The organism is Peribacillus sp. NPDC097198, from assembly GCF_044762055.1.
Classification (GTDB): domain Bacteria; phylum Bacillota; class Bacilli; order Bacillales; family DSM-1321; genus Peribacillus.
This window is the reverse complement of sequence record NZ_JBIWDO010000008.1, coordinates 115344-173014: the sequence shown is the minus strand read 5'-3', so window position 1 is coordinate 173014 and position 57671 is coordinate 115344. Positions and strand designations below refer to the sequence as shown.

Sequence of the window (57671 nt, the reverse complement as noted above, 5' to 3'; positions counted from 1 at the left end):
GCTCAAGTGGCAGATATAGAGATCCTTGGGGCTTATGATGACATAGATGCATTGAAAAGGCTGGCAAATGTCAGTGACGTCATTACCTATGAGTTCGAAAATATCAGTTCCAAGGCTCTAGATTGGTTGAAACAGCATGCCTATCTTCCTCAAGGGTCGGAATTATTAAAACAAACACAGGATCGGCTTACTGAAAAGAAAGCCATAGCAGGTGCCGGAGCAACGGTTGCCCCGTACCGGGAAATTCAGGATGTTTCGGAAATATACCTACATATAGAAGAATTAGGGTACCCAAGTGTGTTAAAAACGACCCGTGGCGGTTATGATGGAAAAGGGCAGTTAGTCATTAATGAGGAAGCTGATATTAAAAAGGCTGAATCCCTGCTCCAAACAGGTGTATGTGTATTAGAAGCTTGGATACCTTTCGTTAAGGAAATCTCGGTTGTCGTGACGCGTAAAGCGAATGGTGAAACAAGTCATTTTCCGGTAGCAGAAAATATTCATATTGAAAATATACTGCATAAAAGCATCGTTCCCGCTCGCATCAGTCAGAGTGCTGAAGAAAAGGCCATTGTGGAGGCTCGACAGCTTGCCGAGAAACTAGAACTGGTCGGTACATTGGCCGTGGAGATGTTTTTAACGGCAAAGGATGAAATCATCATCAATGAGCTTGCACCAAGACCACACAATTCGGGTCATTATACATTGGAAGCATGTGCAACATCCCAATTTGAACAGCATATCCGTGCTGTCTGTAATTGGCCCCTCGGAAATACCTCCTTGTTGCAACCGGTGGTCATGGTCAACGTCCTAGGTGAACACTTGGAGCCATTACTTCATGAAATTCCGGAGCTTACGGATTGGAAGATTCATCTTTACGGTAAAAGAGAGGCCAAGATAAAACGGAAAATGGGGCATGTTAACATTTTACGTCCAACACTCGAGGAAGCCCTTTTAGAAAGTGATCGAAGCAAAATTTGGAATCAACAGGTTGAAACGGAGGAAGCAAAATGATAGAACGTTATACCCGCCCTGAAATGGGTAACATTTGGACAGAGAGAAACCGCTTTAATGCATGGTTGGAAGTAGAAATCTTGGCATGTGAAGCATGGTCGGAACTTGGTGTCATACCGAAAGAAGACGTGAAGCTCCTTCGTGAAAATGCGTCATTCGATGTAGAGCGCATCAATGAAATTGAAAAAGACACTCGCCATGATGTTGTGGCCTTCACACGTGCGGTTTCCGAAACATTAGGTGAAGAACGTAAATGGGTGCATTATGGCCTGACTTCAACGGATGTAGTTGATACGGCACTTTCTTATGTGATTAAACAAGCGAATGATATTCTTTCAAAGGATTTAAATAATTTTGTCGAGATCTTGAAAAACAAAGCGAAAGAACATAAATATACCGTCCAAATGGGACGTACACATGGTGTGCATGCGGAACCGACCACTTTCGGCTTGAAGCTTGCCCTTTGGTACCAAGAAATGAAACGGAATGTGGAACGTTTTGATGCTGCTCGAAAAAACATCGAGGTAGGTAAAATCTCCGGTGCTGTTGGTACATATGCAAACATCGACCCGTTCGTTGAACAATTCGTCTGTGAAAAGCTGGGCCTTGAAGCTGATCCCATTTCAACGCAAACCTTGCAACGTGATCGCCATGCACACTATATGAGTACATTGGCGTTAATTGCAACTTCCATCGAAAAATTCGCTGTGGAAATCAGAGGGTTACAAAAAAGCGAAACGCGCGAAGTGGAAGAATTCTTTGCAAAAGGACAAAAAGGATCATCAGCAATGCCTCATAAACGGAATCCTATCGGTTCTGAGAACATGACAGGAATGGCCCGGGTCATCCGTGGATACATGATGACAGCGTATGAGAATGTAGCTTTATGGCACGAACGTGATATCTCCCACTCTTCTGCTGAACGAATCATCTTGCCGGATGCAACGATTGCTTTGAATTATATGTTGAACCGTTTCAGTAACATCGTGAAAAACCTGACTGTCTATCCCGAGAACATGAAGCGTAACATGGATCGTACACTTGGGTTAATCTTCTCTCAACGCGTGTTGCTTGCCCTTATTGACAAGGGTCTTGTCCGTGAAGAGGCGTATGATACGGTTCAGCCCCATGCGATGGACGCCTGGGAGCAACAAGTCCCATTCAGGAGCCTGATCGACAAGGATGATAAAATCACAAGCCTGCTTACTAAAGAAGAACTTGATGACTGTTTCGACCCTACCCATCATTTGAAAAACGTAGATGTGATCTTTGATCGCCTAGGCTTATAAAACAAGGCTGCAAACGTGAATCCCAGTCGGGTGAAGCGTTTGCTCCTTGCCTAATGATAAAATAAAAATTCATAATATTCACAATTCGGAGGTCTTAACAGATGGAAAAGCGAGAATTGCTGTATGAAGGGAAAGCGAAACAGATTTATGCAACGGACAACAGTGAAATAGTATGGGTGGAATACAAAGATTCAGCAACGGCTTTCAATGGCGAGAAGAAGTCAGAAATCGCTGGTAAAGGCCAGTTGAATAATCAAATTACTAGTTTACTATTTTCAAAGCTTGCCGAACAAAACATTCCTTCTCATTTTATAGAAAAGCTTTCCGAGCGGGAGCAACTGGTTAAAAAGGTCTCCATCATACCTCTTGAAGTGGTCGTTAGAAACACGGCTGCCGGTAGCTTCTCTAAACGCACTGGCATGGAAGAAGGCCACCCACTAAAGAAAACGCTCGTTGAATTTTATTATAAAGACGACGCACTCGGCGATCCCCTGTTGACGGAAGACCATATTGAAGAATTGGAACTTGCCAGCAAGGAAGATGTAGCTATCTTAAAGGAAAAGGCACGGGAAATCAGTAAGGTCCTATCAACCATCTTCCAAGAGATGGGCATTAACTTGATTGATTTTAAACTGGAGTTTGGCAAGACATCGGATGGGGAAATCCTATTGGCTGATGAAATTTCACCGGATACTTGTCGCCTTTGGGATGCAGTGACAAATGAAAAACTGGACAAAGACGTATTCCGCCGTGATTTAGGTAGTTTAACAGATGCATATGGAAAAATTCTAGCAAAGTTGGAGGGTACTCAACATGTATAAGGTTAAGGTATATATCACACTACGAGAAAGTGTACTGGATCCACAGGGGACAGCGGTTCAACAATCCCTTCATAGTTTGACATATAACGAAGTAAGCGATGTTCGTGTCGGGAAATACATTGAACTGACGATTGAAGACACCGACCGTGATTTAGATCAACTGGTGAAGGAAATGTGTGAAAAGCTATTAGCCAATACAGTCATTGAAGCGTACCGTTATGACGTGGAGGAGGTTGTCACCCAATGAAATTTGCTGTGATCGTTTTCCCTGGCTCCAATTGTGATGTCGACATGTACCATGCGATACAGGATGCGCTTGGGGAGGAAGTGGAGTATGTATGGCATTCCACGGATAATCTAGACAAATTTGACGGGATCCTGCTTCCAGGCGGATTCTCTTATGGCGACTACCTACGTTCAGGAGCGATTGCCCGTTTTTCCAATGTGATGGCAGAAGTCGTAAAAGCGGCTCAAGCAGGAAAACCGGTTCTTGGCGTCTGCAATGGTTTTCAAATTTTGCTTGAAGCAGGGCTGTTACCGGGAGCGATGCGACGTAATGATGGTCTGAAATTCATCTGTCGTAATGTAGAGCTGAATGTTCAAAATAATGAATCAATGTTTACCACGGGATATTCATTAAACGAATCAATCACCATTCCAGTGGCCCATGGTGAAGGAAACTATTACTGTGATAAAGACACACTGGAGGAATTAAAACAAAATAACCGCATTCTGTTCACTTATAAGGGTGAAAATCCCAACGGTAGCCTAGAACAAATCGCGGGAATCACCAATGCACAAGGTAATGTCCTCGGAATGATGCCTCATCCCGAACGTGCTGTTGACTCACTGCTTGGCAGTAAAGACGGCTTAAAGATCTTTCAATCCATCGTGAAAAACTGGAGGGAATCACATGTTGTTACAGCTTGAACCAAGTCCGGATAAAATTAAATCGGAGCGTTTATACGCAAGTATGGGGCTATCCGATGAAGAATTCGCCATGGTGGAGAAAATCTTAGGCAGACTGCCGAATTATACGGAAACGGGTTTGTTTTCCGTCATGTGGTCAGAGCATTGTTCCTACAAAAATTCAAAACCCATCTTAAGAAAATTCCCGATTACGGGGGAAAAAGTATTACAAGGTCCTGGGGAAGGCGCAGGAATCGTCGATATCGGTGATAATCAGGCCGTCGTTTTCAAGATTGAAAGCCATAACCATCCATCGGCCATTGAGCCATATCAAGGAGCAGCTACAGGCGTTGGGGGCATTATCCGTGATGTCTTCTCCATGGGAGCCCGACCTATCGCCATGTTAAATTCGCTGCGCTTCGGCGAATTGGATAACGAACGCGTGAAATATTTATTCAAAGAAGTGGTTGCAGGAATTGCTGGATATGGGAACTGCATTGGGATTCCCACTGTCGGCGGTGAAATTCAATTCGATCCTTCCTATGAGGGAAATCCATTAGTCAATGCCATGTGCGTCGGGTTAATTGATCATAAGGATATCAAGAAAGGTCAAGCTCATGGTGTCGGGAATACGGTCATGTACGTGGGTGCCAAAACTGGCCGTGATGGCATTCATGGAGCTACATTTGCATCGGAAGAACTTTCAGAGTCTTCAGAAGAGAAAAGACCAGCCGTGCAAGTTGGCGATCCATTCATGGAGAAATTACTGTTAGAAGCTTGCCTTGAACTTATCCATAATGATGCGCTTGTCGGCATTCAGGATATGGGCGCAGCGGGGCTTACTAGCTCTTCGGCTGAGATGGCGAGTAAAGCTGGATCAGGGATTAAAATGAACCTTGATTTAGTACCTCAACGTGAAACAGGCATGACTGCGTATGAAATGATGCTGTCTGAGTCACAAGAACGGATGTTAATCGTCGTTACTAAAGGACGGGAACAGGAAATCGTTGATTTGTTTACGAAATATGACCTGGAAGCAGTTGCTGTTGGTGAAGTAACGGATGATAAAAACTTAACACTTTCCCATCAAGGTGAAATCGTTGCGGAAGTTCCGGTTGATGCATTGGCTGAAGAAGCACCAATCTATCACAAGCCATCTGCTGAACCACAGTATTTCCGCGACTTCCAAAGCATGATGGCAAAAGTGCCGGTTATCAAGGATTATAAGGGTACTCTTATAGCATTATTACAACAGCCTACCATTTCAAGCAAGGAATGGGTTTACGACCAATATGATTATATGGTTCGTACGAATACAGTGGTATCACCTGGTTCCGACGCTGCAGTGGTACGTGTGCGAGGAACGAATAAAGCTCTTGCAATGACAACGGATTGTAACTCCCGCTATATTTACCTCGACCCCGAGACAGGCGGTAAGATTGCTGTAGCTGAGGCGGCCCGTAACATTGTCTGTTCGGGTGGAGAACCTTTGGCGATTACAGATTGCTTGAATTTTGGAAACCCAGAAAAACCAGAGATATTTTGGCAACTGGAAAAAGCCGCTGATGGCATGAGCGAAGCATGTCGCAGCTTAAGTACGCCTGTCATTGGTGGAAATGTATCGCTTTATAATGAAACGAATGGCGAGGCCATTTATCCAACTCCAGTAGTTGGGATGGTTGGTCTTGTACATGACCTTCAACATATCACGACCCAAACGTTCAAACATGAATCCGACTTGATATATGTGGTCGGGGAAGCGAAAGCTGAATTTGGTGGCAGTGAACTTCAAAAAATGGTAGAAGGAAAAATCTTTGGACCTGCACCGGAATTGGACTTACATGTTGAACAAAAACGGCAAGCACAAATTCTTGAAGCCATTCGAGCAGGGCATATCGCCTCCGCACATGATCTTTCAGAGGGTGGTTTGGCTGTTGCCTTAAGTGAATCTCTATTCGGTCCGACTACACTCGGCGCCAACGTTAAGGTTTCCGGCGAATTGGTATCCGGGTTATTCAGTGAAACGCAATCCCGATTCTTACTATCCGTTAGTCCAGAAAACCAAGCGGCATTTGAATCCATTGTTGAAGATGCAATCCTTATAGGGGAAGTAACGAATGATCCAAAAATAATCGTGACGGATGATGGCGATAATCTGGTATTTGAAGTGAATGTTGAGGAATTACAATCAGCTTGGAAAGGGGCCATTCCATGCTTGCTGAAATAAGAAGTCTTAATGAGGAATGTGGCGTAGTAGGAGTCTGGGGACATCAAGATGCAGCACAGCTTGCCTATTACGGACTGCATAGCTTACAGCATCGGGGCCAAGAGGGAGCAGGCATTGTCGTGACGGACGGTAATCAAATGTCCATCACGAAAGGGGAAGGTCTTGTAACGGAAATCTTCACGGCAGAAAAAATGCAGGCACTTTCCGGTACAGGGAAGTCAGCGATAGGTCATGTCCGTTATACGACAGCAGGCGGCGGTGGATATCAAAACGTCCAGCCTTTCTTGTTCAATTCACATACAGGGGGGCTGGCTCTTGCCCATAATGGGAATATCGTCAATGCCAGCCAGTTAAAAGCACAGTTAGAGGGACAGGGGAGCATTTTTCAAACGACGTCGGATACGGAAGTCCTTGCACATTTGATTAAACGCTCCGGTTATTCTGATATAAGGGATTCTGTGAAAAATAGCTTAAGTATGCTAAAGGGTGCCTACGCATTTGTTATCATGACAGAAAACCAAATGATTTTAGCGCGGGATCCACATGGTTTCCGTCCACTTTCCCTCGGAAAGATAGGAGATGCGTATTACGCCGCTTCTGAAACATGTGCTCTTGATATCGTTGGGGCGGAATTCATCCGTGATATCGAACCAGGCGAGCTTGTCGTCATCAATGATGAAGGAATCTATTCAGAATACTTTTCCCTTTCCAGTCAACAAGCCATGTGTACGATGGAATATGTGTATTTTTCCCGCCCGGATAGCAATATTGATGGGATTAATGTACATACAGCCAGGAAAAACCTTGGTAAGCAAATGGCTCAGGAAGCGAAAATCGAAGCGGATGTTGTCACGGGTGTTCCGGATTCAAGCATATCGGCGGCCATTGGTTATGCCGAAGCTGCGGGCATCCCTTATGAAATGGGCTTAATTAAGAACCGTTATGTCGGACGGACATTTATTCAACCGTCGCAAAGCCTTCGCGAACAGGGTGTGAAGATGAAGCTATCACCGGTACGAGGCGTCGTTGAAGGGAAACGCGTGATCATGGTGGACGATTCGATCGTACGTGGTACGACCAGCAGAAGGATTGTCCGCATGCTGAAAGATGCAGGGGCGAAAGAGGTCCATGTTGTGATCAGTTCGCCTCCAATTAAAAATCCATGTTTTTACGGTATTGATACATCGAAAAAAGATGAACTGATCGCCAGCTCCAAATCGGTGGAGGAAATACGGGAAATCATTGAAGCCGATTCATTAACCTTCTTAAGTGTGGAAGGCATGGTCGAAGCGATTGGACGTCCGTTTGCTGGAGAAACACGCGGTTCATGTCTAGCATGCTTCACGGGAAATTATCCAACGGAAATTTTCGATTATGAACGGGAAAAAATTAAATGCTAAACAGGCATCGATAAGAACGAGTGGTTTTCGGAGGGGGATTTCAAATGGCTAATGCATATAAGCAGGCTGGCGTCGATATTGAAGCGGGCTACGAAGCGGTAAATCGGATGAAGAAACATGTAAAACGGACATTTCGTCCTGAAGTAATGAACGGATTGGGTGGTTTCGGAGGCATGTTCGATTTGTCTTCGTTACACCTTAAAGAGCCTGTCCTTATCTCAGGAACGGATGGAGTCGGGACGAAGCTTTTACTCGCGTTCATGATGGATAAACATGATACAATTGGAATAGATTGTGTAGCGATGTGCGTCAATGATGTGGTCGTACAGGGGGCTGCGCCGTTGTACTTTTTAGATTACATAGCTTGCGGCAAAGCTGATCCCGAGAGAATTGAAATGATCGTTAAAGGGATTGCGGATGGTTGTGAGCAAGCGGGTTGTGCTTTAATCGGTGGGGAAACAGCTGAAATGCCAGGGATGTACGAAATCGAAGAATATGACGTGGCTGGGTTCACTGTTGGGGCGGTTGAAAAATCACGCTTAATTACGGGTGAGGGCATATCCAATGGTGATGTTGTCATCGGTCTTGCTTCAAGCGGGATCCATAGCAATGGCTATTCACTTGTCCGTAAAATCCTTCTTGAAGATGCAGGAATGGATTTACAGGAACTCGTGCCGGAGTTCGGTTGCAAATTGGGTGAAGAATTGTTGAAACCGACAAAAATCTATGTCCAGTCGATATTGTCGACACTTGAAAAGTTTGAAGTGAAGGGACTAGCACATATTACAGGTGGCGGGTTCATCGAAAATATTCCGCGTATCCTTCCTGAAAACTGCGGTGTTGAAATTGAGTTGGGCAGCTGGACGATTCCCCCAGTATTCTCGTACCTTGAGGAAAAAGGAAATCTTGTTCAGGAGGAAATGTTCAATATATTCAATATGGGCATCGGGATGACGGCCGTCGTGAGAAAATCGGATGCTCCTGCGATCATTGCGCATCTACAGTCTTGTGGTGAACAGGCTTCTGTCATAGGAACGATTATTGAGGGTGAAGGAGTGTCTTTTAAGCGATGAGGCGCCTTGCTGTCTTTGCATCGGGTAATGGAAGCAACTTTCAAGCAATCGCTGATGCAATAAAAGAGGGAAATCTAGAAGCGGATATATGCCTTGTTGTTTGTGACCGTGAGGATGCTTACGTAATTGAGAGGGCTAGAATGGAGAACATTCCGGTATTCTCATTCTCAGCAAAACAGCACGTAAATAAGGCGGGATATGAACGGGAGATACTCGATGAACTTCATGTCCATGGCGTAGAATTCATTATTCTTGCTGGTTATATGCGGTTAATAGGATCGACGTTATTAGGGGAGTATTCACACAGGATTGTGAATATTCACCCTTCTCTTTTGCCTTGCTTTCCAGGTAAGGATGCTATTGGCCAGGCTTTTAAGGCTGAAGTGAAGGAAACCGGGGTCACGATTCATTATGTCGATGAGGGAATGGATACAGGACCGATTATTGCTCAACAGGCGGTCCCCATTCTTAACGGAGATACAAAAGACATCCTCCAAAAAAGAATTCAGGAATTGGAACATGATCTGTATCCGAAAATTTTGCAACAGCTATGCCAAGAGAAACAACATACATAATGGAGGGAACAACATACCATGAAGAAACGTGCGTTAATTAGTGTATCGGATAAAACAGGTATCGTAGAATTTGCCAAAGGGTTGAAAGAGGCCGGGTTTGAAATCATTTCAACGGGCGGTACGAGTAAAACATTACAGGATAATGGCGTGGATGTTATCGGTATCAGTGAAATCACTGGTTTCCCGGAAATTCTGGACGGCCGCGTTAAAACGCTACACCCGAATGTCCATGCAGCAGTCTTAGCCAAGCATGGAGATGAAGGGCATAAAGCTCAACTAGCAGAGCATCATATTGAACCGATTCAGTTGGTCTGTGTGAACCTTTATCCTTTCCAATCGACGATATCGAAACCGGATGTGACGGTGGAAGATGCGATTGAGAACATCGATATCGGAGGACCGACCATGCTACGTTCGTCTGCGAAAAACCACGAGTATGTGACAGTTATCGTCGATAGCGAGGATTATGCAACGGTATTGGCTGAGCTAAAAGAAAACGGAGATGTCTCAAAAACGACGAATCGTCGTCTGGCAGCTAAAGTCTTCCGTCATACAGCGGCATACGATGCCGTGATTTCAGAATATATGACTGAGCTTGCCGAAGAAGAGAATCCAGAATCACTTACTGTTACTTATGAATTGAAACAGTCGCTTCGTTATGGGGAAAATCCTCATCAAAAAGCAGCGTTCTATAAAAAACCGCTTGGATCTACCTTCTCGATTGCGGAAGCAAAACAACTGCACGGAAAAGAGCTTTCATACAATAACATCAATGATGCAGACGCAGCCCTTCAAATCGTTAAGGAATTCAAAGAACCGGCAGCCGTGGCCGTCAAGCATATGAATCCTTGTGGAGTCGGTGTTGGTGATACGATTCTGGAAGCATTCGATAAAGCGTATGAAGCGGATTCCACTTCGATTTTTGGTGGCATCATCGCCTTGAACCGTGAAGTGGATAAAGCGACTGCGGAAAAGCTTCACGAAATTTTCCTTGAAATCATCATCGCTCCAGGATTCTCTAAGGAAGCATTGGATGTATTGACAAGTAAGAAGAACCTTCGTCTATTAACGGTTAATTTCCAGGCTGCTAAAAAACCGGAACGTAAATTGACTTCAATTGAAGGTGGTTTACTCGTGCAAGAACGTGATGCTTTCGGTTTGAAGGATGCAGAAGTAAAAGTGGCAACAAAACGCGAACCGACCGCAGAAGAGTGGAAAGCTCTTGAACTTGGTTGGAAAATCGTGAAACATGTCAAATCGAATGCCATCGTTATTTGTAATGATCAGATGACATTGGGCGTGGGTGCAGGGCAAATGAACCGTGTCGGCGCAGCAAAAATAGCTCTAGAACAAGCTGGTGAAAGAGTAGCGGGAAGTGCTTTGGCATCGGATGCTTTCTTCCCTATGGACGATACCGTGGAGGCGGCGGCAAAAGCAGGCGTAACGGCAATCATCCAGCCAGGTGGATCGAAGAAAGACCAAGATTCAATTGATAAAGCCGATGAATATGGAATAGCAATGGTATTCACAGGAGTTCGCCACTTTAAACATTAATCGAAGATGAGGTGCGGTAATGAATGTACTAGTGATTGGCCGTGGAGGCAGGGAGCACGCTATCGCCCGTAAACTGTTTGAAAGCAAACGGGTTAAGAAAGTCTTCGTGGCGCCAGGGAATCCCGGCATGGCAGATGTTGCCGAACTTATATCAATCGAGGAAACCAAACATCAAGAATTGGTCGCTTTCGCAAAAGAAAATGCGATTGCTTTGACGGTGATTGGACCGGAAACGCCTTTACTTAATGGGTTGGCTGATGACTTTGAGAAAGAAAACTTGCAGGTGTTCGGACCAAACAGCCGGGCTGCGGTCATTGAAGGAAGTAAATCATTTGCTAAGAATTTAATGAGGGATTATCATATTCCAACAGCAGAATATGAGACGTTTTCTGATTATGAGCAGGCAAAGGCATATATCGAAAAAGTGGGCGCTCCCATTGTCATCAAGGCTGATGGTCTGGCTGCGGGCAAAGGCGTAGTAGTCGCCATGACGATGCAGGAAGCAATGGAAGCCATTCATGATATGCTAGTCGGTGCAAAGTTCGGGGAAGCTTCAGCAAAGGTTGTCATCGAGGAATACCTGGATGGCGAGGAGTTTTCATTGATGGCCTTCGTGAACGGGGATAAAGTATATCCAATGGTTATCGCACAGGATCATAAACGTGCCTACAATGGTGATAAAGGACCGAATACTGGTGGAATGGGTGCGTACTCCCCCGTCCCTCAAATATCCGATAGTATGGTGCAAGCAGCGGTAGATGCTATTCTGCAACCGACGGTTCATGCGATGATTTCAGAAAATCGCCGATTTTCAGGCATATTATATGCCGGGTTAATTGCAACGGAAAAGGGTACAAAAGTGATTGAATTCAATGCCCGTTTTGGGGATCCGGAAACTCAAGTAGTATTGCCCCGCTTAAAGACGGATTTCGTCGATACTCTTGAAGCGGTCCTTGCAGGGGAAGATTTAGATCTTGAATGGCATGATGAAGCGGTTCTTGGTGTAGTCGTGGCTGCAGAAGGCTATCCTGGAGCATACACGAAGGGGTCGGTAATCAAAGGGTTGGATAGGATTCAGCCGGACACCCATATTTACCATGCCGGGACGGCCAAAAACGACCAGGGAGATCTTGTTTCCAATGGAGGCAGGGTATTGCTTGTTGCGGCTAAAGGAAACGACCTTGCGTCTGCCCAAAGACAAGTCTATAAAGAAGTAGAACATATTGAAAAAGAAGGCCTGTTTTGGCGTACGGATATTGGATATCGAGCCATAGAATAGGTTCCTTGACCATAAAAAGAAGCTGGCTCAAATCTCGAGTCAGCTTCTTTTAAAATGAAATCAATACGAATCAGATTGGTCATCCCTGTTCTGCTTATCCTTCATCATGGCTTGGCCATTTTCCATTACATCGACAACGGGGCAATAGCGCAATATGCCTTCGCCTATTTTCATGGCAGCAAGGATGACCACCATTAAGTAAGATTGATTTTTCCATGGCTTTTTAACCATTTTCGCTGTGGCACAGGTAAGAAAGGTAAAGCCACAGGTAATCCGCATAAGCGCATTGACTATGCTGATATTTTGTTTGAATTTCATGATAAGTTCATCCTTTCACAAAAATTTCACAGTATTCTGGTTAACTTTACTGTGTTAATGAAATAAATATGTTACTATAAGATAAAATTGGATTGAATTGGGATTTCAATTCCTTTGTCTTACAATTCATGGAGGGATGTTTATGCTGGAACAACGTTATAGATGGAAAAATAAACATCTACGGGAACATATAGATGTGCTGGATGGAAAGAGGTCACCACACATTCTTTTGAAAAATGCTACATATTTAAACCAGGCTTTACGAAAATGGGTGAAAGCAAATATATGGATTTATGACGATCGCATTATCTATGTCGGTACAAACCTTCCTGAAAATATAGACCGCTGTGAAATGGTTGATTGTTCAGATCAGTACCTGGTCCCGGGATATATTGAGCCGCATTCACACCCTTCTCAATTATATAATCCCCTGTCTTTCTCACGCTATGCATCCCATTTTGGGACAACGACACTTATCAATGATAACCTGCCATTCCTTTTGCAATTAGGAAAAAAGAAAGCGTTTTCTCTTTTGAAGGAGCTACGTAACATCCCTGTTACGATGTATTGGTGGAGCCGTTTTGATGGACAAACGGAGTTGATCGATGAAGATACCGTATTTTCTCATGGAGCGGTTAAATCCTGGCTTGAGCATGATGCCGTTTTACAGGGCGGTGAACTGACGGGGTGGCCTAAGCTTCTTGATGGCGATGACATGATGCTGCATTGGATTCAGGAGGCCAAGCGGATGAGGAAGAAGATAGAGGGTCACTTTCCTGGTGCTTCTGAGAAAACACTTGCCAAGATGACACTATTTGGAGCCGATTGTGACCATGAGGCCATGACAGGTGATGAGGTGATGGAGCGCTTACTTCAAGGCTATTTCGTTTCATTAAGGCATTCATCCATCCGTCCGGATCTCCCAAACATATTGCAGGAAATTCATGAACTGGGTATCGATCAATATGATAAGTTCTTTTATACAACGGATGGTTCACCACCGTCTTTTTATGAAAAGGGATTCATAGATTGCTTGATTAAAATAGCAATCGAACAGGGTGTACCAGTCATTGACGCCTATAATATGGCCACTATCAATATCGCACGCTATTATAATATTGAATATCTCCATGGCAATATTGCTACGGGCAGAGTCGCCAATATCAATTTTCTGTCTGATATTGAGGAGCCCGCCCCGGTTTCTGTCATGGCTAAAGGGAAATGGGTGAAGCGGGATGGGGAAATCATTCCGGATTCACAAGAAATCAACTGGAGCGATTTTGACTTTAAACCGTTGGAAATGGACTGGGACCTTAGTTTGAAGGAAGATTTCGAATTCTCGATGCCGTTCGGAATAGAGCTGGTCAATAACGTGATCACCAAACCATATTCCCTTTCAAACGATGTGGGATATGAAGAGCTTACCTTTCAAGATGATGAGTGTTTCTTCATGCTCATCGATAAGGAAGGGAAATGGCGGATCAATACGATACTGAAGGGGTTTGCCGATAAGTTATGCGGTTTTGCAGCCACCTATACGAATACCGGGGATATCATTTTGATTGGGAAACGTAAGAAGGATATGCACCTGGCCTTCAACCGGCTGAAGGAAATCGGCGGCGGTATTGTTTTGACAGAGCAAGGAGAAGTGATTCATGAGGTGCCATTAACATTAAAAGGGATAATGTCCAATAAGGAAGTTCCTGAATTAATTATAGAAGAAAATGAATTGAAAAGATTGTTGCGTGAACGGGGTTATCGCTTCGCTGATCCCGTATATACCCTATCCTTTTTTTCTACGACCCATTTACCGTATATCAGGGTTACCCAGCGTGGGGTATATGATGTAATGAATAAAAATATACTCTTCCCTACTATAATGCGTTAAAATATAAAAGAACGCAGCAAACGACACGGTTGAGTAATCAGGAGCGTGAAAAGTGTATGAAAAAGTTTCTTTTCATCATGATAGCGATGTTACTTTTAGTAGGCTGTTCAGCGAAGGATAAGACAGAGGAAGACCAGCAAGACGAATCTGTCATGAAAGATACAGATGGTTCTTCAGGTGTTTTTCCGCTAACGGGAATAAGCACAGATGGAGAGAAGAAGCGTAGGGCCGTAGCGGTGATGATCAATAATCACCCACAGGCGCGTCCCCAATCGGGTCTTTCTGAAGCGGACATCGTTTATGAATTGCTGGCGGAGGGTGACATTACAAGGTTGTTAGCCGTTTTCCAGAGTGAGACCCCAGATCAAATCGGTCCGATTAGAAGTGCGAGAGATTATTATATCGAACTTGCCAAAGGCTTGGACTGTCTCTATGTATGCCACGGTAATAGCCCGGAGGCAAAGACGATGCTTGACAAAGGTTATGTTGATAACTTGAATGGCTTATATTATGATGGTACTCTATTTCAGCGGACTACAGACCGAAAAGCCCCACATAACTCCTACACCTCTTTTGAAAATATTGAAAAAGGTGCAAAGGAAAAAGGCTATGAGTTGACTGGTGCCCCCGAACCGTTTGCATTCTTGACGGAGGAAGAGGCAAAAGGTCTGCAAGGAGATGCAGCTTTGAACATCGATGTCGTCTATGGAGATGCAACATCCAATGTTCATTATGAGTATGAAAAAGCAGAAGAAAAATACACACGTTATTCGAATGGTGAGCAAACGGTTGAGTATCAATCTAAGAAACCTGTCCTGTTAGATAATATATTCATCATTGAGGCTGCTCATCAGGTGGTTGACGATAAAGGACGCCGAAAGATTGATTTGAAAAGCGGCGGAAAAGGTTACCTACTTCAAAAGGGGAAAATCAATGAAGTAGAATGGGTGAATAAAGATGACCGGATTATACCCGTGATTAATGGGAAAGAAGTAGGGTTGGTGACAGGCAAGACCTGGGTCAACGTAATTCCGAACCAACCAGGTATAGATAAGAACGTGTCATTTGATGCCCAAGAAAATTAAGGGGGAGTATGTATGCAAATTGATAAGTTAAGAGGGAAAGCGACAGATCAATTGTTTAAGTCGATTCTTTCTTTGCGCGATTTAGACGAGTGCTATCGCTTTTTTGATGATTTATGCACCGTCAATGAAATATCATCTTTGGCACAACGTCTTGAAGTGGCCCGCATGCTTGAGGAAGGTAAAACTTATCATAAGATTGAAACGGAAACCGGAGCCAGCACGGCTACGATATCCAGGGTCAAACGTTGCTTGAACTACGGGAACGACGCTTATTCCATGGCCATCAATCGCATTAAAGAAGATGTAGAGGAACCAACTGAAACGTAATGGGACGTTTCTTATAATGGATGAATCGAAAAAAACCGAGGAACTCGTTTTCTTGGTTTTTTATTTTGAGTTTATCCAGGTGGTCGGCAGCTTTTTTAGAGGAGTTGCCACGATAGAGTGGGTTTTCGATTCGTAGGTTTTTTTTGGAAAATTTTTTATCAGCACTTCTCTTTTTTTATGAAAAATCTTAATGCTATAATGGTTTAATGGGAAGTGTGAATGGAGGATTATTATGTACGATTTTCGCGAGTGGAAACATGTTTTCAAACTCGATCCAAATAAAGAAATAAGCGATGAAGCATTGGAAAAGGTTTGTGAATCTGGAACAGATGCCATTATGGTCGGCGGCACGGACGGAGTCACGCTTGAGAATGTGCTTCATTTAATGGCAAGGGTCAGGCGCTATACCGTTCCGTGCGTGATGGAGATTTCGTCAGTGGAAACGGTGACGCCTGGGTTCGATTTATATTTTATCCCAAGTGTGTTGAATAGCACCGATCCTGATTGGATGATGAAATTGCATCAGCAGGCGGTCAAGGAATACGGATATTTAATGAATTGGGACGAGATTTTTGTCGAGGGATATTGTATCCTCAACCCTGATTGCAAGGTGGCTCAATTGACGAATGCCAACACTGAATTGGATATGGATGATGTGGGTGCCTATGCGATGATGGCCGAAAAGATGTTCAATCTCCCTATTTTTTATCTGGAGTATAGCGGTATATATGGAGATGTCCGGATGCTGGAGGCCGCTAAAGAGAGCATGGAGAATAGCGTGCTATTCTATGGAGGCGGCATTAAATCAGTCGAACAGGCTAAAGAAATGGCCAAGTTTGCGGATGTAATCGTAGTTGGAAATGTAATTTATGAAGACTTGAAGGCGGCACTTGCAACGGTTGCCGCTGTTAAATAAAACGTTCATGGAATTAATGAAGTGTAGTATAATAAAAGAACAAATGTTCGTACAGGCGGTGTAATGATGCAATATTTAGCGGAAAAATTACTAACGGGTTTGAATGAACAACAACAAAAAGCAGTAAAAGCAACGGATGGCCCACTATTGATCATGGCTGGTGCAGGTAGTGGAAAGACCCGTGTTCTAACACATAGGATCGCATACTTGATGGTGGAGAAAGAAATCGCGCCTTGGAATATCCTCGCCATCACGTTTACCAACAAAGCGGCCCGAGAAATGAAAGAAAGAATCCGGGCGATTCTAGGTGGCGCATCCGAGGACATTTGGATTTCGACGTTTCACTCCATGTGTGTCCGGATTTTACGAAGAGATATCGACCGGATGGGTTTCAACCGGAACTTCTCCATTTTAGACACGACAGATCAGCAATCAGTCGTTAAGCAAATCCTGAAAGACCGCAATTTGGATCCAAAGAAATATGATTATCGGGCTATCCTTGGAAGTATCAGCTCGGCGAAAAATGAATTGGTCGGTCCGGAAGAATACCAAAAAACCGCATCGGACTTTTTCACAAAAATCACGGCGGATGTCTATACGGAATATCAAAAAAGGTTACGGAAAAACTCAGCACTTGATTTTGATGATTTGATCATGATGACGATCCAATTATTCCAGATTGTTCCGGAAGTTTTGGAATACTATCAACGCAAGTTTCAATATATCCATGTCGATGAGTATCAAGATACCAACCGTGCCCAATATATGCTTGTTAAACTACTTGCTTCACGTTTTCGTAATCTATGCGTTGTAGGGGATTCGGATCAGTCGATCTATCGGTGGCGCGGTGCGGATATAGCCAATATCCTTTCTTTTGAAAAGGATTACCCGAATGCGACGATGATTTTCCTTGAACAGAATTACCGTTCAACGAAAAAGATCCTTGAAGCGGCCAATAAGGTCATTGATAATAACCAAAACCGTAAGCCGAAGAATCTATGGACAGAGAACGTAGCGGGTAATAAGTTATCTTATTTCAGGGCAGACAATGAGCAAGGTGAAGCACAATTCGTAGCAGGGAAAATAAATGAATTAACGCTAAAAGGCGAAAGAAAGTATTCTGATATAGCTATCCTGTATCGGACAAACGCACAGTCCCGGGTAATGGAGGAAGTGCTGCTTAAGTCAAACATCAACTATGCCATCGTCGGCGGCACCAAGTTCTATGATCGTAAAGAGATCAAGGACCTGCTTGCTTATCTGCGGCTCATCGCCAATCCTGACGATGATATTAGCCTGCGCCGTGTAATCAATGTTCCAAAACGCGGCATTGGCGCAACATCGATGGATAAGGTGGCGGATTACGCCAATCAATATGATATTTCCATTTATAAAGCGCTCGAGTCGATAGAAATGATCGGGATTAGCGGGAAGGCGACGAAAGCAGCCCGTGAATTCCATACATTGATTACGAATTATACGAATCAGCAGGAATTTTTGTCCGTTACGGAATTGGTAGAAGAAGTCATCGAAAAAACGGGATACCGTGAAATGTTAAGGGCTGAAAAAACGATTGAATCACAAAGCCGCCTAGAAAATATTGATGAGTTTCTATCCGTGACGAAAGCATTTGAAAGTAATAGTGAAGATAAATCATTAGTGGGCTTTTTAACGGATTTGGCGTTGGTGGCCGATATCGATAAACTAGATGAAAACCCTGAAGACGCTAACGATGCGGTAACGCTGATGACGCTCCATTCTGCGAAGGGCCTCGAATATCCGGTCGTCTTTTTACTTGGGCTTGAAGAAGGGGTATTCCCACATAGCCGCTCCCTCATGGATGAGGAAGAGATGGAAGAAGAACGCCGTCTTGCCTACGTGGGCATTACAAGGGCTGAAAACGAATTGTTTTTAAGCAATGCCCAAATGCGGACACTTTACGGACGCACGAACATGAATCCAGTGTCCCGTTTCATTTCGGAAATCCCGGCAGAACTTCTGGAAGATTTAAAACCGAAACCCGCTCCCAAGTCTAAGCAAACTTCATTCAGTTCTTCGGCGAGGACAGGTTCTACTGCACCTACCCATGCTAGAAAAACACCTAGCTTCGGACGTGCTGTTTCTGCCCCATCTGCAACAGGCGGTGAAGAAATAGGCTGGGCTGTCGGTGATAAGGCTTCCCATAAAAAATGGGGTGTCGGAACGGTAGTCAGTGTAAAAGGGGAAGGCGAAGGAAAAGAATTGGATATCGCATTTCCTAGTCCGACCGGAATCAAGCGTTTGTTGGCGAAGTTTGCACCAATCGAAAAAGTTTAAGCTATGAATATACGCCTACTGGCAAAGGATAAAGTTACCTGCATGTACATCGCCTTCTCATATAGAAGGCGACCGGGTTTCTTTAGAAAGGATTGAATGTATGGATATACAAGCTGCAAAGAAAAGTGTCCTTGAATTACAAACACTATTAAATCAATACAGTTATGAATACTATGTGCTGGATCAACCTTCTGTGCCGGATGCCGAATATGACCGACTTTTACGTGATCTCATCGAGCTTGAGGAAAAATTCCCCGAGTTGAAGACTCCTGATTCTCCGACGCAGCGTGTCGGCGGGGCCATCCTGGATATGTTTGAAAAAGTGGAGCACACAACACCCATGCTTAGCTTGGGCAATGCCTTCAATGAAGATGATCTACGTGATTTTGATAGAAAGGTCCGTCAGGCCGTTGGGGAGAATTATTCCTATGTATGTGAGTTGAAAATCGATGGATTGGCCGTCACTCTTCAATATGAAAATGGTTACTTCATAAAAGGGGCGACCCGGGGGGATGGAACGATTGGTGAAGATATCACCGAGAACCTGAAAACAATCAAATCCATTCCATTGAAGATAAGGAAACCAATCGGAATCGAAGTCCGTGGAGAGGCATTCATGCCGAAGAGATCCTTTGAAGGGTTGAATGCGGCGAAAGAAGAACGTGGGGAAGAACCGTTTGCGAATCCTCGTAATGCAGCAGCTGGTTCTTTAAGGCAGCTTGATCCCAAGCTTGCGGCAAAGCGGAATCTGGACATTTTTCTTTACGCCATTGCCGATTTAGGAGAAACTGGGGTTGGTTCCCATGGTGAAGCGCTGGATTTACTGGACGAACTAGGATTTAAGACGAATAAAGAACGAAAGACCTGTTCGAATATAGATGAGGTACTCGCCTATATCGAAAATTGGACAGAACAGCGTCCAAACTTGGCGTATGATATCGATGGGATTGTCGTAAAAGTCGATTCACTTGAACAACAGGATGAATTGGGATTCACGGCCAAAAGCCCAAGATGGGCAATCGCCTACAAGTTCCCGGCAGAAGAAGTGGTCACGACGCTAAGGTCCATTGAACTGAATGTTGGTCGTACGGGTGTTTTGACGCCAACGGCTGTATTGGATCCTGTCAGAGTCGCGGGCTCTACCGTTCAACGGGCTTCACTACATAATGAAGATTTAATCCGGGAGAAAGATATTCGGATTGGAGACCAAGTGGTCGTAAAAAAGGCAGGCGATATTATACCAGAGGTCGTCAATGTACTAGTGGAACGCCGTACAGGTGAAGAAGTAGAATTCCAGATGCCGACTGAATGCCCTGAATGTGAAAGTGAGCTTGTGAGACTTGAAGGGGAAGTGGCCCTGCGTTGCATCAACCCTAAATGTCCCGCTCAGATTCGTGAAGGGTTAATTCACTTTGTATCACGCACTGCCATGAATATCGACAGTATGGGTGAAAAGGTCATCAGCCAGCTTTTCAAGGAAGAACTGATACACGATGTAGCCGATATATATAAACTTACGTATGATCAAGTCATTGAATTGGAACGGATGGGGGAAAAATCCGTCAATAAGTTGCTTCAAGCGATAGAGGCATCTAAAAGCAATTCACTTGAAAAGTTGTTATTCGGTCTTGGTATCCGACATGTCGGTTCGAAAGCCGCGAAGACGCTAGCACGGGAGTTCGGCACCATGGATGCCCTGAGCAAGGCAAGCCGCGAACAGTTAACGGGAATCAACGAAATTGGTGAAAAAATGGCCGATTCAGTCGTTGCGTATTTTGAGCAAGAAGAAGTTCATGCGTTGCTAGAGGAGTTGAAATCAGCGGGTGTGAATCTGGCCTATAAAGGGGTTAGAGCCATTCCAGTGGAAGAAATCGATTCTATATTTGCAGGGAAAACGGTTGTTTTGACCGGGAAACTACATCAGCTTACACGCAATGAAGCAAAAGAGAAATTAGAAGCACTGGGTGCCAATGTCGCTGGAAGTGTCAGCAAGAAGACTGATTTGGTTGTGGCAGGCGAAGATGCTGGATCAAAGCTTGAAAAGGCAGAGAGCTTAGGTGTCCTAGTGTGGGATGAAGAGAGACTAATCGAGGAATTTACTAAATAAGAGGTGTAGGCTATGAGGAAACACTCCATTTTGGGAATGCTTCTTATCCTACTGCTTGCTGGTTGTGCACCAAGTTTCGATGATGAGCAAGAGGTAGTGAAAGATTCCAAGGACAAAGAGGAGACAGCAATCATTCCGAAATACAAAATTTCGGATGAATATTATCAAACGATTCTTCCATTTGAGCCATCAAAGGCCCGCGGTTTGGTTGTATCGAATTTAAACACTCGATACGATATAGAAGAATTTGAAAACGGACTTATGCGATTGGCGCAAAATCAGTTTAATCCAGACGATTATTTGTTCCAAGAAGGACAAATGCTTGACAGTTCGACGATTTCATCTTGGCTGAACAGAAAATACACAAAAAGCCAGTTGAAAGAAAAAGACTTGAAAGCCAGTGAGAATCTAGGCTTGAACCCTGTAGATACAGGTAAGGGCGACATTGATAAACGGAATGAAGAAAACCCAATCTATCTAGCTCATATTCTGGAACATAATTACTTGACGAAAACGGAAGATAATAAAGTCAGCCTTGGCGGTGTCGTCATCGGCCTTGCCTTGAATTCGGTTCATTATTATCAAAAAGAAGCATACGGTGCCACGTATGAAACCAAAATAGATAGTAAGGAACTGAAAAGAGAAGGAGAACAAATCGCGGAAGAAGTCCTGAAACGATTACGTAAAACGGAAAAATTAAAGAATGTGCCGATTACGATTGCCCTTTTCGAACAGAACGAGAAATCTTCCGTCGTCCCTGGGAATTTCATATCCTATACGAATATCGAAAAAAGCTCTAATGAAATCAAGAAATGGAACAGTGTAGATGAAAAATACTACCTATTCCCTTCGACAAAAGCAGAAAAAAAATATAGGGACGACGTCAACACCTTCACCAATTTCAAAGAGGATGTCGAAGAGTATTTCCCTAACTTCAATGGCGTAATAGGCCGGGCCTTTTATATGGACAACCAATTACAGAAGTTGAACATCGACATACCCATTCAATTCTATGGGAATTCTGAAGCTATCGGCTTCACTCAATATGTAGCGGGTCTCGTGATGGAACGTTTTCCAAAGTATATTTCCGTGCAAGTATCAATTACTTCGGTCAACGGACCAGAAGCACTCATCGTCCGTCAGGCAAATCAAGACGAACCGACTGTGCATATATACGAATAAAGGAAAAGGAGGAGATGGAGCCTGATATGGCCCCATCTTCTTTCATGATTAGTAAGGGGTTCTGGAGAGATACGAGGTATCTTGGAATTCCGCCAGGGAATTTCCGACAGCATTCTCATATTTCCCGGAAAATACTTCTTTTTCCTTTGAAAATTTTGAAATTCGACATTGCAACTCTTGTTGCTTTACTGTGTAATAGTTTGATATGATTTAAACGATGATTTTCTGGAGAAAAGCGACTAGATTCAGTGGCTTTGGATATTTTGGAGGTGAAGAGAATGTCACGTATAACTATGGACCAAGTTAAGCACGTTGCCCATTTGGCACGTTTGGCAATTACGGAAGAAGAAGCAGAAAAATTCCAACATCAGCTTGATCAAATGATTTCATTTGCTGAACAGTTGAATGAACTTGATACAGACCAGGTAAAACCGACTTCTCACGTTTTGGATATGAAAAATGTAATGCGTGAAGATGTAGCGAAACCAGGACTACCGGTGGAAGAAGTAGTCAAGAATGCACCAGATAGCAAAGATGGTTATATCCGCGTACCATCTATAATGGAATAAGGAGGGACAATGATGTCGTTGTTCGAACAAAAGGTTTCCGAGCTTCATGAACGTTTACATAATAAAGAAATCAGTGTTACTGATCTTGTTAACGAATCGTATGAACGGATCGGACAGGTAGAAGACAAGGTGCAGGCATTTTTGACATTAGATGAAGAAAACGCCCGCAACCAAGCAAAAAAAATGGATGACCAATTAGCTAAAGGCGAGAGTCAAGGCGTTTTGTTCGGTATGCCGATTGGTGTAAAAGATAATATTGTCACAAAAAATTTACGGACTACATGTGCAAGTAAAATATTGGAGGACTTCAACCCAATATATGATGCGACTGCCGTTCAAAAATTACAAAGTGCTGAAACAGTGACGATTGGTAAGTTGAACATGGATGAATTCGCGATGGGATCTTCAAATGAGAATTCAGCTTATAAGGCGACTCGCAATCCATGGAATACGGATTATGTACCAGGTGGGTCTTCAGGCGGTTCAGCTGCCTCTGTCGCTGCTGGTGAAGTCCTGTTCTCATTAGGTTCGGATACAGGTGGTTCGATTCGCCAACCAGCTGCTTATTGCGGAGTCGTTGGCTTAAAACCTACATATGGACGGGTATCCCGTTTTGGGCTTGTGGCATTTGCTTCTTCATTAGACCAAATTGGTCCGATTACAAGAACGGTTGAAGATAATGCATATTTACTTGAAGCGATTTCTGGTGTCGATCCAATGGATTCCACATCGGCTAACGTGGATGTGCCAAGTTTTGTGAATTCATTAACAGGCGATGTTAAAGGATTGAAAATTGCCGTGCCAAAGGAATATCTTGGTGAAGGCGTTGGGGAAGAGGCACGCAACTCCGTGCTTGAAGCCTTAAAAGTATTAGAAGGACTTGGAGCAGAATGGGAAGAGGTTTCATTGCCGCATTCTAAATACGCTCTAGCGGCCTACTACCTGCTTTCTTCATCTGAAGCGTCTGCCAACCTTTCTCGTTTTGACGGGGTTCGTTATGGCCACCGTACGGATAATGCCGAAACGCTAATCGAAATGTACAAGCAAACACGTGCGGAAGGTTTCGGTGATGAAGTTAAACGCCGTATCATGCTTGGAACGTTCTCCTTAAGCTCCGGCTATTATGATGCTTATTATAAAAAAGCTCAAAAAGTCCGTACATTAATCAAAAAAGACTTTGAAGATGTATTCGAAAAATATGATGTCATCGTGGGACCAACCACGCCTACACCAGCATTCAAAATCGGTGAGAAAGTCGATGATCCATTAACGATGTATGCGAATGATATTTTGACGATTCCAGTCAACCTTGCGGGTGTACCAGGCATTTCGGTACCATGCGGATTCGCGGCTAACGGTCTACCACTTGGTCTACAAATGATCGGGAAACATTTTGATGAAAGCACGATTTATCGCGCAGCTCACGCTTTTGAGCAAGCAACAGATTTTCATAAACAATTTCCTAAGCTGTAAGGGGTGAAATAAATGGACTTTGAAACGGTAATTGGTCTAGAAGTACACGTAGAATTAAAGACAGATTCAAAAATTTTCTCAAGCAGCCCGAATCATTTCGGTGCTTCTCCAAATAGCAATACGACTGTCATTGATCTTGGTTATCCTGGGGTGCTGCCAGTCGTCAATAAAAAGGCTGTTGATTTTGCAATGAAGGCAGCCATCGCGCTGAATTGTGAAATCGCAGAGATTACGAAATTCGACCGTAAAAATTATTTTTATCCAGATAATCCGAAAGCCTATCAAATTTCACAATTTGATCAACCAATCGGGGAACATGGATGGATTGAAATCGAAGTCGGCGGAAAGAAAAAGAAAATCGGCATTACCCGTATCCATATGGAAGAAGATGCAGGGAAACTTACGCATAAAGGCAACCATTCTCTATGTGACTATAACCGCCAAGGTACACCACTTGTTGAAATCGTATCCGAGCCGGATATCACGTCTCCAGAAGAGGCCTATGCTTATCTTGAAAAGTTGAAATCCATCATACAATACACGGGTGTTAGTGATTGTAAAATGGAAGAAGGCTCACTTCGTTGTGACGCCAACATCTCCTTGAAACCGGTTGGTCAAAAGGAATTCGGTACGAAAACGGAACTGAAGAACTTGAACTCGTTCAACTTCGTTCGTAAAGGACTTGAGCATGAGGAAATCCGCCAAGCCGAAATATTGAATGAAGGTGGCGTCATTGAACAAGAAACACGCCGTTTCGATGAGGCTACTGGCAGAACGGTTCTGATGCGTGTCAAAGAGGGTTCTGATGATTATCGTTACTTCCCGGAACCGGACTTATTGACGATCCATATCGATGAGGAATGGAAAGCGCGCATTGCTGCGGAAATTCCTGAACTGCCGGATGCACGGAAAAAGCGTTATGCTGAAGAGTTTGGCTTACCGGAGTATGATGCAGCTGTTCTTACCGTAACAAAAGAAATGGCTGATTTCTTTGAAGCATCGGTTGCAGCAGGTGCGGATGCAAAACTGGCGTCAAACTGGATCATGGGTGAAGTTTCTGCATTCTTGAATGCTGAAGGAAAAGAACTTCACGATGTGGCATTGACTGCCGAGTCATTGGCAGGCATGATCAAACTTATCAAAGATGGCACAATTTCTTCTAAAATCGCGAAAAAGGTATTCAAGGAATTGATTGAAAACGGCGGTGACGCTGAAGCTATCGTTAAGGAAAAAGGACTTGTCCAGATTTCTGACGAAGGTGCGTTAAAGACAGCTGTTGAGGAAGCCTTGAATAATAACCCTCAATCGATTGAAGACTTTAAAGCGGGTAAACAAAAAGCTATTGGATTCCTTGTCGGACAAATCATGAAAGCGACAAAAGGACAAGCCAATCCACAACTTGTAAATAAAATCTTGATTGAAGAAATCAATAAACGCTAATCGATGGCCGTATCACTTCCGGGTGGTACGGTTTTCTCATGGAGAATAGTACATGCAGAAAAAAATTTATTTAGGAGTTATCTGTAGGGATAACTCCTTTTTGTCTCGTCTATAACATGAAAGCTTAAATGAAAGGGGGGAGAGAAGTGACAGATGCGTTAGTGGAGAAGGTAAGAAGTGGGAATGATCATGCTTTCCGCATTTTGATTGAAACGTATAAAGAATCGGTTTTCAGGACGGTTTATTCCGTCCTGCACAATCAAAAGGATGCTGAAGATGCCACACAGGAAGTCTTCATCAAAATCTACACTTCTCTTCCCCAATATCAAAATCAAGGGTTCAAAACGTGGATGACGCGAATAGCCGTCAATCATGCGATAGACTTGAAGCGGAAAAGAGACCGGAAAAAGGAAGTATCGCATGAGGAACAGCCATCAGAGGGGCATCTAGGTTTATCCGAAGATGTTGAGGCACTATTCTTCCAGAATGAAAGAAGAAAACTGGTGCTACAAAAACTTGATGACCTTCCAGCTGGATACCGTGAAGTGGTGCACGACTTTTACATAAAGGAAAAAACCTATCAACAAATTGCCGAGGAACAGCAAATCCAAGTGAAATCGGTTGAAGTAAAGCTGTACCGGGCAAGAAATTGGATGAAAAAACATTGGAAAGAGGAGGATTTTTCATGAAACATGTTTCTGTAACAGAGTGGACTGCGTATATCGCAGATGAAATCCCGGATGCTCTAAAAGTAGAATATGAAAATCATCTGTACTCCTGTGACGATTGTTTAACGCTTTACATGGAAGCGCTAGATAGAGAGGAAAGTGTTCGGCCTAACGAGGAACTGGATATCGCGGATAGCGTGATGAACACGATTGCAGCACTCAAAACCGTGCCATCCGCAGAGGATGAAACAAAGAACACCCGTTCAATGAGGACCATTACAAAACACTATTTGATTGCCGCAGGCTTTACTGTGTTACTGATGGCGAGTGGAGCGTTTCACTCTTTGACTAAATACGTCGATAATGTGGAGTCTGGGGCTATAAAAGAAACGCCGCCGGTAACAGACGGACTGATTGATAAAACATTTAACTGGATGGATGATATCGAAAAGAAAAATAAGGAGGGGTTTAAATATGAATAAAAGTCCGGTGTTAGCCTTTATATTGTCGTTTTTCCCCGGGGCCGGCCATTTCTACTTGGGCAGGATCTTCAAAGGGCTATTTTATTTTTTGGCTACGGTAGGATTGGGGGCTATCGGGATCCTACTAGCCGTGGTCAGTCAAGATGATGGTTTCCTTGCTATTTCGATTTTGGGAGTCTTCGTGTACCTCATCAGCATTTTTGATTTGGTGATCACTTCTTTAAGAGGGGCAAACATTAAATCAGGCTCGGAAGGCAGTAGCATGGTTCAGCCTGAGGCCGAAAGGTTCTATGTGATCGTCCTGTCATTCGTACCGGGCCTGGGCCATTTTCAGCTCGGTCTCATGAATCGCGGGCTCACGTTTTTGATTGGGTTCCTGGGGCTCGGCGTTATGGTGATATTCATAACGGCAATGACCCATATAGATGGCTTGTTGATATTCATGGCCCTTTTACCGGTGATTTGGGTGTACAGCTTTTTTGATGGCATCCAACAGCTGAACAAAAAGCAAAAAGGGGAAGAGCTGGTTGACCGGTCGGTTTTAGAAGATTTGGAAGAGAGAAGGGAATCCGGCAAGAAGAGTAAATCGGTTGCCACATTGTTCTCTGTATTCCCAGGTGCAGGCCACTTATATTTGGGCTTACAAAAACGTGGAATCCAATTAATGGCGGGATTCTTATTCGCCATCTATATCCTGGATTTACTTCGATTGGGTTTTTTCTTCTTTCTGATTCCCATCATTTGGTTTTATAGCTTTTTTGATGGCTTGCAAAAAGCATCCAAAATGGATGAAGGACCACTGGTGGACACGCCAATCATTACAGGCATTGCCCATCAACAAAAGTGGTTCGGCTATGGGTTGGTGGCTATAGGCGTTTATTTCTTCGCGAGCAATATCATAGTACCCGCAGCAGCTCCCTATTTACAGCAATGGCTAGGGGATAACTTTGAGTATTGGTTTAGGGATTATTTTCAAAAAGGGATTGTATGTGTCCTATTAATAGGCGGCGGAATCAAATTGCTGTCTGGAAGTAAGAAAGAGAAAGTTAGGGGGGAAACAAAATGAGAACATGGAGAGTTGGGACGGTGTCAATGGGTGTGGCCCTAATCGGGTTAGGCGTACTTTTGTTGCTTTCACAGATTTCAGATATGAGTTTGACGACGATCCTTTTATCCTGGTGGCCGCTTCTTTTCATCATTTTAGGAGGCGAGATCCTCTTTTATATCTATTATTCAAGGAAAGAGAGTTCTTTCGTAAAATATGATTTTATTAGTATCATTTTTGTAGGACTGCTTGGAATGTTGGGGATTGCTTTACTTTTGCTAACATCAAGCGGCGTGATGGAACAGGTGACGGCAGCGGTGAAAAGCGAGGAAAAAACCGTCGATTTGCCTGGCTTCAATGAAAAAGCCGGGAAAGAAATTCAGCGGGTCGTATTGGATCCGGGATACTACCCTCTAACGGTTGAAGGAGGGAGCAATGAGAATGTTTCCATTTTTGGCACGTACGATGAACGTGTAATGGAAGATAGTGAGTCACTATTAAAAGAGGCTGAAGACTATCTAATGGTGGAAAGGAAAGGCGATACACTTTATATCAGTTTGAAAGATCTCCCCGTTCAAAATGGACTGCTGGGTGGAGATAGGATGAACCTTGAAGCAACGCTCATCATACCTGCCGACCTGGCTTTGGAAGTCGAGGGAAAAGACACAGACCTCACTTTAAAGCCGAGAGAACTGGTTAACGATTGGAATGTAGATGATGCAGGTTCTCTTACTGTCTATCTACAGGAAAAAAGCGATATAACGATACAGGCATTTGGAGTCGAAGAGCTGGAAGGGCCAAAAGATAGCTGGAAATCTGTCAGCGTGAAGACGGAAGATGATGAAGATAGCGACGTAAAGAATGGTACGTTGAAATTTGGCAAAGGACGTCATACCTTGACGATTTCAGATTCTTATAACGTGAACGTTCGGTATCATTAATTAAGACTAGATACTAGAATAAATTCATAAAAAGCTATATAATTTCTCTGATAAGATAGCAGATATGAATAAATAAGGATGGGCCAGCTTACGGTCCTTTTTTTTGAGGGAAATTGCTTTTCGTGAAGTGAAGGATTATTATGTAACTTATGGAATCAATACGTATAAGGATGATGGGAAATGAAAAGAGCGAGGTTAATTTATAACCCGACATCAGGACGGGAAGCCATCAAGAAAAGTTTACCAGCAGTGCTCGCCAAGCTAGAGGCAGCTGGATACGAGGCTTCGACACATGCAACTACCGGTGCTGGTGATGCAACGAACGCTGCCAAAATTGCCATCGAACGCGGATATGATATCGTTATCGCAGCGGGCGGAGATGGTACAATCTATGAGGTGGTAAACGGGCTTGCCGATGCAGAAAAACGCCCGAAATTAGGAATCATTCCGACGGGAACGACGAATGATTTTGCACGGGCATTGCATTTACCGAAATCCATTGAGGGCGCAGCCGATATCATTGCCAATGGGCATACGATGCCGATTGATATTGGAAAGATGAATGAGAAGTACTTCATCAATATTGCAGGCGGAGGACGATTGACCGAATTAACTTACGATGTACCAATCAAGCTCAAAACAATGCTGGGACAGCTGGCCTACTATATTAAAGGAATCGAGATGTTGCCTTCCATCAAACCGACGGAAGTGTCGATAGAATATGATGGAAAGCTTTTTGAAGGCGAAATCATGTTGTTTTTAGTAGCTAACACGAACTCTGTCGGCGGTTTTGAAAAATTGGCACCAGATGCATCGCTCAATGATGGGATGTTCACGCTGCTAATATTGAAAAAAGCAAATCTTGCAGATATCGTCCGCATTGTTACGTTGGCCATGCGCGGAGAACATATCCATGATAGAAATGTCATCTATGTAAAAGCCAATAGAATCAAAATTACATCAAAAAAAGAAATGATGCTCAATCTAGATGGGGAATTCGGTGGTATGGCACCAGCTGAATTCGTTAACCAGTATCGTCATTTCGATGTTTTCATCCCACAAGGCATTTTGGCGGATGACCCGAAAAATAAATAATCAATAAAGGTCACTTCACATTGAGTGGCCTTTTCATTTTATTCTAGTAAGGAGATTGAGGAACGTGACTATCAGAAGAGCAACTAAAGAAGACGCAGAAAAGGCAGCAATATTAATACGTTTTGCCATCAAGGAAATAGCCGAAACACTTACCGGTGAAACGAAGGAAGAAAAAATACTTGCTGATCTTGGGGATTTTTTCAGAAGCAGTGGAAACAGAATGAGTTATGAAAATACGTTGGTGTATGAACAGGATGGGCAAGTGGCTGGATTGATCATCGCCTATCATGGAAAAGATGCCGTGGCCTTGGATGAACCGATAGCGGAACGATTAAGAAGGAAAAAGAATGACCCAAGCATTAACATCGACAAAGAAGCGGAGATGGAAGACTTCTATCTGGATACAATAAGTGTGGATCCCGATTTTCGCGGCAAAGGTATTGGGACATCTTTAATTCATCAAATGGAAGCGTTCGGAGTAGAGAAGGGATATCCAAGTGTTTCATTAATTGTTGAAGATGTTAATCCTGATGCAGGGCGTCTTTATAAACGATTAGGATACAAAAAGACGAAGATGATTAGAGTGAGTGACGGGGAATTTGCCTATATGGTCAAGGAACTAGAAAAAACCCCAGTATAAGCTGGGGATCAGGCATTGCAGGTGTAAGGATTGACCCTTCTATGTTTGCTGTCCATTCATGGCAGCCCAGTCGGCATATGCGCCGGAACCATTGCAGCCGGGACAGTCGTGGATATCTGAAAAATGATACTCCGTCGGTACAAAAGAGCTGTATCCCCGACCGTAACAATCTGGACAAAGGCCTTTTTCTTCCATGCTTGCTCGATGTTTTTCTAGCCTGTTTGAGTTCCAGTCTGATATGGAGCTGAATAAACCCATTTCCTCACCTCATTCACTTTTCCTTACTTTTCTCTATCCTGCGCCGTTTTATGCACAAAACGATGAATAAATCAGGAATTCCTTTTCTATATTTTTATGAGGAATAGCGTGAATTGGTGAGTCATTTTGTGGCAAGGCTATGTTTGTGGTAAAATACAGGTTAGCTTAAAAAAGAAAAGAGAAGATGATATGAAAACAACAACACCTGTTAATAAGAATGATATTATAGAGGTTTTATTCGAAGATTTAACGCACGAAGGTGCTGGAGTAGCTAAAGTTGATGGCTATCCGATCTTCGTTCAGAACGCGCTACCTGGTGAAAAAGCAAAAATTAAAGTCTTGAAGGCCAATAAAGGATATGGATTTGGACGTTTGATGGAAATTATCGAAAATAGTCCATATCGCGTGGAGATCCCTACTGAAGACTATAACAAGTATGGTGGCTGTCAACTGCAACATATGAGTTATGAAGGTCAATTGGAGTTTAAGGAAAAACAAGTGCGTGACGTAATGACCCGCATTGGAAAACTTGAGGATGCGACGGTTTATCCGGTTATTGGGATGGAAGACCCTACCCATTATCGTAATAAGGCGCAAGTTCCTGTAGGGGAAAAAGATGGCAAGCTGATTGCAGGGTTCTTTAAACCACGGACACATGAAATTGTGGAAACAAAAGAAAGCATCATTCAAAATGAAGTGATTAGCGAAGCCGTTCAGGTTGTGAAGGAAGTCTTTAGTCATCTGGGAATTCCCGCTTACAATGAGCAAACACATAAAGGTGTTTTGCGTCACATCATGGCTCGTTATGGTAAGCAAACGGGTGAGTTAATGATCGTGCTTGTTACACGGACTAGCAGTATCCCGTTCATCGAAACCATCGTGAAGGAGATCACTGACAGACTTCCACAGGTGAAATCAATCGTTCAAAACGTGAATACGAAGAAAACGAATGTCATTTTGGGAGAAAAAATGTCTGTACTTTGGGGTAATGAAGTAATCTATGACATGATTGGCGACGTGAAATTTGCGATTTCAGCTAAATCCTTCTACCAAATCAACCCGGACCAAACGAAAGTCCTTTATGATAAGGCGCTGGAGTATGCTGGATTAACGGGAGAAGAAACCGTGATTGATGCCTATTGTGGCATTGGTACTATTTCCTTATTCCTGGCCCAAAAAGCGAAAAAGGTCATCGGCGTGGAAGTGGTGGAAGAAGCAATAGAAGACGCACGCCGCAATGCAGAACTGAATGAGATTACGAATGCCGAATTCGTTGTTGGTGATGCAGGAAACGTGATTGCTGAATACTATCAAAAAGGTAATACAGCAGACGTCATCGTCATGGACCCACCGCGCAAGGGCTGTGAAGAAACGCTTCTAAATACCATCATTGAGATGAAACCGAAGAAAGTCGTTTACGTATCTTGCAACCCAGGAACATTAGCCCGGGACCTTCACATTTTGGAAGAAGGCGGATATAAAGCTGTTTATGTCCAACCTGTTGATATGTTCCCGATGACAACGCATGTTGAAAATGTTGTGTTATTAGAGTTAAAGTGAATGTGAATAATTGTCTTTAATAGAAAATGAATGCCGAAGCAGGATCCAATAAGGGTCCTGCTTTTTGATTTTTTTTCATTTACCCATTCTTGTCTTTACGATTGGGACATATATTAAGGAATATCGAATAGGGGGCAAGGTGGTTTTATCAATTTTCAAAAAGTAGTGGCAGTGATTGTTGGTAGCTTTTTGATTGGTGTTGGGATAAATGGATTCTTGGTCCCTTATCACTTGATAGATGGTGGGATTATCGGGATCGCTCTCGTTCTACATTACTTCTTTGACTTTCAGACAGGGCTTTCGATGTTGGTTCTTAGCATCCCTTTATTTACATATGCCTGGTGTTATGAGCGTTCCCTTTTCTATAGCAGCATCCATGGGTTACTATTGACTTCTCTTTTCATGGATTGGTTAAGCCCATTAAAAAGGGAATTTGCGGTTTCTATTTTCACCAGTTCATTGGTTGGTGGGGTAATTATCGGGGTGGGGATAGGGCTTATGCTCAGATATGAAACAAGCAGTGGAGGAACGGATTTGTTGGCAAAATTCATCTCCAAATCCTCCTCCATGGATATTGCTTTAATCATTATCATCATTGATACCGCAATCATATCAGCAGGTTTATTCATCTTAGGAATAGAAATTTTTCTGTTTTCATGTCTGACTATTATCATTATTGGTGTGATTACTTCCATAATGGAAGTGCGAATAAAAAATTAATAATTATTATTTCAATAGAAAGGCTACCTCATCGATGGCTTGTTGCAGTTTTTCGCTATTTTTGCTATACATTGCTCTGGCATCCTTTGAATCGGTAGAGAGGGAAAATACCTCTAAATCTGCTTGGCACTTTTTTAAAGTCGCAAGCAATAATGGCTTTTCTTGAGGAGAAGGGACTTTAATTTTATCGTCGTATAAATCAACCGTTAACTCTCCATTTGATTTTGCTTGCCCCAGAAAGACATTTTCAAGGAGTACATCTAGTTTCTCCAATTCCGTACTCAACCAATTACGATTCAGCCCAATGGCGGAGAGTGGTTCATCCAGGATTTCCCCATCCATGATGATCGTTTGAGGCTCCTTGATTAAATCAACCTTCATATTTATATCCTTTGGTGTGAGTGGTTGGTTTTCTTTCTTTAATAATACGGAAAAAACACCATTTGCCTCTAATAAGGCAAACTCCACCATGGATATATCAAAAACGTCCTTACTTCTGAGTAGCCATAATAATTCATCGGTCGTATACTTTTCCTTTTTTAAATTGTCCTCCAAGATCTTGCCATCTTTAATAAACACGGTGGCTTTCCCTTCCACCAAATCACGGAAAATTTTACTTTTCAATGAAATCAAGCCAGCTAAGAAAGGAGCAAATGCGAAAACGAGGATGCTGAGGACTCCATGAAAAATATTTCCTTCTACCTTTGTGGCTAACTCCGCCCCGACGTTTCCAATCGTAATCCCCGTGACATATTCGAAAAATGAAAGTTGGGAGATTTGTTTTTTCCCTAACCATTTCGTAATTAAAAAAAGAACGATCAAAAAAAATAGCGATCGTAACACCACCTGTAACCAATCAGGCATTATTTAGCACCTCCATACCCCGGTCTTATTGTAATCCTTCGCTCTCTAACTTTCCGACCCTCTTTTGAATATCTTTCCTCACTTCATTCACTTTCATCATCGTTTCGTGTAAGATTCGCTTCGATTCGTCATCCTGAGTTCGGAGTGCCAGGCTAGAGAGTCCAGCTTCCACTCCCTTAAGGTTGGCGGCACATAGTTTGACATCAGTTAAAATAGTCATCAAGAAGTCTCCTTATTCTTTTGTTGATACTTGACCTTCTAGATTATCTTGCTGAAATTCGAACAATATATCCAAGATAATATTATTCTGTCCTATTTGGTGAGCGGGCATGTTGTTCATTTTTTTCTCCTGCCATAAGTGGATAAAAGATGGAAGGGTATGACGCAAATTATTACAAAGAAGTCTAATGTAATCATTTACCAACTAAAACTAACCGTATTTTCACCGATACAATCATTATCACGTACTCGCGTAATAGAAAAATGCAACTTAAGTAGGAGATGGAAAGATGAAGATGACTGTAAAGAAAAAATTACTATGGAGCTTTTGCGGAGTATTGTCTCTTTTAGCTATCATAACGGGGATTACATTTTATCAGTTCAACAGTGTAGACGATAGTTATTCAAGTGTCATAGAAGACCGTGTCAAAAAGATTTCTCTTTCGACAAAAATGGTCGACGCGATTCGCACGGAACAAATCGCCCTCCGAGGGTACTTGGTCAATGATACGGATAAATATTTATCAGCGTTCCAACAATCGAAGGATTCCTTCAAACAAGCTTTCGATACATATAGTGGGCTTAGTCTAGATCCCGAGGCAAAGGAAATTTTGGACGAGCTAAATGGCTATGCTACCGAATATGAAACGCTGGCCGGACAGCTAATTGAATTAAAGGATCTAGATGATAAAAAAGGATACATCGACTTAATGAACAATCAAGGAGCTCCCCTTACAATAAAATTAAATGAAGTGAGTGAAGAGGCATTTAATTATCAACAGGCTGCCCTTTTAGAAAAAAGTGATGAATTGTCCCTTCAGGTTATCGGAGTGAAAAGGATTATTCTGATTATAAGCGTCCTAGCCATTATCACTGGGGTGGCGATTGCTTTAATCATAAACCGGAGCATCTCAAAACCTGTATTGCTCGTTTCAGCTGCAGCGAAACAGATTGCAGCCGGAAATTTGACGATAGAAGATGTGAAAGTGAAGAATAGGGATGAAATCGGTGAATTGGCCAGCTCTTTTAATGAGATGAAAGGTAATTTGCGAAGTTTGATTAAAACGGTGAATGCTGCAACTGATCAAGTCGCTGCTTCTTCGGAGGAACTGATGGCAAGCGCGGAACAAACCAATTCTGCGACAACACAGGTGGTAACTGCCATACAAGAAGTGGCCGGTGGGGCTGAAACTCAAAATAACTATGTAGAAGAGAGTTCAAAGGGTGTCCAAGTCATGGCCGTCGGTACAAAGAAAGTTGCCTTAACGACTTCCACTGTTACTGAATCGGCAATGGAGGCCGCAAAACAAGCCAATATCGGTAGCGAGTATCTTAACAAAGTGATTGAACAAATGAAATCCATTTCAACGTCCACAAACGAATCAAATGAAGTGGTGAAAAAACTGAATGATCGATCCAATGAAATTGGCAAGATCATTGAAGTGATCACGGGGATAGCCGACCAGACGAATCTCTTAGCCTTGAACGCGGCTATCGAATCGGCAAGAGCCGGTGAACATGGGAAAGGTTTTGCAGTCGTGGCTGATGAAGTCAAGAAATTGGCTGAACAATCTCGCCAGTCAGCTAAGCAGATTGCTGACCTCATTCAGGATATTCAAGATGATACGGTACTTGTGGTCAATACGATGAACTATGGCACCCAGGAAGTGACAGAGGGAATGAAACTTGTCGAGGAGACCGGGAAAACATTCGATTCCATCCTAGAATCGATAGAAACGGTAAGTTCCGAAATACAAGAGGCATCCGCTGTATCGGAGGAAATGGCAGCGAGTGTAGATCAAGTGAGCGCGGCCATTGAACAAGTAACCCGTATTGCTGAAGGGTCCGTTACAAGTACGGCCGAAATTGCTTCGGCTTCAGAGGAACAGCTGGCTTCCATGGAAGAAATCACCGCCTCTGCTTCATCACTGGCGAGGATGGCCGAGGAATTGAAAGAGAAGGTCGTTGCTTTCAAAATTTAAGCAAACAAGAGATGTCCCGGGAAACCGGGCTTTTTTTGTGGTTTTTTGTCAGAAAGTTATCTCCTGAACAAGAAGGAATCTACAAGGGAAAAAAGAACTATTGTAGTGAGACAAAAAAGGGTTAGGAAAAGGGGAGATGAAATGAATAATAAGAAGAAAGCGGCAAGTATGTTATTAGCGATGGCATTGGTGGCCACGCCATTTAGTGCAACGGCCAAACAAGCGAAAGTGGAGTATGTCGCTTTAGGGGATTCGTTGGCCGCTGGGCAAACACCGGATGGGGTCATCGATTATGGATATGCCGATTATATTGCGGATTCTTTTGTGAAGAATAAATATAAGCTGGCCGATTTCGATAATTTTGGTGTACCCGGGTATACCTCTGAAAAATTGAAGAATGATTTGGTTAAAAGCAGTAAGGTCAGAAAGGAAATTAAAGAAGCGACCCATATCACCATTGATATTGGTGCCAATGATCTCCTAGGCAAAATTAAAACGGACCCTTACAATGCGCAGGAAGCAATCGATACGGTCCGTGTAAATTTGCAAAGCATTCTCCGTACGATCGATAAACTGAACCCAAAGGCCAAGGTATATGTGATGGGTTATTATAATCCCTTCCCCTACTATCCGAAAGAGCAACAGGAACTTCTTTTGCCACTATTGAAAAGTCTAAATGAACAAATCAAAGCGGTAGCAAAGAAAAATGGGGATACCTACGTATCGACCGAAACTCAAATAGGGAAAAAATATAAAGAGTATCTTCCGAATAAACAAGATATCCATCTGAGTAAGTCCGGGTATAAGGTCGTGGCCAAAGAGTTTTGGAAAGGCATAACTAAAAAGAAGTAGAAGGTCATCCTTTCAAAGACGTTAAAGTCAACATGTTAGTATGTTGGCTTTTTTGGTGATGAAGAAGAGGATGGTCCCTTTTTAAATTTAATCAATCGTTTGATTAATGGGGGGAAACGGTAGTATGCTTGGGATTCATGATGCCATGAAAGAAATAAGGAGTGAATGATCATTGGGAGCATGCAATCTTAACCATACCAGGCAAGATGTCAGGATGAAGCTTAGTAGCCAACAGGATTTCTTACCAAAAACGCTAGGCGAAGCTTTGAAGGAGTTGCTAGAAAAAGAGCAGACGCAAGAAATGCTTAATGAACTTTTCCATCTGCTAAAGAAATATGATTTATCTTCCAAAGAAGAGCAAGACGCAAGAAATGAAAAATTAGCTCAACTTATAAACTGAGTTAGGTGAAACGGGAGCGCTAAGGTGCTCCCGTTTTTTTTTAGGCTTGATATGGGTGGTTTAATCTAAAATGGGATTTACAGTAATAATATCAGGCTGGATGTACATAGGATAAGGCGATGTGTCATTCCGAACGGTAGGAATAAGCGAAAAGTGGGGAAGGGGTGATACGTAAAACGAATGGGTACTCATGCCTATTATTCCTGTAGGATTTGTCTTTTTTTGTCGAAAACATAGAATTATAGAAATATGTTGTTTATGATGATAAAGGACTAACGTTTTAGTAGTTTATGGAGTCATAAGCAGGATAAGGGAGAGAGAAATGAAAAATGAAAAATTGTAAAACATGTGGTAAGCCGGTGGATGCGGATGCAAAATTTTGTCCTTCATGCGGTGCGGTACTTCCGGGGGAAGAACAGCTCACGGAAAAGGAAATAGCCGCTGCAGAAATGAGGCAGGAGCAAGCTGAAGAAAAGCCCTCTAAGAAGCGATTTAACAAAAGAACGCTAATCATTGCGGCAATCTTAACAATCATCCTTATTTCCAGTGCAGCTGCAGCCATTATTCTTCATAAATCCCCAAAAGAATTATATCTACTTTCTGAATATAAATCGTATCAATATGCAAAAGAGCAATGGGTGGATCAGCATGGTGATTCATTGGAATTCCAAGAGAAAACGATGCAGCAACCTTCCCGTTCGGAGATGACACTAAGTGGGGATGTCGACATGGATTCCTTAGGGAGCGATCCAGACTTCGAGATGGTCAAGGAACTATTGGGCCAGGCATCGATTTCCGCCAAAATGGATCAGGATCCCAAAACGAATCAGGGTCATTACACCGTCGCATTAAATATTGATAAGGAAAAAGCAATGGATGTGGAAATGGTCCAATCCAAGGACCAAGCCGGACTAAAGGTGCCCATGTTATATGATAAGTTCTTTTTCCTGAACTTTGATGAATATGGGGAGTTCATGCGGATGATGGATCCGTTATATGATGGACCGGAAACATTGGAAATATCAGACCTTGAATGGCAGGATTTGAAACTGACAGAGAAGGAACAGAAACATATACAAAAACGCTATGGATCTTTCCTGATGGATAATTTGGATGATGATCAATTCAAGGTTGAAAAAGGTGTGGAATATAAGCACGAAGGCGATGCCATGAAGGTAAGGAAAGTCACTCTGAAACTTTCTGCTTCTGAAACTAAAACATTCATAGACGACTTAATGGATGAAATGATTAAAGATACAGAGCTTCATAATATTCTAGTGAAACGGGCTCAAAAGGTGGCGGGTGCTGCTGCCTTAACCGAACAGGTAGATGAAGAGATGCAAGATACAAAGGCAATGAAACGCCAATTGGTTGACGGCTTGAAAGACGCTAAGGGTGAATTGAAGGATATCCGTTTTGCTGAAGGATTTACCTCCACTTTATTAATAGACAAGAAAGAGCGAATCATCGACCGTAAAGTAACGACATCAATAGGGGATAGCTCTGATCAAGTTAATGTGGTCATGAAAGGTAAAAACATTCCTTACGGGGATGATCAGGCATTCAAAGAATTCAGTATCAATTTAGCACCTGATAATGATCAGGATACAGAGGTAATGTTCAGTGTCACGAATGATGCTGCCGCAAAAAAAGAGAAGCGGACTGAAGATCTCAAGGCAGCCTTTATGTTTAAAGAGTTTGGTGATACCAATGAAATCAAGTTTACGATGAAGAGTGACATCAAAGAAGAAAAAGCTGGGAAACAGGATATCACCAGGACATTCAACCTGGACTTTGATGGTGCGGATTTCTCGGATATGCCGTCTGCATGGAAGGGAACGGTTGAACAGAAGAATGACCTGAACATAAAGGATGAGTATTCTAATTCAAAATTCAAGATGACAGTCGGACTAGAGGATGCTTCGGAATCGGGAAGCGTCACAATCAACCTGGATTCCAAGACGAAGCTGAAAGATAAAGTGGATATGCAGGACTTTAAGCTTGATTCTGGTCAGGGATTAAGTGTTGTCGACATTTCTCCTGATGAGATGTATGAAATCCAGCAAGAAGTAGGGACGAATCTTATGGAGCTCGGTATGAAATACGGGCTCATTTCTGAAGATATGTTCGATTACGATTATGGCGATGAAGCGAGTTATGATGGTTATTATGATTTTGAAGATGAAGATTCTGATGATGCATTTTAAGTAGGGTGAGTTTTATATGAGGAACATGTTTGTGTTTACTTCCTTTTATCTAAAGGTACTGTTGAAAAATAGGAAATCGGCCGCAGCATTGTGGCTGACTCCTATTTTCTTTTTATTGGGTGCGGGTGTGATTGGGAATCACTTTTTAAAAGAGGAGAGCCGAGTTCAAGCATTTCAGGTAGCTGTAATAAATGAAGACCCTACGGTAGAAACGAAGATGGTCATCCAGCAGCTTACGGATAGCCCGCATTTGAATGGGGTCATGACCACCGTTGATACCAGTCAACAAAAGGCATATGAACTCCTCCATAATAATAGGGTAGCGGCAGTTATTTACATTCCTAAGGGATTTAGCCGTGACGTGGCACGAGGCATCAATACACCCGTCAAAGTTACGGGAAACAGCCAAAGACCACTTCAATCCCAGCTTGTCCGTCATGTGATGGAAAGTGCGGCTGATTTTACTTCAGCTGCACAAGGCGGGATCAATACAATCGATTACTTCATGGAAGAGGCGGAGTTATCCGAGGGCATGCAGAAGAAACAATTCAAAAGGGATGTTCTTTCCTTCTCCCTCCATGTACTAAGTCGTGGGGAAATCTTTGATGAAAAAAAGCAAAAGAATCTTTTTCAGGAAAGTCTATTACATTATTATGCTATCTCTTTTTATATACTGCTTATCATGATATGGAGCTTTTTAGGGCTTCTATTACTGAAAAGAAATGAAAGTGCAGCCATAGAAAACCGTCTTTTGGGATTGGGTTTTTCTCATTTTCAATCCACCCTATCTAGAATGCTTGCGGCATATATCATGGTTTCGGTCAGTTCCATCCTGATTGCCCTTCTCTACTTATTATGGAATGGGATCTCTAAACCGACGGAGATAAGTATATGGATTGGCAGTACACTCGTGGCTGCTTTCGTATTTATAACCTTTTTTAGCTGGATGGAGGCGATGATACGGAATGAAAGATTTTATCAATTTGCCGGTATCGGCCTTATTCTTTTAGGGGCTGTCATTGGTGAGCATTTCATACCCGTCGTATATTTTCCGGATTGGTTACAAATCTTGAATTTATTTTCATTAAATGGATGGGTCCTCAAGTTCATGTTCGCAATGGTGCAGGAGGAAGCAGCCTATGCCCCTGTCGAAATTGGTTCTTGGCTCATCATTTCATCTCTGTGCAGTGTCTTCATCATAAAGGGGACTTTACAAATAAGGAGGAGTAGGTAATGGGAGTCATGATAGAGAAACTAAAGCATATGTTCAAGCCTATTACCCTCCTATTGTTTCTGCTACCGATCGTGGCCGCTGTTGGGGTGGGTTCGTTACTGGAGAAGCAACAAAAGGAATTGGTCATCCCGATTGCTATCGTAGATGAAGACCAAACGGATTTTTCGGGAAACCTCATCAAACAAATGGAGCTACAGCAACGCATCGTCGTGAAAGAGACCTCATTCGATGAGGCCGATACCCTTCTTTCCCGTAATGAGGTAGACAGTATATTCGTCTTAAAGAAAGGGTTTCAGGCGCATATATTAGATGACAAAAGAAAAGAGAGCATCGAGCTGTGGACTTCACCAACTTCCATAGCCTCGGGTATTGTTCGTGAAGTGGTAGCGAGTGAGGTTACGAAGGTGACAAGCTCCGTCAAAGCTGCCAATCGAGTGGAAAAGCTCTATCAACAAGAAAAAGGCATAAAGGCGGATGTGTGGAATGAGGCATTCGAATATACGAAAGATCAGTTGGATCCAAAACCGTTGATGACCATAAACTATAGCAGTGAAAATAGTATAGCGGGAACACAAAATAAAGATGTTCTGTTTACTTCCTACCTAGGTGTTTGGAGTTTCTTCACCATGCTGTCTTGTTTCATTACATCGGATTGGGTCGTGAAGGAACGCTCGGTTTTATTTCCGAGAATAATGACGACGAATATAGGACTCGCCTCTTATTTAAGACAGACGTCGGGAGCCTATATTCTTTTTCATGTTCTTCAAGCTGCTTGCAGTTTAATGGTTTTAAGGTATTTTCAACTTATGGAAACTACACTTTTTCTATATCTTGGAATGGTTCTGTTCATCGTTTTTACAACTTCCATCAGCATGTGGACAGCGAGTCGGATGCATCATCTCGGAAGCTATTATGTGGCCGGTTCATTAATGGCATTCATTCTGGCAATTGCGGGGGGGAGTTTTTTTCCGATTGGTGATATTTCCCCAACGTTTGAATTTATATCCCTTTGGCTTCCTCAGAAAATTCTATGGGTAACGGCCTACCCGTGGTATACGTCATTTAGCGAGATTGGATGGACCGTATTATTTTCGGGAGTTTGCATAGCTTTGCTTTGGAAAACGACAAATTGGGGGCTGAACGTCAGATGATTATCATTAATAATATCGTAAAGAGATACGGAGATAACTTGCTACTTGATGATGTGTCATTACAAATAGGAAAAGGAGAAATCTTTGGACTTTTGGGATCGAACGGGGCAGGGAAGTCAACACTCATTTCCATCCTTGCAACCGTATTACAGCCTTCTAGTGGCAACATCAGGATTAATGGGCTGGATTTAAAAAAGCAAACGAAGCAAGTTCGTCAACTCATTGGTTTTGTCCCACAGGATATCGCATTATGGGATGAGTTTACCGTCAAAGAAAATCTTCGTTTTTGGAGTAAGTTTGTAAAGGGAAAAGTAACGGAAGAACGTCTACTGGAGCTATGTGATGCCGTACAGCTTGAGGATAAGTGGGATGAAAGAGTATCGAGCCTCTCTGGAGGAATGAAGAGGAAACTGAACATTGCCGTTTCTCTGATTCACGATCCGGATATTCTCTTGATGGACGAACCAACTGTCGGGATCGACCTTCAATCCAAGCTTGAAATTAATCAATATGTAAAGAGATTGGCAGAGCAAGGGAAGACAATTGTATACATTACCCATGATATGAGTGAAATCGTGAAGTTATGTGACCGTATTGGTGTGTTGCAAAAAGGGGTCATGAAATTTACCGGGACTCTGAAGCAAGCGGCCGAGAGCTTCCGGGAAATGGGGTATTACAATATAGGGATAGAAGAAGTGGTGTATCGATTATTAAGGAAGACGGATGACACGGTTTCATAAAAGCTATACCCTGCGCTAATAGTCAGCTTTTCATCTATTAATCAAACGTTTGATTAATAGATTCGGAAATCAATTAAGGTAGGTGAGGGAAGCATGTTCCTAGTGGGAGCAACCCAAAAGGTTCTCAAAAATATAGATATAAAAGCAGTCAATTTTAAGGAAGGCGTGGAGGAGGGATTCTATAGATGGCATGTCAATTCATTTAAGGTTGGCAGATATACTTGTCTTACGATGATAAATGATCTGACCCTTTATAGTGTGACCATCGTGGGAGTAAAGAAGAAAGACTTTCTGAACTTCAAGGAATTATTGGTACAACATGTACGGGAAAGTTTACTCGCAGAAGAGATCAACCCTGAGTTAATTGATCCCTATTGAAAAATGGCAAAGAAATGATCATAACTAATACTAATAATCGTAGTACATTAGGTTGCTTGAAAGAGGTTATTCTAAACATACAGTATGATTACCCGTTGGGAAGGGACATAGTGGGAGTGGACACTCAAGAAATTAACCATTACTATAATCGATTCATCAATCTAAAACTATCAGGTTATCCGATAAATTTAATGAAAGAGCAACTAGAAAAAATGTAAACAGCAGGTGCAATGCCCTGCTGTTTTTATGCATTAGTCTCCAACGGTATAGTTAAATGGGATAATTTCGTCGTCCCATGGATGTTTAGTGATGTTGTTTTTTCGTTGCTGATTATTTTCAGTTAGCCTATTCACAATCTGGTTTACCTGGTCCACGGCAGCGTTTATGCGTGAGACATCGTGATGAACCTGACTGATTCTCTTCAGCTGTTGGCGTTCATTTTGACGTTCAAGTTCCAGGATTCTTCCTTCAATCGATTGCGTTTGGGGGAGCTTGGCCTCGATATCCAGCTCTTGGAACTGGTGATTTCCGTTTTGTTGGGGCAACGGATAGAAACCGTGATGCTTCATTACTTCACTCTCCTTTAAAATCTGGATAGACAGATATCAATAGTCTATGTGGGAGTTAAGAAAGTGACAAAGATGGCTGCCTAGGGGATGTTCATATGAAAGGTTTCTGATTTGAGGAAAAGAAATCATTTCAATAAATTTGCAGAAATCCGCCAGTTCCTATATCGTTTAGGTAAGGAAGAAATCTTTCTTCCGTTATGAAACTAAAGTAGCGATCATCCGTATATATAGAAAAGAGTGTAAGTCAGGAGGATAATACTAATGAATCGATTTCTTGCTGATGTTGTTCCTATGCTGGTTGCAGGCCCGATAGCTTTGTTAGTGGGATTGATCAGCCTATTTGCCTTAGATCAATCCTTCATGATTTCGGTGGTCTTTTCACTGGTCGGAGGGGGGCTCACTTACTGGTTGGGTTCACTTTATTTCACTTCACGATTTTTAAAAAAACATCAACTTACAAGGAAAGAATATCAATATATAAAGAAAAATATAGATGAAGCAAAGCCAAAAATCTGGCGGGTTCAAAAGGCACTTATTTCAGTGCGTCACCTTTCTTCCTTCAAACAGAGGAAGGATATGATTAAAATGATCAGGAAAATATATAGTCTGACTAAAAAAGAGCCGAAAAGGTTCTATAAAGCTGAATCGTTTTATTATTCTCATTTGGATTCCGCAACGGAATTGGCAGAGAAATATGTTTTACTGGCCCAGCAACCGAGAAAGAACAAGGAGCTTGAACTGTCATTGACCGAAACTAGAAAGACGTTGAAGGATCTTACTAAAACGATAGAAAAAGATTTATATAAAGTCCTTTCCGATGATATTGATACCCTCAATTTTGAATTGGATGTTGCAAAACAATCCATTAAAACACGCAAAGAGTCACAAATAGAGGAAAGCAGGAGGCTAAAATGAATAATAAGGATTCTGATTTGTTGAATAATGCCAGTAGCTCTAATTTAATGGATGACCTTTTAGCCAATCCTTTTGCTGAGGTGAAGGAGCAAGAAACATTGTCCAAACAGGAAGCAAAGCCGATCAAACTCATCGATGTGATTCCGGAGGAGAATCGGGAGAAGGCCTATCAGCTTGCGAAACAGATCGACCCGACGAATCATCAGGCCATGATATCGTATGGAACACCGGCCCAATCAAAGCTACTGTCCTTTTCCAATTCGATGCTTGAGCATGTGCAAAAGAAGGATGTTGGTGAGGTAGGCGACATCATCAGTGATCTAATGAAGAAATTAAACGAATTGAGCCCGGATGAACTGAAGGCCGAAAAACCCTCGTTCTTCGCTAGAATGTTCGGCAAACTGTCAGGCTCGGTACAGGAAGCCCTTTCGAAGTACCAAAAAACAGGCGCTCAAATCGACCGAATCAGCGTCAAGCTTGATCGTAGCAAGAATGTACTCCTATCGGATATTGTAATCTTGGAAAAGCTCTATGAAACGAATAAGGAGTACTTCCAAGCGTTGAATGTCTATATCGCAGCAGGGGAAATCAAGCTTGAAGAGTTATATGAGCAAACCATTCCTGCGCTTAAGAAATCTGCTGAGATGAGCAATGACCAGATGAAGTTCCAGGAAGTCAACGATATGCGCCAATTTGCTGAACGACTCGATAAAAGGCTGTATGATCTGAAATTGAGCCGCGAAATCACAATTCAAAGCGCTCCGCAGATCAGGTTGATTCAAAATACGAATCAGGCACTTGTCGAGAAGATACAATCCTCCATCATGACGGCCATCCCACTTTGGAAGAACCAGGTCGCCATTGCATTGACTTTAATCAGACAGCGTCATGCCGTGGAGGCACAAAAACAGGTATCCAAAACGACGAATGACCTGTTATTGAAGAATTCGGAGATGTTGAAAGTCAATACGATCGAAACCGCCAAGGAAAATGAGCGGGGGCTGGTAGACATTGAAACGCTTAAGAATACACAGGCCAATTTAATTTCCACTCTTGAAGAAACGCTTAGAATTCAAGAAGAAGGAAGACATAAACGACGTCATGCTGAGCAGGAACTTGCCGTGATGGAAAATGAATTGAAGCAGAAGCTTCTGGAGATAAAAGGATAAGGGGGAATCTACGATGGATGCTTTTGAAGCCATTAAAACGAGAAGAAGTATTGGGCTGGTCAAACAAGATCCTGTGCCCAAAGAAATCATCGAACAAATTATCGAATCCGGAACTTATGCACCTAATCACTTTAGAACGGAGCCTTGGCGGTTTTTCGTGCTGATGGGTGAAGGAAGAAACAAGCTTGGTCAGGTTTTTGAGGAAATCACTAAACTTGAAAATGTGGATGACACACCAGAGAGCCTAATAAGCAAAATGGAAAAAGCAAAGAAAAACCCACTGAGGGCGCCTGTCATCATTGCGGTAGGCATGGAACCTAGCGATAAGAAAAATGTCATGCTAACTGAAGAGTATGGTGCGGTCAACAGTGCTGTTCAGAACATGCTATTAACGGCACATTCGCTGGGGCTGGGTGCGGTATGGAGAACCGGTAAAATTGCCTATCATGATAAGGTGAGGGAATTTTTCGGTTTATCGGCCAAAGGGGAAATCCTGGCTTTTATCTATCTGGGGTATCCGGATATGGAGCCCAAACCAGCAAAAAAAACGCCAATCGACCAATTGACGACTTGGATCGTATGAACAAGAAGCGGAAACGCTTCTTTTTTTTTTTCAATTAGATTTAAAACACAAACATATGGTATTATCAAAGTAGTGGTCAATTACTATATTAGAAAACTAAAAGTTTGTAAAATAGCATGTTGAATGAAGTGATGCTTTTTTGTTTGTACAGAGTTAATAAAGAGGAGGGACATAGAGAGTGAACACACGTTCATTCTTTTAAATATGGGAAATATTATATTACTTCTTGCAGGAGCGACTTTATTCCTAAATGGAAAAATGACGTTAGGAAAAGCCGATGCAAGAAATGTTGCGGTATTTAATTTATTTGTTGGCTCGTTTCAGGTGCTCGGTGCGTTTTATTTAATTATTGTTTCAGAACCTAGCAATGCAATGTCTTTAGGACATGCATCGATATTCTTGTTTGGTTTTACCTACTTGTACTTGGGAATAACCATTCTAAAAGGGATGGATGGAAGCGGTCTCGGGTACTTTTCACTATGGGTGTCCATTTTGTCCGTTGTGTACGCAACCGTAGAGTTTGCTCAATATGGTGACATGGTGAAGGGGTTGAACTGGGTATTATGGTCGTTCCTTTGGGGAATGTTCTATTTGACCAACTGTAAGAAGTTGCCCATTTCCGAATTCGTCGGGAAAATTTCGCTTGTACTATCATGGGTTACACTGACTATTCCATCATTATTGACCCTTACAGGTGTCTTTGATAACCGAACCATTTACAAAGCTTGGGCCATTGTATTGGTTGTATCTATTATCTACATCGGGTATCTGGGTTATTTATTATTTTACAAGAAAAAAGAAAAAACAAAAGCTATAGCAGCATAACTCATGGAGCAGTATCTCCGTTTGCCATAAACGGAGGTACTGCTCCTCTTTTATATATAGCTTTTGTAGTTGAAGAATAGGGATACGCCTTTGTCTGCTTCGTTTCAAGTGACGGTTTAGGATTTAGGTTGTACAATAAATGAGGTTAATAAATTTTGATGAATTAGGATGTGTCTAATAGATGAGAACGATTGATCCATTTGAAATTATTGATGGAAAAGCGATTAAATATTTGGATGTCTTTGGCGTTGAAAACGGCATTGCATTAAAAAGTAAGTATGAAGATAAAACGTATTGGATTTATGATTACTATTGCATGCATCAGACTTGCGATTGCCAGGAAGTCTATCTAGAGTTCGTTGAGGAAAAGAAAGATAATAAGCAAGCGGGGCAACATTTTGGAATACGTGTTTCTTTCCATGATAATCAATTTGTTCTAGAGGATTATAATACTTCCAAACAAAAGGCAATGGATATTGCCGAAGATACATTGAAATATAGCAAAGATATAATGGAGCTGTTTAAACAACGCTACGAGAAAATGAAGCAAAAGGGTACACAGATCATTATGGAGAGTGCAAAAGCGGCGAAAATGCCACATGTCCATACAGAACCTGTTATAGGTCGGAATGATCCTTGTCCTTGTGGTAGCGGGAAAAAATACAAAAAGTGCTGTGGCAGGGCTTAACTATATCGAAAAGGTGACTTCAATGGGAGTCGCCTTTTTTTTATTGAAAAAAATGGGAAAAACAAGTGGTATTTAAAGAACGTATGTTCTATAATGAAAAAGTAAGTAAATGGCCAGTGAGAAATAAAGGTAGTTAAATAGTTGGAATTTTATGTAAAACTATTTTTTATTTTCAAAAATCTGGTATATATAAGTTGAAGAGATTCTTTTTTATCTCTTTAATGGTTAACGACAACCAGATGGGATAGGTCTCCCTCGCCGAGGATAGTCAAATTATTGACGAAGGAAGGGGTAATCAAATGTCGAAAGAAAAAAGATTAATTCCTTACAAAGTGTTAGAAATAATGGAAAAGGCCAATGAGAAAGTTCCTGAAGGTGTGGAGCTTATAAAGGCACCGGAAATATGGGAACAAGGCAATTATGGTGAAGGTGTAGTCATTGCGGTCATTGACACTGGTATAGATAAGGAACATCCCGATTTAAAAGAGAGAGTCATTGACGGAAGGGATTTTACTGAAACCGGGGATTACCATGATGATAATGGGCATGGAACCCATGTTAGTGGAACGATATTAGCGACCCTGAATGATGTGGGTGTAGTAGGTGTGGCACCGAAAGCGAGTATTCTAGCTTTGAAGGCTTTAAATGGAAAGGGACAGGGAGATATCAACTGGATCAATGGGGCATTGGAGTATGCAATCAATTGGAAAGGGCCGCAGGGTGAAAAGGTCTCCGTCATTTCACTTTCATTGGGAGGGCCCCCGGATGATAAGGAACATCAGCTCATACAAAAAGCGATACAGAATGATATTCTTGTCGTTTGTGCAGCTGGGAACGGTGGAGATGGCCGCCATGATACGGATGAGTTAGATTATCCAGGAGCTTATTCAGAAGTGGTGGAAGTGGGGGCGGTGGACTTAAGCCGGAACTTGGCAGATTTTTCGAATACGAATGACGAAATTGACTTAGTGGCACCGGGTGTCGATATTCTCTCCACATATCCAGGAAGCAAATATGCAAAGCTCAGTGGGACATCAATGGCTACACCACATGTGAGTGGAGCTGCAGCCCTCTTGAAAATCATCTCAGAAAAAGAATTCGGTCGTAAATTATCAGAGGCGGAACTATATGCCCAACTGGTAAAAAATACGGAAGATTTGGGGATAAGCAAGAAGGCACAAGGAAATGGAATGTTGAATTTATCGATGGTCACGCATAGTGCACAGAATGAAATGAGAAGAACCATTGAGGCAAGCAAGACCATGGTTGTAGAATAATAAGTAAAAGATGCCCCAAGTGATTTTGGGGCATCTTCTTAAATGATTACTTCTTATTTTTACGTGCGGCTATCGTAAGGGCAATAATCGAGATGATCAAAGATAAAAGGCCAAGTATGATGATCAGTGTTTGATCGTTATTCCCATCTTTGTCTGTGGACTCCTTCGATTTGTCTACAGAATCGGAATGAGAGTGATCACCTTCTTCGGCATGTTCATGGACTGATGAATCTTCATTGCTCTTGGAAGCTGCCGTAATTTCTGTTATGGAGTGTGGTAGGTCAGAACCTTCCTCTCCACTCCATTCGACAATCTCCCCATCGGCATAGTATTGAAATGCATCCCAAGCGATATCGGCCTCATCCTTTGGATTTTGGGCAACGAACGTGAATTGTTGGAACTGGCCTGCAGCAATGCCATCACCAGTCGCTTCCCAGGTTACTGTTTTTACATGTCCTTTTTTATCCTTTTCCGTTGTCACTTTCCAATCGGGGACTGGTTGGTAACTTGAAAAGGTGATGCCTTCAGGAACTTTTAAAGCGACTTTCGTGGTGGATGAATCTTTTTCTACTGGTACCTTAAGTGTATAGGTTTCCCAAGCTTCTGGTGCGGACGTGCTTGGTTGGACTGTCACATGGGCATGAGCTGATCCAGCAAAGAGGAATAGGGCTGCTATTGTAGAGGTAAAAAGCTTTGTATGATTTTTCATGTTTAAAATTCCCTTCTGGTTATGAATTCCCGACTAAAATTATGAAATCTGCATCAATGGAACTGAGTTCCTTCGTTAAACCATGAACTTGTATTTTCCATTTTCCTGACATGGCTATAATTGATTTGGCTTTAAATTGACCATTCTTTCCTTCTGGAAGTTGCAATCTTATTTCTCCAACGTCTCCATCCAAAGATTCCATAGTCAATGTAAGCTGTTCGATATTTGTATAAGGATTGCCCTCATCATTCTTTAACTCTACTTGGATGTAGTTATCCCCAGTTTTATTGGGGGTTACGGATAATGTCACCTGATCATCGTCTTCGGTGATCTCCGTTTTCCCTACAGGTCCGGGAGAAGAATTGGCCGTCTGTACATTCGTTAAAAGAGCGGCAAGAAGAAGAACCATGATTCCCACACTAAACTCTATCCCTGTACTGAGACCCAGCTTCTTCGTTTTTCTTTTCCCACGGAGTAAATGCAACGCTCCAAATCCCATCATGATTAACATAAGTCCAATTTTACCGAGTAATAATTGTCCGTATGTAGTATGTAGTAAGGAATACAGGGTTGGGACATGTTGAAATGTACCATATAGGCCGCTGACTATCAGCACAATCACAAATAGAATGGCCCATGAGGAAAATTTCTGAATGACCGACCAATAATATGTTTTATTATCATCCATCATTTTTGGATTATAGGATTTTGGCAGAACCACCAGTATGGCCAATAAACCACCTAGCCATAGAGACATGGATAGTATATGCAAAAAGTCCATAGATACAGCCAAATATTGATGAATCGCATCCGTGGTATGTCCGATAAATGCCTTGCAAACCATCAAGGAGGAAACAAGGACTAAAGGTAAAATGAACATGAGCTTGTTGAGTTGTTTTCTCATCATGACGAAAATAGCTATAAATAAAACGAGTAGTAACGTAATTTCTATTAGCCATATACTTCCGAATTGGGTAGACTGCAATACTTCTTTTAGATACGTTCCATTGAAGGCATGCTGCCAACCCACTTGAGCGTCAATCGTAACCTTTAAAGGAAGGCTCAGTAGAATGGAAATAGCCAATCCAGAATACGATAACCAAATGTAGCGCCGGACTCTCCTGCTGATTGTACCAGTAAGAAGATTTTTTGATAACGATATATAGAAAAAAGGTACACCAGTTAAAGCAGCAAAGCAAAGATATTGGAGACTTTGCAGAAAAACTTGTACGGAACTGGGGAAACCTGCTTCATCTTCTGTATTCATTTGATCCGATTGGATATTTGACTTGCCATACTGAAAGGGAATGGTACCTTCGATAGGGTGGCTATCACTAGAAACCACTCTCCACTTAATGATATAACTTCCTTCTTCCAAAGAGCTTGACCACGTTGCTTCAAGTGTTTTTTCAGAAACTTGGATATCTTGAAGTGGTACTTCGTTTTTGTTTTTGCTGATTACTTTTAGCGAATAAAATGAAGGTTGTATATCTTCACTGAACCGAATGCTGATCGTTTCAGGAATAGTGTCTAAACTCTCATTCGGACTAGGGTTAGAGCTTATAACCGTTGCATGGCCAAAGACTGTTATTGGGAATATAAACAAGGCAAGAATACTGACAAACAGCCATATGGAATTCTTCATTTTGTTGTGTCATCACCCTTTCGTAAAGATTCTATGAACTAGTATAAAATGAAATTGTGAAATAACAATGAAAAAGTAAGAGAATCTTGTTACATTTTTGTGCTTGTCATTGTTTATATTATTTACTTGTAAGTTTGTCACTAATCATTAAGAAATAATTAAGATATCATTCAGGCTGTCGACAAAGTCGATGAAAATCGACTTTGCCTACAGTCTTTAAAATAAAAGTATTAAAACTTGAGGTGATAAAGATGCTTTCGAAACATGATTCTATTCAGCGAGATCAACTTGAAATGATTACTTTGGATCAATTGGTTCGTAAAATTGAGGCGGCCATTGATTTCTCTTTCATTTATGATTTGGTGAAAGATATGTATTCTGAGGTAGGTCGCCCAAGTATCGATCCAGTTATTTTGGTTAAACTTGCATTCATTCAATATACCTTCGGTATACGTTCCATGCGTAAAACAATTGAAGAAGTTGAAACAAATATGGCTTACCGTTGGTTCTTAGGTTACGGTTTCCACGATAAAGTACCTCATTTCTCAACCTTCGGAAAAAATTATGAGCGACGCTTTAAAGATAGTGATCTCTTTGAACAGATTTTCTATCGCATTTTAATGACAGCTGCCCAAAGAAAATTAATAAGTGCAGAGCATGTATTCGTTGATTCTACTCATGTGAAAGCCAGTGCAAATAAACGAAAGTTTGCAAAGAAAGTCGTCCGCAAGGAAACACGAGCATATCAAGAACGCCTTCAAGAAGAAATAAATCAGGATCGTGAAGATCATGGAAAGAAACCTTTTCCACCAGATAAATTTGATAAGGAAGAAACCAAAGAAATGAAAGAAAGTACAACAGATCCTGAGAGTGGTTACTATGTGAAAGATGAACGGACAAAACAGTTTGCCTATTCATTTCACACAGCTGCAGACCGAAATGGTTTTGTATTAGGGACAATTGTAACACCTGGAAATACGCATGATAGCCATATGTTAGAGCCACTAGTAGAACAAGTGATTGAAAAAGTTGGAAAACCTGAAGCTGTTGCTGCAGATGCAGCTTACAAAACACCAGCCATTACAAGCTATCTTTTTGGCAAAGAAATCACGCCAGCTTTACCCTATACACGACCACGTACAAAAGAAGGATTCTTTCGCAAATATGAGTATGTTTACGATGAACATTTTGACTGTTACCTTTGCCCATCGGGCGAGGTTTTAAAGTACTCAACAACAAATAAAGAGGGATATCGCGAGTAGAAATCTCCCAAACACAAGTGTAAGACATGCTCATTTTTATCACAGTGTACGGAAATCAAAGACCATCAAAAAGTGGTGACGCGCCATATCTGGCAAGAAAATATGGAAGAAGCAAATCACCTGCGTCATCATCAAGATGTAAAACCTATCTTTGCGAAACGCAAGGAAACGATTGAGCGTGTATTCGCAGATGCAAAAGAAAAGCATGGTATGCGTTGGACTACTTTAAGGGGACTTAAAAAATTGTCCATGCAGGCGATGCTTACTTTCGTTGCCATGAATTTAAAGAAGATGGCCAATTGGACATGGCAAGGTCCGAAAATGGCCTAACAAAGTGGGCTCGTATAGACCTATACTTTAAATCTCGAGCAAAATTTCAAGAAAATATTAAAAAGGGGTCCGGAATGAAATCATTCCGGACCCCTTTTGTCGACAGCCGTTTTATAAAGTTTAGCAATAATATATAGAGTTCTTATTTCGATTATAGAACTAAATATGCTAATTATATTTTTCCAAAGAAACTAATAGAAAATGGTATGGTTTTTCCTTTTTAAACAAGTTCGAAGTTATTTTAACTAAATAGCAGAGTGTTTACAAACCCCTTTTAGTTGTAGAATTTGCTTCTGTAAAAACTAGTAAAAAAACATTTTTAAATATTATAAAACACACTCTTCTAACTTTTCATGTCTGCTTATTATCATCGGGAAGATAGTAACGTGTTTCGTAAAATTAAGCTTCAAAATATAATTTTAAATTTATAATTATATGGTTTTTGCTTTTTATAGAATTTAATTGTAAAATTGTTAAAAGTATGAATATGAGGAGTTGTATAATGAAAAAAATAGGATACTCTTTATTAGTCTTATTACTTTTTGTAGGAATTGGCTTTAGCTATATTCAATATAAGAAATCAGACGTTGAAGATAGTGTAGTGGAGTATTTAATGAATCAAAAAAATATTTCGAAAGAAGATATTATTTCTAGCGAACCATTTTTTGCGAATTTAAGAGGAGATAAAAATTGGATGGTCAGTATCAAATTGAAAAATGATAATAAAACATATCAATATTACAAAAGTAATAATAAAGTTATTTTAGAATCATATATAGAAGATGGAGAGTATTTTACTCCATAAAAACAAAACTTATGCTGATCAAATTTCATCAAATAATAAAAGACTATGATTGTTAACTGAGTTTATACTTCTAAAAAGGATTTAGACATCAACCACTAGTTTGCCACACAGACTTTAATGAGAAGTGAGTAACCATATTATGTATATTTATACGGTTAAACGATGAGGCATTATTTGGCTTCTGTATTGGAACATTCTAAGAAAGATAATAGGTTATTCCTTTTTACACAATCTATGACTACTGAACTGGTTTTAAAAGTTTCCAATCATGCAATTTCTAAGCTTTTGAAAGGCTTAGTTCTTCATATGAATCTTGGCTCACAATATTTTTAGTAGTGAGCCTATTCCATATGTTCAAAGTTACCATATTAAAATGGTGCCAAAACTAACTAGACAGAATTCTCTTAAGGTGCAAAAATATTTGTATTCTCCAGGACTTAAAAACCTAAAATAGCAAGTTCATATTGAGAAACCGAGAAACCATGCAAGGATTCTTCAAGTCCTATAAAAAATTCAGAAAGTGAACTAAGTACACCCTCAAGAAACCTAACAGTACAATTAGTGATGTTGTACTTTCTACTCATGCACAATCGGACTTTAGTCAATATTTTTGATCCTTAGATAAAAGTAAAATTTACGTTTTTTTCCCTCTTTAACTCTCATAAAATATATTCTTCTTAATTTAACAACTCACTCTTTCTTATGGTACTTTATTAAATTAATATATTAAGTTATTGGTGGGTAAATAGAACGATTTTTTAAAAAGTATATATTATCGCTTTAATTTTTTGGTATATTTTTACTTAATTAGTAATTTATTAATCATAAAGGAGTTTTATAATGAAACTATTAAGAAAAATGATGTTACCTTTTTTATTAACAATGATTGCACTTACTATTTTTAGTGAAGAAACAGAGGCTGCAATAGATAATAAACCTGGAGATATTATTATAACTAATTCTACTGCTTCTAGCGGTATTACCGGACATACTGGCATATATATTGACGCCACCCATATTCTACATACCTCTGGTAGGAAAAGTGAACCATATCCTATAGTTTTCACTGAAAAAGAATGGCATGGGAGGTATGCTAAGTCTAAAGTTATTAGACCAAAATCAAGCTCTTTAGGAAAAGATGCGGCTAAAAACGCTATAAAGTATTTTAAAGATAAAAAAATCCCATACAGTCTTAAAGATGCTGTGAGTAAAGGTAACAAAAATATAACCAATATTTATTGCTCTGAATTAGTATATTATTCTTATCATAAAGCTGGTCTAAATTTGAAAGTTAAATCAAATTACTCGCCAATATGGGGTGAAATACAGGGGTTAGTAGAACCTTATATGTATATTAACTCTGAAATAGTTGAAAAAAATAAATATAAATTTATCGACAATAAATGGTAATAAAAAGTGGTGAGATATACTTTTAAAATATGGTGGAAAATACTCCATAAAAAGAATTCCAATATAGATTAATAAAATTTTTAAGAAAGTAAGTCTAGTTACTAAACTTATTTTCAGTTTGTAGACAAAAGGGGTTCAGAGTATTTTCATTCTGAATCCTTTTTTTGATATTTTCTTGGAATTTTGCTTAGGATTAAGAGCTTGGGTCTCTACGAGCCCACTATATTAGGCCATTTTTGGACCTTGACATGTCCAATTGGCTATCTTCTTTAAATTCATGGCAGCGAAAGTAAGAATCGCCTACATCGACAATTTTTAAAGTCTCCTTAATGTAGTCCAACCCAGACCATGCTTTTCTTTTGCATCTTCGAATATGCTCGACCGTTTCCTTGCGTTTCGTATAGGTAGGTTTTACATCTTAATGATAACGTAGGTAATCGGCTTCTTCCATATTTTCTTGCCAGATATGACGCGTCACCACTTTTTGATGGTCTTTTCTTTCTGTACATTGTGATAAAAATGAGCATGTCTTTAAACAAGTGTTTAGGAGATTTATACTCGCGATATCTCTCTTTATTTGTTGTTGAGTACTTTAAAACCTCGCCTAATAGGCGAAGGTAACAGTCAAAATGTTCATCGTAAACACACTCATGTTTAGGGAAGAATCCTTCTTTTGTCCGTAGTCGTGTATAGAGTGAAAAGCCGGCGTAATTTCTTTGCCGAAAAGATACTTGTAATGGGTAGTGTTTTAAAATTTGCATCTGCGGCATTGGCTTATGTTTTTCCAACTATCTCAATCACTAGTTCAACTATTGGCTCTAACCTATGGCTATCTTGCGTATTTCGAGGTGTTACAATTGTCCCTAACACAAAACCATTATGTTCTGCAGTCGTGTGAAATGAATAGCCAAACTGTTTTATCCGTTCATCTTTCATGTAGTAACCACTCTTAGGATCAGTTCTGGTGGAAAAGGTTTCTTTCCGAAATCCTCACAATCATGATTTATTACTTCTTGATACTCTCGTGTTTCCTTACGAACGACTTTCTTTGCAAATTTTCGTTATTTGCACTGGCTTTCACATGAGTAGAATTAACGAATACATGCTCTGTGGTTATTAACTTCCTTTCGAAAGCTATCATTAGAACCTAATAGAAAACCTGTTTAAACAAGTCAGTATCTTTAAAGCATGGCTCATAATTTTTCCCGAATGTTGAGAAGTCGGTGCTTTATCGCGGAAACCATAACCTAAGAGCACCGACAGTAAACTTATTTGTATCAACTTCTTCAATTTTTTTAAGCATGTAACGAATACCGAAGGTATATTGAATGAATAGATTGTGTAAAAACAGAGAAAGAGATAGACATTGTAGCTAGGGATATGAGTACATCTAGTATGATGAAAAAACACTCGATTTGATATTGAGGGCAGCTAGATGAAGTCATGTGGAAACCGGGGTAACTGAGTCTCTTCGGTTTTGTGGAGATTAAAAAATTCTTGAGCTCTAAATATTATTGAAACCATAACGCAGGTATATAAAAATCTCTTTTTATTATGGCCAAGCAAAAAAGGACAAATATAAGTATACTTGTCCTATTTGTATATGGGTAATTCAATTTTCACTTCGGTGCCATGACCTGGTTTGCTGTTAAAGAGTACTTTTCCTTGGTGTGATTCGATAATACGGCAACTAACGGTCAAACCGAGTCCCGTTCCTTTTTCTTTTGATGAATAAAATGGTTCCCCTAGGTGCTTCATGCGATTTGTTTCTATTCCACAGCCATTATCCTTGATGATGATGGTAATTGAATCCTTAATTTGCTCAATCTCGATTGCGATATGGGATGCCGAAGCTTCCATTGCATTTTTTAGCATGTTTATGAATACTTGTTTAAGCTGGTTTGCTTCACATAAGATTAGCGGTATTTCATTTTTTACCTGTATAGACATTTGCGTGGAGGAAGAATTGGCCTCTAATTTAAGCAAGTCTCTAACTTCACCCATCAACTCAACGATTTGATTTTCGCTGAGTGTGAGTTCTTGTGGTTTCGCTAGGACCAGCAATTCACTTACAATTAAGTTAATGCGGTCCAGTTCACTAAGCATGATGGTATAGTATTTTTCGTGGGGATGATCGCTACTACTCAATAGTTGAACGAAACCTTTTAATGAAGTTAGCGGATTCCGCACCTCATGTGCAACACTTGCTGCGAGCTCACCGACAATGGATAGTTTCTCGGATCTTCGCAAGCGTCTTTCTGTTTCGCGAATTTGTGTAACGTCTTT

51 protein-coding genes and 2 pseudogenes (2 of these 53 cut by a window edge) are annotated in these 57671 nt (G+C 41.5%); 46 read left to right on the top strand and 7 right to left on the bottom strand.

The window, feature by feature from the left end; all coding sequences use genetic code 11:
* From purK to purD, 11 genes are all read left to right on the top strand, one after another.
* On the top strand, positions 1-1014 hold the 3' portion of the coding sequence (gene purK / locus ACIQXQ_RS15670) for a 5-(carboxyamino)imidazole ribonucleotide synthase (protein ID WP_402958638.1). It extends 144 nt beyond the left edge of the window; 1014 of the gene's 1158 nt are visible here — the last part of the coding sequence; its start codon lies off the left edge, out of view; it ends in the stop codon at positions 1012-1014.
* On the top strand, positions 1011-2303 hold the full coding sequence (gene purB / locus ACIQXQ_RS15665; RefSeq protein ID WP_402958636.1) for an adenylosuccinate lyase: 1293 nt from the start codon (positions 1011-1013) through the stop codon (positions 2301-2303). Before purK ends, purB begins: the two co-directional genes overlap by 4 nt.
* A gap of 101 nt (positions 2304-2404) precedes the next feature.
* Positions 2405-3124, top strand: coding sequence for a phosphoribosylaminoimidazolesuccinocarboxamide synthase (purC, locus tag ACIQXQ_RS15660; protein WP_402958634.1), 720 nt, complete (start codon positions 2405-2407; stop codon positions 3122-3124).
* Positions 3117-3371 (top strand): phosphoribosylformylglycinamidine synthase subunit PurS, encoded by a 255-nt coding sequence (purS, locus tag ACIQXQ_RS15655; RefSeq protein WP_402872285.1) that lies wholly within the window; start codon positions 3117-3119, stop codon positions 3369-3371. Before purC ends, purS begins: the two co-directional genes overlap by 8 nt.
* The gene (gene purQ / locus ACIQXQ_RS15650) at positions 3368-4054 is read left to right on the top strand and encodes a phosphoribosylformylglycinamidine synthase subunit PurQ (RefSeq protein ID WP_402872282.1); all 687 of its coding nucleotides are present in this window, start codon (positions 3368-3370) and stop codon (positions 4052-4054) included. The genes purS and purQ overlap by 4 nt, the downstream gene beginning before the upstream one ends.
* Positions 4038-6260, top strand: a complete 2223-nt coding sequence (purL, locus tag ACIQXQ_RS15645) for a phosphoribosylformylglycinamidine synthase subunit PurL (protein WP_402958632.1) — start codon at positions 4038-4040, stop codon at positions 6258-6260. Before purQ ends, purL begins: the two co-directional genes overlap by 17 nt.
* Positions 6245-7660 (top strand): amidophosphoribosyltransferase, encoded by a 1416-nt coding sequence (gene purF / locus ACIQXQ_RS15640; RefSeq protein WP_402872278.1) that lies wholly within the window; start codon positions 6245-6247, stop codon positions 7658-7660. Before purL ends, purF begins: the two co-directional genes overlap by 16 nt.
* A gap of 44 nt (positions 7661-7704) precedes the next feature.
* Positions 7705-8733 (top strand): phosphoribosylformylglycinamidine cyclo-ligase, encoded by a 1029-nt coding sequence (purM, locus tag ACIQXQ_RS15635; protein ID WP_402872275.1) that lies wholly within the window; start codon positions 7705-7707, stop codon positions 8731-8733.
* Positions 8730-9308 carry a phosphoribosylglycinamide formyltransferase gene (gene purN, locus ACIQXQ_RS15630; protein WP_402958630.1) on the top strand — a complete coding sequence of 193 codons (579 nt, stop codon included), beginning with the start codon at positions 8730-8732 and terminating at the stop codon, positions 9306-9308. Before purM ends, purN begins: the two co-directional genes overlap by 4 nt.
* 18 nt (positions 9309-9326) lie before the next feature.
* On the top strand, positions 9327-10862 hold the full coding sequence (purH, locus tag ACIQXQ_RS15625) for a bifunctional phosphoribosylaminoimidazolecarboxamide formyltransferase/IMP cyclohydrolase (RefSeq protein WP_402958627.1): 1536 nt from the start codon (positions 9327-9329) through the stop codon (positions 10860-10862).
* A 19-nt stretch (positions 10863-10881) separates the two neighbouring features.
* A complete protein-coding gene (gene purD, locus ACIQXQ_RS15620; protein ID WP_402958624.1) occupies positions 10882-12141 on the top strand; it encodes a phosphoribosylamine--glycine ligase in 1260 nt (419 codons plus the stop codon).
* A 60-nt stretch (positions 12142-12201) separates the two neighbouring features.
* Here the strand turns inward: purD and ACIQXQ_RS15615 are convergent, their stop codons facing one another.
* Positions 12202-12459, bottom strand: coding sequence for a YgaP-like transmembrane domain (locus ACIQXQ_RS15615; RefSeq protein ID WP_402958622.1), 258 nt, complete (start codon positions 12457-12459; stop codon positions 12202-12204).
* Between the two features lie 142 nt (positions 12460-12601).
* On the opposite strand from ACIQXQ_RS15615, the gene ACIQXQ_RS15610 reads away from it, so the two are divergent.
* From ACIQXQ_RS15610 to ACIQXQ_RS15525, 18 genes are all read left to right on the top strand, one after another.
* On the top strand, positions 12602-14347 hold the full coding sequence (locus ACIQXQ_RS15610; RefSeq protein ID WP_402872263.1) for an adenine deaminase C-terminal domain-containing protein: 1746 nt from the start codon (positions 12602-12604) through the stop codon (positions 14345-14347).
* A 56-nt stretch (positions 14348-14403) separates the two neighbouring features.
* Positions 14404-15432 carry a DUF3048 domain-containing protein gene (locus ACIQXQ_RS15605; protein ID WP_402958620.1) on the top strand — a complete coding sequence of 343 codons (1029 nt, stop codon included), beginning with the start codon at positions 14404-14406 and terminating at the stop codon, positions 15430-15432.
* Positions 15433-15444: 12 nt separating this feature from the next.
* The gene (locus ACIQXQ_RS15600) at positions 15445-15759 is read left to right on the top strand and encodes a YerC/YecD family TrpR-related protein (RefSeq protein ID WP_402958616.1); all 315 of its coding nucleotides are present in this window, start codon (positions 15445-15447) and stop codon (positions 15757-15759) included.
* A gap of 232 nt (positions 15760-15991) precedes the next feature.
* Complete coding sequence (gene pcrB / locus ACIQXQ_RS15595) at positions 15992-16675, top strand: heptaprenylglyceryl phosphate synthase (protein ID WP_402872255.1); 684 nt, start codon at positions 15992-15994, stop codon at positions 16673-16675.
* Positions 16676-16741: 66 nt separating this feature from the next.
* On the top strand, positions 16742-18991 hold the full coding sequence (gene pcrA, locus ACIQXQ_RS15590) for a DNA helicase PcrA (RefSeq protein ID WP_402872252.1): 2250 nt from the start codon (positions 16742-16744) through the stop codon (positions 18989-18991).
* A gap of 100 nt (positions 18992-19091) precedes the next feature.
* A complete protein-coding gene (ligA, locus tag ACIQXQ_RS15585) occupies positions 19092-21098 on the top strand; it encodes an NAD-dependent DNA ligase LigA (RefSeq protein ID WP_402958614.1) in 2007 nt (668 codons plus the stop codon).
* A 12-nt stretch (positions 21099-21110) separates the two neighbouring features.
* Positions 21111-22280: a CamS family sex pheromone protein gene (locus tag ACIQXQ_RS15580; RefSeq protein ID WP_402872244.1), complete on the top strand. Its 1170-nt coding sequence runs from the start codon at positions 21111-21113 to the stop codon at positions 22278-22280.
* Between the two features lie 278 nt (positions 22281-22558).
* Positions 22559-22849 carry an Asp-tRNA(Asn)/Glu-tRNA(Gln) amidotransferase subunit GatC gene (gatC, locus tag ACIQXQ_RS15575; protein WP_402872241.1) on the top strand — a complete coding sequence of 97 codons (291 nt, stop codon included), beginning with the start codon at positions 22559-22561 and terminating at the stop codon, positions 22847-22849.
* A 12-nt stretch (positions 22850-22861) separates the two neighbouring features.
* Positions 22862-24322 carry an Asp-tRNA(Asn)/Glu-tRNA(Gln) amidotransferase subunit GatA gene (gene gatA / locus ACIQXQ_RS15570; protein WP_402872237.1) on the top strand — a complete coding sequence of 487 codons (1461 nt, stop codon included), beginning with the start codon at positions 22862-22864 and terminating at the stop codon, positions 24320-24322.
* A 12-nt stretch (positions 24323-24334) separates the two neighbouring features.
* Positions 24335-25762: an Asp-tRNA(Asn)/Glu-tRNA(Gln) amidotransferase subunit GatB gene (gene gatB / locus ACIQXQ_RS15565; RefSeq protein WP_402872234.1), complete on the top strand. Its 1428-nt coding sequence runs from the start codon at positions 24335-24337 to the stop codon at positions 25760-25762.
* Positions 25763-25908: 146 nt separating this feature from the next.
* Entirely contained in the window at positions 25909-26451 is a 543-nt protein-coding gene (locus tag ACIQXQ_RS15560) for a sigma-70 family RNA polymerase sigma factor (protein WP_402958612.1), read from the top strand.
* Entirely contained in the window at positions 26448-26912 is a 465-nt protein-coding gene (locus ACIQXQ_RS15555) for a hypothetical protein (protein ID WP_402958610.1), read from the top strand. The genes ACIQXQ_RS15560 and ACIQXQ_RS15555 overlap by 4 nt, the downstream gene beginning before the upstream one ends.
* Entirely contained in the window at positions 26905-27978 is a 1074-nt protein-coding gene (locus ACIQXQ_RS15550; protein ID WP_402872225.1) for an NINE protein, read from the top strand. Before ACIQXQ_RS15555 ends, ACIQXQ_RS15550 begins: the two co-directional genes overlap by 8 nt.
* Complete coding sequence (locus ACIQXQ_RS15545) at positions 27975-28898, top strand: LiaI-LiaF-like domain-containing protein (protein WP_402958608.1); 924 nt, start codon at positions 27975-27977, stop codon at positions 28896-28898. The genes ACIQXQ_RS15550 and ACIQXQ_RS15545 overlap by 4 nt, the downstream gene beginning before the upstream one ends.
* Before the next feature lie 180 nt (positions 28899-29078).
* Entirely contained in the window at positions 29079-29993 is a 915-nt protein-coding gene (locus ACIQXQ_RS15540; protein ID WP_402958606.1) for a diacylglycerol kinase, read from the top strand.
* 64 nt (positions 29994-30057) lie between these two features.
* On the top strand, positions 30058-30633 hold the full coding sequence (locus ACIQXQ_RS15535) for a GNAT family N-acetyltransferase (protein WP_402958604.1): 576 nt from the start codon (positions 30058-30060) through the stop codon (positions 30631-30633).
* Between the two features lie 447 nt (positions 30634-31080).
* Positions 31081-32451: a 23S rRNA (uracil(1939)-C(5))-methyltransferase RlmD gene (gene rlmD / locus ACIQXQ_RS15530; RefSeq protein WP_402958602.1), complete on the top strand. Its 1371-nt coding sequence runs from the start codon at positions 31081-31083 to the stop codon at positions 32449-32451.
* A 171-nt stretch (positions 32452-32622) separates the two neighbouring features.
* Positions 32623-33171 (top strand): YitT family protein, encoded by a 549-nt coding sequence (locus ACIQXQ_RS15525; RefSeq protein ID WP_402958600.1) that lies wholly within the window; start codon positions 32623-32625, stop codon positions 33169-33171.
* 6 nt (positions 33172-33177) lie between these two features.
* Here ACIQXQ_RS15525 and ACIQXQ_RS15520 read toward each other — a convergent pair whose 3' ends face one another.
* Complete coding sequence (locus tag ACIQXQ_RS15520) at positions 33178-34035, bottom strand: DUF421 domain-containing protein (protein WP_402958598.1); 858 nt, start codon at positions 34033-34035, stop codon at positions 33178-33180.
* Between the two features lie 25 nt (positions 34036-34060).
* Complete coding sequence (locus ACIQXQ_RS15515) at positions 34061-34255, bottom strand: DUF1657 domain-containing protein (protein WP_402958596.1); 195 nt, start codon at positions 34253-34255, stop codon at positions 34061-34063.
* A gap of 289 nt (positions 34256-34544) precedes the next feature.
* Between ACIQXQ_RS15515 and ACIQXQ_RS15510 the strand changes: the two genes are divergently transcribed.
* The 8 genes and pseudogenes from ACIQXQ_RS15510 (at position 34545) to ACIQXQ_RS15475 (ending at position 43416) form a co-directional block, all read left to right on the top strand.
* Entirely contained in the window at positions 34545-36236 is a 1692-nt protein-coding gene (locus ACIQXQ_RS15510; RefSeq protein WP_402958594.1) for a methyl-accepting chemotaxis protein, read from the top strand.
* Positions 36237-36377: 141 nt separating this feature from the next.
* Entirely contained in the window at positions 36378-37088 is a 711-nt protein-coding gene (locus ACIQXQ_RS15505) for a GDSL-type esterase/lipase family protein (protein ID WP_402958592.1), read from the top strand.
* Positions 37089-37260: 172 nt separating this feature from the next.
* The gene (locus tag ACIQXQ_RS15500; protein ID WP_402958590.1) at positions 37261-37488 is read left to right on the top strand and encodes a hypothetical protein; all 228 of its coding nucleotides are present in this window, start codon (positions 37261-37263) and stop codon (positions 37486-37488) included.
* A 329-nt stretch (positions 37489-37817) separates the two neighbouring features.
* Positions 37818-39695 (top strand): zinc-ribbon domain-containing protein, encoded by a 1878-nt coding sequence (locus tag ACIQXQ_RS15495; RefSeq protein ID WP_402958588.1) that lies wholly within the window; start codon positions 37818-37820, stop codon positions 39693-39695.
* A 16-nt stretch (positions 39696-39711) separates the two neighbouring features.
* Positions 39712-40929 (top strand): ABC transporter permease, encoded by a 1218-nt coding sequence (locus ACIQXQ_RS15490; protein WP_402958586.1) that lies wholly within the window; start codon positions 39712-39714, stop codon positions 40927-40929.
* Positions 40929-42080 carry an ABC transporter permease gene (locus ACIQXQ_RS15485; protein ID WP_402958584.1) on the top strand — a complete coding sequence of 384 codons (1152 nt, stop codon included), beginning with the start codon at positions 40929-40931 and terminating at the stop codon, positions 42078-42080. The genes ACIQXQ_RS15490 and ACIQXQ_RS15485 overlap by 1 nt, the downstream gene beginning before the upstream one ends.
* The gene (locus ACIQXQ_RS15480) at positions 42077-42820 is read left to right on the top strand and encodes an ABC transporter ATP-binding protein (RefSeq protein WP_402872178.1); all 744 of its coding nucleotides are present in this window, start codon (positions 42077-42079) and stop codon (positions 42818-42820) included. The genes ACIQXQ_RS15485 and ACIQXQ_RS15480 overlap by 4 nt, the downstream gene beginning before the upstream one ends.
* A gap of 93 nt (positions 42821-42913) precedes the next feature.
* A pseudogene (locus ACIQXQ_RS15475) lies at positions 42914-43416 on the top strand (DUF6933 domain-containing protein).
* A 33-nt stretch (positions 43417-43449) separates the two neighbouring features.
* Here ACIQXQ_RS15475 and ACIQXQ_RS15470 read toward each other — a convergent pair.
* A complete protein-coding gene (locus tag ACIQXQ_RS15470; RefSeq protein WP_402958582.1) occupies positions 43450-43767 on the bottom strand; it encodes a hypothetical protein in 318 nt (105 codons plus the stop codon).
* Positions 43768-44028: 261 nt separating this feature from the next.
* On the opposite strand from ACIQXQ_RS15470, the gene ACIQXQ_RS15465 reads away from it, so the two are divergent.
* From ACIQXQ_RS15465 to ACIQXQ_RS15440, 6 genes are all read left to right on the top strand, one after another.
* Positions 44029-44682 (top strand): 5-bromo-4-chloroindolyl phosphate hydrolysis family protein, encoded by a 654-nt coding sequence (locus tag ACIQXQ_RS15465; protein ID WP_402958580.1) that lies wholly within the window; start codon positions 44029-44031, stop codon positions 44680-44682.
* On the top strand, positions 44679-45851 hold the full coding sequence (locus ACIQXQ_RS15460) for a toxic anion resistance protein (protein WP_402958577.1): 1173 nt from the start codon (positions 44679-44681) through the stop codon (positions 45849-45851). Before ACIQXQ_RS15465 ends, ACIQXQ_RS15460 begins: the two co-directional genes overlap by 4 nt.
* Before the next feature lie 13 nt (positions 45852-45864).
* Positions 45865-46434 (top strand): nitroreductase family protein, encoded by a 570-nt coding sequence (locus ACIQXQ_RS15455; protein WP_402958575.1) that lies wholly within the window; start codon positions 45865-45867, stop codon positions 46432-46434.
* 204 nt (positions 46435-46638) lie between these two features.
* Complete coding sequence (locus tag ACIQXQ_RS15450; protein ID WP_402958573.1) at positions 46639-47259, top strand: AmiS/UreI family transporter; 621 nt, start codon at positions 46639-46641, stop codon at positions 47257-47259.
* Positions 47260-47440: 181 nt separating this feature from the next.
* On the top strand, positions 47441-47947 hold the full coding sequence (locus ACIQXQ_RS15445) for an SEC-C metal-binding domain-containing protein (protein ID WP_402872160.1): 507 nt from the start codon (positions 47441-47443) through the stop codon (positions 47945-47947).
* Positions 47948-48246: 299 nt separating this feature from the next.
* Positions 48247-49224 (top strand): S8 family peptidase, encoded by a 978-nt coding sequence (locus ACIQXQ_RS15440; RefSeq protein ID WP_402958571.1) that lies wholly within the window; start codon positions 48247-48249, stop codon positions 49222-49224.
* Positions 49225-49270: 46 nt separating this feature from the next.
* On the opposite strand, the gene ACIQXQ_RS15435 is transcribed toward ACIQXQ_RS15440, so the two are convergent.
* Both ACIQXQ_RS15435 and ACIQXQ_RS15430 read right to left on the bottom strand, forming a co-directional pair.
* On the bottom strand, positions 49271-49933 hold the full coding sequence (locus ACIQXQ_RS15435; protein ID WP_402958569.1) for a YcnI family copper-binding membrane protein: 663 nt from the start codon (positions 49931-49933) through the stop codon (positions 49271-49273).
* A 19-nt stretch (positions 49934-49952) separates the two neighbouring features.
* Positions 49953-51578 carry a copper resistance protein CopC gene (locus ACIQXQ_RS15430; RefSeq protein WP_402958567.1) on the bottom strand — a complete coding sequence of 542 codons (1626 nt, stop codon included), beginning with the start codon at positions 51576-51578 and terminating at the stop codon, positions 49953-49955.
* Positions 51579-51829: 251 nt separating this feature from the next.
* Between ACIQXQ_RS15430 and ACIQXQ_RS15425 the strand changes: the two are divergent.
* From ACIQXQ_RS15425 to ACIQXQ_RS15415, 3 genes and pseudogenes are all read left to right on the top strand, one after another.
* Positions 51830-53170 (top strand): annotated as a pseudogene (locus tag ACIQXQ_RS15425) (IS1182 family transposase).
* Between the two features lie 502 nt (positions 53171-53672).
* A complete protein-coding gene (locus tag ACIQXQ_RS15420; protein WP_402958565.1) occupies positions 53673-53975 on the top strand; it encodes a hypothetical protein in 303 nt (100 codons plus the stop codon).
* 840 nt (positions 53976-54815) lie between these two features.
* The gene (locus ACIQXQ_RS15415; protein ID WP_402958563.1) at positions 54816-55385 is read left to right on the top strand and encodes a hypothetical protein; all 570 of its coding nucleotides are present in this window, start codon (positions 54816-54818) and stop codon (positions 55383-55385) included.
* Between the two features lie 1593 nt (positions 55386-56978).
* Here ACIQXQ_RS15415 and ACIQXQ_RS15410 read toward each other — a convergent pair.
* Positions 56979-57671: the end of an ATP-binding protein gene (locus ACIQXQ_RS15410; protein WP_402958561.1), read on the bottom strand. 939 nt of this gene lie beyond the right edge of the window; only the last 693 of its 1632 coding nucleotides appear in the window; its start codon lies beyond the right edge, outside the window; its stop codon occupies positions 56979-56981.

What these genes read in the sequence shown, in the direction of transcription:
- purB (WP_402958636.1), top strand. Translation starts at nt 1,011, where the DNA reads ATGATAGAACGTTATACCCGCCCTGAAATGGGTAACATTTGGACAGAG.
- purC (WP_402958634.1), top strand. Translation starts at nt 2,405, where the DNA reads ATGGAAAAGCGAGAATTGCTGTATGAAGGGAAAGCGAAACAGATTTAT.
- purS (WP_402872285.1), top strand. Translation starts at nt 3,117, where the DNA reads ATGTATAAGGTTAAGGTATATATCACACTACGAGAAAGTGTACTGGAT.
- purQ (WP_402872282.1), top strand. Translation starts at nt 3,368, where the DNA reads ATGAAATTTGCTGTGATCGTTTTCCCTGGCTCCAATTGTGATGTCGAC.
- purL (WP_402958632.1), top strand. Translation starts at nt 4,038, where the DNA reads ATGTTGTTACAGCTTGAACCAAGTCCGGATAAAATTAAATCGGAGCGT.
- purF (WP_402872278.1), top strand. Translation starts at nt 6,245, where the DNA reads ATGCTTGCTGAAATAAGAAGTCTTAATGAGGAATGTGGCGTAGTAGGA.
- purM (WP_402872275.1), top strand. Translation starts at nt 7,705, where the DNA reads ATGGCTAATGCATATAAGCAGGCTGGCGTCGATATTGAAGCGGGCTAC.
- purN (WP_402958630.1), top strand. Translation starts at nt 8,730, where the DNA reads ATGAGGCGCCTTGCTGTCTTTGCATCGGGTAATGGAAGCAACTTTCAA.
- purH (WP_402958627.1), top strand. Translation starts at nt 9,327, where the DNA reads ATGAAGAAACGTGCGTTAATTAGTGTATCGGATAAAACAGGTATCGTA.
- purD (WP_402958624.1), top strand. Translation starts at nt 10,882, where the DNA reads ATGAATGTACTAGTGATTGGCCGTGGAGGCAGGGAGCACGCTATCGCC.
- ACIQXQ_RS15615 (WP_402958622.1), bottom strand. Translation starts at nt 12,459, where the DNA reads ATGAAATTCAAACAAAATATCAGCATAGTCAATGCGCTTATGCGGATT.
- ACIQXQ_RS15610 (WP_402872263.1), top strand. Translation starts at nt 12,602, where the DNA reads ATGCTGGAACAACGTTATAGATGGAAAAATAAACATCTACGGGAACAT.
- ACIQXQ_RS15605 (WP_402958620.1), top strand. Translation starts at nt 14,404, where the DNA reads ATGAAAAAGTTTCTTTTCATCATGATAGCGATGTTACTTTTAGTAGGC.
- ACIQXQ_RS15600 (WP_402958616.1), top strand. Translation starts at nt 15,445, where the DNA reads ATGCAAATTGATAAGTTAAGAGGGAAAGCGACAGATCAATTGTTTAAG.
- pcrB (WP_402872255.1), top strand. Translation starts at nt 15,992, where the DNA reads ATGTACGATTTTCGCGAGTGGAAACATGTTTTCAAACTCGATCCAAAT.
- pcrA (WP_402872252.1), top strand. Translation starts at nt 16,742, where the DNA reads ATGCAATATTTAGCGGAAAAATTACTAACGGGTTTGAATGAACAACAA.
- ligA (WP_402958614.1), top strand. Translation starts at nt 19,092, where the DNA reads ATGGATATACAAGCTGCAAAGAAAAGTGTCCTTGAATTACAAACACTA.
- ACIQXQ_RS15580 (WP_402872244.1), top strand. Translation starts at nt 21,111, where the DNA reads ATGAGGAAACACTCCATTTTGGGAATGCTTCTTATCCTACTGCTTGCT.
- gatC (WP_402872241.1), top strand. Translation starts at nt 22,559, where the DNA reads ATGTCACGTATAACTATGGACCAAGTTAAGCACGTTGCCCATTTGGCA.
- gatA (WP_402872237.1), top strand. Translation starts at nt 22,862, where the DNA reads ATGTCGTTGTTCGAACAAAAGGTTTCCGAGCTTCATGAACGTTTACAT.
- gatB (WP_402872234.1), top strand. Translation starts at nt 24,335, where the DNA reads ATGGACTTTGAAACGGTAATTGGTCTAGAAGTACACGTAGAATTAAAG.
- ACIQXQ_RS15555 (WP_402958610.1), top strand. Translation starts at nt 26,448, where the DNA reads ATGAAACATGTTTCTGTAACAGAGTGGACTGCGTATATCGCAGATGAA.
- ACIQXQ_RS15550 (WP_402872225.1), top strand. Translation starts at nt 26,905, where the DNA reads ATGAATAAAAGTCCGGTGTTAGCCTTTATATTGTCGTTTTTCCCCGGG.
- ACIQXQ_RS15545 (WP_402958608.1), top strand. Translation starts at nt 27,975, where the DNA reads ATGAGAACATGGAGAGTTGGGACGGTGTCAATGGGTGTGGCCCTAATC.
- ACIQXQ_RS15540 (WP_402958606.1), top strand. Translation starts at nt 29,079, where the DNA reads ATGAAAAGAGCGAGGTTAATTTATAACCCGACATCAGGACGGGAAGCC.
- rlmD (WP_402958602.1), top strand. Translation starts at nt 31,081, where the DNA reads ATGAAAACAACAACACCTGTTAATAAGAATGATATTATAGAGGTTTTA.
- ACIQXQ_RS15520 (WP_402958598.1), bottom strand. Translation starts at nt 34,035, where the DNA reads ATGCCTGATTGGTTACAGGTGGTGTTACGATCGCTATTTTTTTTGATC.
- ACIQXQ_RS15515 (WP_402958596.1), bottom strand. Translation starts at nt 34,255, where the DNA reads ATGACTATTTTAACTGATGTCAAACTATGTGCCGCCAACCTTAAGGGA.
- ACIQXQ_RS15510 (WP_402958594.1), top strand. Translation starts at nt 34,545, where the DNA reads ATGAAGATGACTGTAAAGAAAAAATTACTATGGAGCTTTTGCGGAGTA.
- ACIQXQ_RS15505 (WP_402958592.1), top strand. Translation starts at nt 36,378, where the DNA reads ATGAATAATAAGAAGAAAGCGGCAAGTATGTTATTAGCGATGGCATTG.
- ACIQXQ_RS15495 (WP_402958588.1), top strand. Translation starts at nt 37,818, where the DNA reads ATGAAAAATTGTAAAACATGTGGTAAGCCGGTGGATGCGGATGCAAAA.
- ACIQXQ_RS15490 (WP_402958586.1), top strand. Translation starts at nt 39,712, where the DNA reads ATGAGGAACATGTTTGTGTTTACTTCCTTTTATCTAAAGGTACTGTTG.
- ACIQXQ_RS15485 (WP_402958584.1), top strand. Translation starts at nt 40,929, where the DNA reads ATGGGAGTCATGATAGAGAAACTAAAGCATATGTTCAAGCCTATTACC.
- ACIQXQ_RS15480 (WP_402872178.1), top strand. Translation starts at nt 42,077, where the DNA reads ATGATTATCATTAATAATATCGTAAAGAGATACGGAGATAACTTGCTA.
- ACIQXQ_RS15470 (WP_402958582.1), bottom strand. Translation starts at nt 43,767, where the DNA reads ATGAAGCATCACGGTTTCTATCCGTTGCCCCAACAAAACGGAAATCAC.
- ACIQXQ_RS15465 (WP_402958580.1), top strand. Translation starts at nt 44,029, where the DNA reads ATGAATCGATTTCTTGCTGATGTTGTTCCTATGCTGGTTGCAGGCCCG.
- ACIQXQ_RS15460 (WP_402958577.1), top strand. Translation starts at nt 44,679, where the DNA reads ATGAATAATAAGGATTCTGATTTGTTGAATAATGCCAGTAGCTCTAAT.
- ACIQXQ_RS15455 (WP_402958575.1), top strand. Translation starts at nt 45,865, where the DNA reads ATGGATGCTTTTGAAGCCATTAAAACGAGAAGAAGTATTGGGCTGGTC.
- ACIQXQ_RS15450 (WP_402958573.1), top strand. Translation starts at nt 46,639, where the DNA reads ATGGGAAATATTATATTACTTCTTGCAGGAGCGACTTTATTCCTAAAT.
- ACIQXQ_RS15445 (WP_402872160.1), top strand. Translation starts at nt 47,441, where the DNA reads ATGAGAACGATTGATCCATTTGAAATTATTGATGGAAAAGCGATTAAA.
- ACIQXQ_RS15440 (WP_402958571.1), top strand. Translation starts at nt 48,247, where the DNA reads ATGTCGAAAGAAAAAAGATTAATTCCTTACAAAGTGTTAGAAATAATG.
- ACIQXQ_RS15435 (WP_402958569.1), bottom strand. Translation starts at nt 49,933, where the DNA reads ATGAAAAATCATACAAAGCTTTTTACCTCTACAATAGCAGCCCTATTC.
- ACIQXQ_RS15430 (WP_402958567.1), bottom strand. Translation starts at nt 51,578, where the DNA reads ATGAAGAATTCCATATGGCTGTTTGTCAGTATTCTTGCCTTGTTTATA.
- ACIQXQ_RS15420 (WP_402958565.1), top strand. Translation starts at nt 53,673, where the DNA reads ATGAAAAAAATAGGATACTCTTTATTAGTCTTATTACTTTTTGTAGGA.
- ACIQXQ_RS15415 (WP_402958563.1), top strand. Translation starts at nt 54,816, where the DNA reads ATGAAACTATTAAGAAAAATGATGTTACCTTTTTTATTAACAATGATT.